Origin of the sequence: Butyrivibrio sp. YAB3001, assembly GCF_900112195.1 — a bacterium.
GTDB lineage: Bacteria > Bacillota > Clostridia > Lachnospirales > Lachnospiraceae > Butyrivibrio.
The window spans coordinates 173015-230685 of the sequence record NZ_FOKR01000006.1; the positions used below are offsets into that span (position 1 = coordinate 173015).

Sequence of the window (57671 nt, forward strand, 5' to 3'; positions counted from 1 at the left end):
GGAAGATCCGGCTCTAAGAATTCGCGCAGAGATTCGCCTGCTTTTTCTTTTCCCGAAATTGCGCAGTAACCCAGTTTCATAAGAGGGAAGGATGCGCAGCCATTTGTGATGATAAGAACATTGTTCTTAAGAAGTACATCTGCAACATCTATAATGCACTTTTCATAGAGAACCTTTGGATTGTTGCAGCCAACCATGTTTACAATGCCAAGTATCTGGCCTGATTTTATGGCTTCTGCCAAAGGTTTCATGCTTCCAAATCTCTTGTGGATATACTCAACAGAAAATCCAACTTCTGCCTCAACCTCATATGGAGGAATGTAAACAGGGATTCCTTTCCTGTTTTCAAAGCTTTCAATCGCACGGCGGACTATCTTTTCTGCAAGTTCCTGAGTTTGGCTTAAGTTGCTGTGATGATGGTCATATTCATAGCGCTCCGCGCCGGGAAGGCGAGCTGATTCACTGGTGGTAACAACCACAGTCTTAAAGCAATGCGCAACATCCATAATTGAAGGAAAAACATCCTGCACATCAGCAACCCACAGATCCAGTGCGCCTGTTCCAAGAACAAGTTCTGCTGATACCGCATTTGAAAGAGGAATAACACCACTATCACGATACATGGCAGAAAGTCCCGAACAGCAAATACCATAAAATCTGATTCCCTTTGCACCTTTCTCTTTTGCCAGGGAAATAAGGTCTTCTCTCTTACCTGCTGCCACAATCTGACTGACAAGAAGTGGAAGATGTCCATGAACAGCTATATTAACATAGCCTTTTTCAAGTGCACCGATATTTACCTTTGACGTAACTCTGTCACCAACTCCAAATAAAGCATCAGTAGCAAGGCTTGCTCCTACAACTCCTGAGAAAGTAAACGCTAGTCCGCAGCGCAAGAACTGCTGCATTATGCTTTTCCAGTCGCCATCTGTTGCGCAGCCACTCTTGTGATATGCTTCAAAAACCTCATGATAAGCACTGATTGGAAGGATATCCAACTCTTCCCAGGTCTTTTGTCTTTCCGGGAGTGCACAGGCCTTGATTGTCTTATACTCACCAGGAACAGTTCTTGATAAATCCTCAAGAAGTACATCAGCAAGATCTTTAGCGACATTCTTAAGCTGTCGATTTTTCTCTTTTATCCCAAAAGCCTGCGCAGTGCTTCTTATTTTTTGCTCACCTAAAATTGGTATATCAAGCTCTCCCTCTGCAACTTTTTTAAGCGCAAGCATGACTTCTCTTGCATGCATTCCATGCTGTGAAGCTCCCGCAGCTGCTGAGCGAAGAAGATTTCTTGCAACAATCAAGTCTGCGTCTGCGCCGCATACACCCTTCGGTGCTTTCGCAGTAATACGGCAGGGTCCCATATTGCAGATCTTACAACAGGTTCCGCTAAGTCCAAAATTACACTGGGGCTTTTGAGCATCAAAACGGTCAAAAGTTGTGTCAATTCCAAGCTGTTCCATGCGAAGAAGCATCTCTCTGACTGCCGGATCAGGCGTTTGTTCTATCACATCCTGCTTTGAAGGAAATGTCTTTCTATATTCTGAAACAGCATTCATATAATCTTTGGTAAAATCTTCCGGACTGCTATCACCGCCGTGATCACTGGCTTTGAGCGTTACTGTCGGAATTCCATGCTCATCAAACCCAATAAGATTTCTGTGGGAATGGATATGCTCCAGCCCTTTGTGACCATGTGAATGACCATGTTCATGGTCATGCTCATGATCATCAATGTGATTGTGTGAGTGACTCATACTAACAATTCTCCCCTAAATTATTTTTATTTATTACAACTATAACGATGTCACAGATTGTTTCGCGCAATGCGCGTCACAATTCTATGTACATTTAGAAATCATCAAATTGTGTATTCAATAGTTTCCTCTATCTTCATATTCAGAAGGTCAAATATCTTATCTCTAACAAGCAAAAAATCTCCGCTTGTCCTGTCCCTGAAATGATGAAGCGGAACTGTAATAATTCCCTTTACTGTACCGGGATTAGGTGTCATCACAACAATCCTGTCTGCAAGATAAACTGCTTCTTCTATATCATGGGTAACAAATATGATCGTTTTCTTTTCATTCTTACAAATATCCAGAATGTCATCCTGAAGCTTCATTCTGGTAATTGCATCAAGCGCTCCAAATGGCTCATCCATGAAAATAATATCAGGTTCAACCGCAAGCGCTCTTGCAATTGCAACTCTCTGCTTCATTCCTCCTGAGAGCTGCCTTGGAAAACTATTGGCAAAGTTATCAAGCTTCACCATTTTCAAATATTTCACTGCCTGTTCTCTTCGCGCAGCCTTATCTTTAACCTTTGCTTCAAGTCCAAGCTCAACATTTTTAATAACAGTGCGCCATGGCAATAGTCCGTAGTTCTGGAAAATGGTAACGTTCTTGGTACTTGGCGCTGTAACCTCTTTTCCATCAATCTTGATACTGCCATGATTTGCAAGATCAAACCCTGCAATAGCATTTAAAAGAGTACTCTTCCCGCACCCTGATGGCCCCAAAAGGCAGATAAACTCACCCTTTTCAATATCAAGGTTTACATTTGCTAAGGATGTGAACTCCACGCCATTTTCACTGAATGTTTTTCCGGCATTTTCTATGTGAATATATGACATCAGTTTTCACCTCCCCAAGCTCTTAGAATTCTCTTTTCCAAAAGTCCGATCAAAAAATCAAGAAGCAGTCCAATAAAGCCAATCACAAAGATAGTAGCCAAAAGGATGTCTGCCCTAATATTGTTTCTCGCATCAATGATCTGGTATCCAAGTCCTGACTGAGCGCCCACCATCTCGCCAGCCACAAGGAATATCCACGCACTTCCAAGTGCCAGGTGTATTGCATTTGCAATCTGCGGAAATGCAGCAGGCAGTATCACTTTCCACATTAAAGCCGGCTGCTTTATTCCAAAATTATCAGACACTCTGAAATAAATATCATCGATTTTGTTCACTGCGGAAACGGTTGATAACAGAACCGGAAAAAAAGCTGAAATAAAAATGATAACTATCGCAGGAAGATTTCCAATTCCAAAAAGCAAAACCACAAAGGGCATCCATGCTGTAGGAGATATCGGTCTTAAAAGCTGCAAAGTTGGATTTACATAGTTAAAAACTTTAGGAAGACTCCCAAGAATCAATCCAAGAAATACCGCTATGATCACCGATAGCCCATATCCGATCACAAATCTGTACATACTGGCACCAATGGATGCGATCAGTGTTCCATCCTGTATCATTTCAACAAGCGCCTGCAAAGCCATAAATGGCGAAGGAAACAGCGCAGGGCTGTAGGTGCTTACAGTAAAGGCAAGCTGCCATATAGCTATCAGGATTAAGATTGATACGATCACATATCTAATTGATGCTAGTTTCTTCATGGTATTATTGTCCCTTTGTGGATATATTTTTTAAAAATCGTTTATTACAAAATCAGCATATGCCGGTGGATTATCGGATAATCCATAAGCCTTAACCTTCTTAGCCAACTCATTGTACTGCTCTTCAGTAATTGCAAGATCATCATAAGAAATCCATTTAAGAGAAATATCCAATACTTCTTCATCTTTCTGATTCAGATATTTCTTGGCAACAGCTTTGGTTGTCTCAGGATCAAGATTATTTCCTGCTGTTTTATACCCTTCTACAAAAGCCTTTGCGGTATCAGGATGATTCTCAATAAACTTATCTGTCAGTACAAGAGCGCAGCAAACTGAGTTTTCCCAAAGTTCTTCCGAAGTATAAAGAACTTTTCCTGCACCGATTGAAACTCCCATAGCGCCAAAAGGTTCAGCCACACAGTAACCATCAATCGTTCCTGCTGCAAGAGCAGATGGCATTTCTGTAGGAGCAAGCTCAACTACATTGATATCAGAGGTAGTAAGACCATTCCTTGAAAGGGCATCATTGACAAGAATGTTATGTGAGGACTGGCGATGAGGAATCGCAATTGTTCTTCCCTTTAAATCCGCCCCATCTTTAACATCATTTGAAACAACAATAACATTTCCATCCTTATGTCCAAGTGCAACTGCCTTGATTCCAACACCCTCAGCCTTCGACTTCATCGCAAGCTCAATAAGAACTGATGCTCCATCTACCTGTCCTGAATTAAGTGCATCTAAAAGCTCCGGCCATGAACCATACTTAACAAGTTCAATTCCTATCTGGTCATTTCCCTCAAATTCATCTGCTTCCTCTAATGCTGCAAGTGAATGGGTTATTGGAAGATACGCAATCTTCACTGTTTCTTTTGGCTCTTTTGCATTTGCACTTCCGCAGCCTGCAAGAGCAAGTGCTGTAACAATTAGTAACGATAGCAATAATAAATGTTTTTTCATAACTTCTATCCTCCGCATAGGTAAATAGGTTTTATATATATGATGTTACTAATGTTAGCATCCACCTACTGTTTTGAAAATATAATTGATTTTATAGTCTGCAATAAGGAAATTCTATGGAAAACGAAAATGAAGATAACTATTTGTTTTCATTATCGCGTTAATACTTTAACTCATTAAATCAGCATACTAAAAAAGTCTACTATACATTTCCTTATATAGCAAGACTTTTATTTGAACATTTATATACTTGTATCACATCTTCCTTAGATCACATACATATCCCAACCACTTGACATTCTTTCCCTGCAATGCTGCAAAAAATCTTCAAGCGTCATATTCGTTGCAAAATCAGACATGAATGAATTTATCTTTCCCCACAGGCAAAAATCCACAGCATCTCTAAGTGAACCGCTACTATCAGAGGATTCCATTTCTTCTAAAACAGTTGTATCCAGAGCATTTATCACATCCGCAACTGTTATTTCACTCTCTGACTTATTAAGCGTATACCCACCTGTCTTTCCCTTTTGAGCTTTGATGAGCCCTGCCTGACGAAGAAGCGGCAATATCAGTTCCAAATACTTTTTAGATATCCCCTGTCTTTGCGCAATTTCAAGCGTAGAGACGCTCTCACCTTTTTCTGAATTCATAGCTATATCCGCAAGTGCAATAACACCATACTCTACTCTTGTCGAAACCCTCATTTTATCCCCTTTCAAGCATCATTAGCAGCCTTCGTTCTCTGCCTTCCCCATTGTCCACAGGCTAAAAACCCTGGAACAATCTTGGCATTTAATCTCCATAAGTAAACGTCTGCAAGAATTTCTTTAGTCTCTCCGTCTTGGGATTTTCAAAGAACTCCTTTGGCGCCCCCTCTTCAACAATCTTCCCGCCATCTATAAATATCATTCTGTCAGAGACCGCGCGGGCAAACTGCATTTCATGGGTTACTATGAGCATTGTTCTTCCTTCCTTTGCAAGAGAAAGAACCACATCCAACACCTCTTTTACCATCTCAGGGTCAAGAGCCGCTGTAATCTCATCAAGAAGCAAAATCTCAGGATGCATTATAAGAGCCCTGACTATGGCAACTCTCTGCTTCTGACCTCCCGACAGCTGCCTCGGATAATTATCCTTCTTAGACAAAAGACCTACTCTTTCAAGAAGCTCTAATGCTTCTTTTTGTACTTCCTTTTTGTCACGCTTTTTTACCTTGGTCGGCGCAAGCATAAGATTTTGCAGAACAGTAAGATGCGGAAAAAGATCATAACTTTGAAAAACCATCCCTATCTTTTCACGTATTTTACTAAGATCCTTATTTCCTGAATTAACAACCTCGCCATCAAGCAAAATTTCTCCATCCTGTATATCCTCAAGAGCATTTAGGCAGCGTAAAAAAGTACTTTTTCCACAGCCTGACGGGCCAACTATAACAACCACTTCTCCTTTTTTTACGGAAAGATTCAAGTCCTGAAAAACTGTTATGTCCTCATATCTTTTGCTTATATTCTTTACAGTTAAGATTTCTTCCATGTCAGTTCTCCCACTTCTTTTCCAAATATCTTGAAAGCATGCTTATCGGCCAGCACGCCAGAAAATACATCAAAAATATCACAAGAAATATTCCAAAAGCAGCATTGGGTGAAGATTTTCTGTTAGCTTCTATTATCTGCTGCCCAACCTTTAACACTTCAACTATACCTATCATCATCACAAGACTGGTTGTCTTTATCATTCTGGTAATGAGATTTATTGATAGCGGGATCATTCTCCTTATAATCTGCGGAACTATCACATATCGGTATGTCTGAAATTTATCAAGCCCCAGCGACATGCTGCTCTCATATTGAATAACCGGAATGCTTCCCAGGGCTCCTCTCACAAGATCTGCCATTTCAGCAGTTCCCCAAAATGAAAAGACTATGATTGATGCAGCCTCTGCAGATAAATTGATTAAAAGCGCCTTTGTGCTTCCGAAATAAACAATAAATAAAAGCACCATCTGTGGCATTATCCTTACTATCTCAAGATAAACTCTTGAAACTACTGTTATCACAGGATTCTTAAGTGCCATCAAAATTCCAAGCACAACGCCAAGTACAATGCTTATCACCACTGAAACAAGGCTTATTTTAAGAGCTACCGAAAGTCCCAATAGAAGTCTTATAAAATTGTTACCTTTAAGTAAAACCTCAAGTCCCATTATTCAAAACTCCAATATTATATGAATTATCGAATGATATTTCAGAAATGCGCACTACACTGCGGTTTCATGCAACAATGAATGCGAATTATGGTTTAGTGTCCAAACACTACCAATTTCTTCTCAATTATGCTTCCAAGAACTGACACAGGAAGAAGCATGATTATATAAAACACCACCAGCAAAAACAGCGCTTCTGTCGTATTGTAGTAAAGCCCTATAAGGTCTTTTGCTGTAAACATAAGGTCCATGAGGCTTATTGCTGAAAAAACGCTTGTCTCTTTTAAAAGAAAAATCACATTTGCAACAACTCCGGGAACACTTAGTGATAATGCCTGCGGAAAAATAACGTAAAAAAACAACTGTCTTTTACTAAGTCCAAGCGCCAGCGCGCTTTCTGTTTGTGAAGCAGCCACTCCATCAAGTCCGCTTCTAAACACTTCCGACATGTAACTTCCGCCCAAAAGTCCAAGTCCCACTGCGCCGCAGGTATCTGCTTTAACAGAGATTCCAATCTTGGGTAACGCAAAGTAAATAAAAAATAACTGTACAAGAAGCGGTGTATTTCTAAAAAGTTCAACATATACCTTGGAAACAGCAGACAACACCGGCACTTTAAAATGCAGTACAAATGCGGTAAAAATGCCAATGACAATCGAAAGGGCAATTCCTATCCAGCCAATCCTGATTGTGAGCCAAAATGCCTCTATGTACTTTGGTATATACGAACTTATAACTTCAAAATCCATAATAAAAACCTATCAGCGCTTTCTATGATCTGCCTTAAGTGAAATCTTTGTTCCCACATTCTGAATGATCTGGAAAATAATGATAAGAAGGATTACCGTAACAAACATGATATCCGTCTGCCATCTGTAGTAACCATACCTTACTGCAATGTCGCCAAGTCCGCCGCCACCGACAGTTCCTGACATTGCCGAATATCCCAAAAGAAGTCCTGTAGTAATCGTAAATCCTGTCAAAAGTGACGTTCTTGCTTCTACAAGAAGCACCTTTGTAATAATCTGGAAGTTACTAGCTCCCATTGACTTTGCCGCCTCAATAACTCCTGCATCCACCTCGTTTAGTGATGACTCAACCACACGGGCTATATAAGGCGCAGCACATATTACAAGCGGAACAATGGTTGCTGTTGAACCATAGCTTTGTCCAACTATAAGTCTCGTAAAAGGAATAAGAAGTATCAAAAGAATAAGAAATGGAATACTTCTTATAATGTTGCAGACAAAATCAAAAACATGATAAATAACCTTGTTTGGTCTAAGGCCCTTTTCACTTGATACATAAAGCAGTATTCCAAGGGGAAGCCCAACTGCATATCCGATGATTACCGACCCGAAAGTCATATATAAAGTATCTTTAATGCCCTCAAGAAGCATCTTTATAACCTGTTCATTCATTCTCGCCGACCTCCGCAACAAACAATCCTGAATTTTGTAAATGTTCTATGATACTGTTTTGTAATTCCTCACCCTCAGGAAGTCCAAGTATCATTTCACCGATTGCTTTGCCGTTTACATTTCTTGTATCAGCTCTCAGGATGTTTACCGGAGCCTGAAGCTTTAGAATCGTATTTGCAATCACAGGCTCATAAGCTGAATTTTCCTGGAAAACAATCCTGATTCTTTTCACATCATTTAAAATCTGAACAGGTGTATAGCGGATCTCTTTTCCTGAAATAAGCTCTTTGGCAGCATCTGATTCAGGATTTTCGAATATCTTCTCCACATCACCGACTTCAACCAGTCTTCCGCTGTCAATTATCGCAACCTTATTGCACACTTCCGTTACAACCGACATCTGATGGGTGATTATCACAATTGTTATTCCAAGATCAGCGTTAATCTTTTTTAATAGACCAAGAATAGAAGCTGTTGTCTGAGGATCAAGAGCGCTGGTTGCCTCATCACACAAAAGAATCTGAGGATTTGTAGAAAGAGCTCTCGCAATAGCAACTCTCTGCTTTTGACCTCCGGATAACTGCGAAGGGTAAGCCTTTTCTTTTTCCTCAAGTCCGACAAGTTTTAAAAGATCTTTTGCTTTCTGACGGGCTTCTTTTTTCTTAACACCTGAGATTTCAAGTGGAAAACATACATTGTCAATTACATTTTTCTGCTCAAGAAGATTGAAATTCTGGAATATCATTCCTATCTGGCTTCGTTTCTTTCGAAGTTCTTTTTCAGATAGTTCTTCAAGATTAACGCCATCTATAAGAACATGTCCCTCTGTTGGCTTTTCCAGATAATTTATAGACCGCACCAAAGTGCTCTTTCCTGCCCCTGACATTCCGATTATTCCGAAAATATCACCCTTTTCAACAGAAAGATTTATACCGCTAAGCGCAGTTACTGTATGCCCTTCAACTTCAAATTTTTTTGTCAGATTCTTAATCTCTATAACGCTCATATCTGCTCCATTAATTACGGGAGAGCCCTTTTGGTATTGCCCGGATATATATGATAATGCCTGCAATGCCATGGAAACACGAATGAAATGTTTCCATAAGACTCTCCCGTAAATCAATTCTTTATAATCATTTGTTCTTAAATCTTCAGCTCTCGAAGAAAATAACTGCTCCGTCATAAGTATCTTCGATGAATTTCTTGATATCAGCAGATCTGAGAACTGTTACAAGAGCTTTGATCTTGTCTGAATTCTCGTTTCCATCAAGTACACCGATGATATTTACATAAGTCTTAGCTGCAACTGAATCGCTTGACTCATATGCAATTGAATCTTTTCCGACAGAGTATCCTGCCTCAAGTGCATAGTTTCCATTAAGTACAACATATGAAACTTCATTTACTACTCTTGCTACCTGTGCAGCTTCAAGTTCAACAAATTCGATGTTATAAGGGTTTTCTACGATATCATTAACTGTTACCTTAAGGTCTGCGCCATCCTTTAATTTAAGAAGGCCATTATCCTGAAGTAAAAGAAGTGCTCTTGCTTCGTTTGTTGTATCATTAGGAATTGCAATCTTATCGCCATCTGCTACTTCATCAAGGCTCTTTTTCTTTCCAGGGTAAATTCCAAATGGCTCATAGTGGATGTCACCTGCATCAACAATATGTGTACCCTGCTCTTCGTTGAAGCTGTTAAGATATGGAACATGCTCCATGTAGTTTGCATCAAACTCACCTGACTCTACTACAAGGTTTGGCTGAACATAATCTTCAAATTCAACAATATCAAGGTTGTATCCATAATCTTTAAGGATGTCAGCTGCTTTTGCAAGGATCTCTGCGTGTGGAACAGGTGAAGCTGCAATCTTGATTGTCTCGCCGTTTCCAGGAACTATATCAAGCGCTGCTGCGTCTGAAGCTGTGCCTGCAGCTGCTGTTTCTGTAGAACCTGCAACCTTGCCACCTTCTACTACAAGTGTTTCTTCGTAATCTTTACCATAAGTATCAATAAGTGTTGCTTCATAATCTGCGTGGAAGAAATTCTCTCCGCCAAGGCTTACAATTTCATTGTTGAGCCAGTCAAGAAGTGTGCTGTTGCCCTTTGAAACTGCAGGAGCGATTGTATCCTGGCTTCCAAGTGAAGGAATACCTACTACATATCCATGATTTTCAATTGCATATGCGATAACTTCTGTATTATCATTTGCCCATGCAACTCCTGTTCCATTTTCAAAAGAAGTCTTTGCTGTTGCATATGTATCAAATTTCTGAAGCTTGATGTCAGGATAATTCTTTTCAAGATATGTCTCAGCAGTTGTTCCGGAAATAACGATAACCTGATCATCAGCTGAAATCTGGCTAAGGTCTTCGATCACATTATCCTCATGTGAAACAACTCCAAGTGCTACATTCATGTATGGAAGTGCGAAATCAACCTTCTGTGCTCTCTCTTCAGTTACTGTGAAGTTTGCAAGAACTATGTCGACCTTACCTGTCTCAAGATACTCAACTCTGCTTGCTGCCTCAGTTGAAACATAGTTTATTTCAACACCAAGGTCCTTACCGATTCTCTCAGCAAAGTAAACATCATATCCCTGATATGCGCCATTCTCATCAACATATCCAAATGGGTTCTTATCAGAAAATACTCCGATGTTAACCTTTCCGCTCTCCTTGATTTCATCAAGAGTTCTATAAATCTTATTCTCATCTCCAGTCTGTGCTGAAGCTTCTGATGCAGTTGAATCTGCCTTTGCAGCAGGCTGCTCACTTGATGAACCGCATCCTGCAAGTGCAGCAACACCTAATGCTGCAGCTGAAACACTTGCCACTACTTTCTTAAATAATTTCTTTTTCATAACTTTCTCCTCTCCTCAAATATCTGTGTGTTGTTTGTTGCACTATAGCTCGAAATAAACTCTATTATCTCTGCCTCTGTGCTACTTGTTGAATCTTATGTTAAATCTATTTACCTATTATGTCAATAGGTATATAGAAAAATATTTTTTATATGCAAAAAGGAGCCTTTCGGCTCCTCTGTGCAACATCTATATCTTATTTCTCAAATCTGAAACTCTTGAAATCGAAATTACTTCCGGGAAGAAATACAAATGAAATATCCCAATTTCCTTTCTTCTCACCAATTTCAAATGTAACTTCACTGTATTCATCAGTCTGTGGAAACTCTAAAATTTCCTTCACTTCATCGAGTGTTTCAATCGAATCCACAGCTTCTGCATTTATTCCCTCTAAACTCTTTTTCTTCATCCTAAGATGAATTGTATTAGCTGCTGCCTTTGCTCTTCCGCAGATAGTAATCTGTTTTGTTCCGCTCTCGCCAAAGTTATAGTCGTCAAAAGCAATGGTTACATTATTTCCGATACCTTCCACAGCTCCATCCGTCTTGGTAAAAGTATCACCATAGATTGAATCCGCATCCAAAGCCCGTACATCCACAAATGCCCTGTTCTGTCTGGCAAAAGAGAATCCTTTGATATGATACTTATTAAACAGCCTAAGGCTTATGGTCTGAAGTCCGGTTAAGCGCTCAGATAATTTCCAGGTATCTTCCTGATAAGTATTCCATATGGATTTTTTCTGGTAAAAAGCTTCTTTTAAAAGCTTAGAACCCTCTTCTCCCGGTATGCCTTTCCAGATTTCAAATCTGTATTCATCATCATTTAGGGTAAAAATAGGTATGGTTATTTCATCAGAACCATCTTTTCCAAAATCAATCCCGCTATAGCTTACAACAGTCTCGCCATCTTTTGCAGATGCCACGCCGTGTTCGTTGCCGTTACCTATTTTGCCGATAAAGGAAGTATACAAACTTCCCGGTATGAATCCGTACGGATCAAGGAATGCCGCTCCCATTCCGGAAACTTTGAATTCCAGATTTGACATTACAGCCACAACTTCTCTGCCACTTTTAGCTTCACACCTTATAACAAAGTCTCCATCGCCCATAGCTTCAATCTCGCAAGTATTCCCTTCTGCATGGAACTTTGCGATATTTGTGTCTGTACCATTTCTGTTGAGTGCTCTAAATACCACTTCCTTATCTGTGGCATCTTCAGGATAAACCTTTGCAACCACCTTAACTTTTGGATGTTCTGAAGTTAATATGTTAAGGTTTTCTGCTAAATCATCGCAAGGCTGTACCTCAAGTTTAATGCTTCTTACAGGAACCTTATCCGCTCTGGAAACTTCTACCTTTACACTGTCAGGATCACCAGTGCACTTCACTATCGCAAGAAGTTTACCGTTAAAGAGCTTTCGGCAGGAACTCTGATAACTGTCATAATCTGTGCTATCTCCGTTATCAAGTCCTATAAGCTGCCCATCTCCGCTGACACTTACATTTACATAGTCAGAAGCATTCTCTACAGGATTGCCCTCTTTATCCAAAGCGCTTATTTCAGCAAAGATCAGATCCCTCTCACCATATTTATCAAGCTTGTGATCAATATCAACTACAAATCTGTCTGTATCACCAAAAGATTTATGTGAATCTTCCGCTATGACATTTCCTGCTGTATCATATGCAACAGCCTTGATCTCACCCGGCTCATAAATTACCGAGTAATCAGCAAAAATCTTATCTCCACTATGCGGTGCATGAGTAAGCTGCTGCCTTCCCAGGCTCTTACCATTTAGGAACAGCTCAACCTCATCAGCATTACTGCAAACACGCACATCTATCTGCTGCCCTTCATTGAAATCCCAATATGGGAAAACATGAACAAAAGGATCTTTTTCAGCACTCACCCAGGCTGACTTCCACGCATAAAAAGCGTCCTTATAAAAACCTGCTGTATCAATAAGACCAAAATAGGAATTCTTGGTCTGGTAAGGCGTCGGCTCACCGATATAGTCATAGCCCGTCCAAATGAACTGTCCCATGGAAAATTCCATATCCCTGTCCTTACAGATACAAGCCTCTATGCTGTCTGCGCCCCAACTTGTAGTGCTGTTTCCAAGGGATGAGCACTGCTGATCTGATTCACATAGAGTCGGTACAGCCAGAGGAAAATGATAAACTCCCCTACTCTGCACAATAGAATAAGTCTCACTTCCATAAATGATCCAGTCAGGATGTGCCTTATGATGCTCTTTATAATAATTTTCAGCGTAGTTATATCCTGCAACTTTCAGGATATCTGCGCATCTCTGAGCTCTTTCCCAAGGCATATAGTTGGATCCGATCGTAGCTCTGGCATTCTTTAAAGGATCAAAAGTCTCCACAAGATTCTTTAAATCTCTGGTGATATCTTCTCCCTTCTCATTTGAGTGAGTATCATAAATCTCGTTTCCTATGCTCCACATGATAACTGAAGGATGATTTCTGTCGCGTCTTACCCAGCTCTCAACATCTCTTGCATGCCACTTAGGGAAAAATCTTGCATAGTCAAACTCAGTCTTTGACCCAACCCACATATCAAAACTCTCAGAAATCAGCATAAATCCCATTTCATCTGCAAGTCTGATAACATCAGGGTCATACATATTGTGAGTAAGTCTTATGGCATTAACACCCATTTCTTTTAACTGAATAAGTCTTCTTCGCATGGCAGTATGGTTATATGCCGAGCCAAGTGCACCAAGATCATGGTGAATGCAAACTCCGTTGAGTTTTATATTTTTTCCATTAAGGAAAAAGCCATGTTCAGGATTAAACTCTGTAGTCCTGAAGCCAACTGTTGTTTTCTCTTCCTGTAGAATAACACCATTAGAAGTAGCGTCTTTCGCCGCATCTTTCTCTAATTCCTTGCTATTTCCAGCAGCCTTAACACCTTCGACATCAGACGACCCGTCATATAACTTAGTCAAAAGAGAATACAAAACAGGATTTTCCACATCCCATTCATTTACGTTTTCTACAAGATATGCTTTCTCAACATATCTTGCATCAGCCCTTGAAGGAAGACATGTTAATTTTCTCTCATCTGACGTAACATCTTCTGAAACATTATTGCTGTCAAAAGAATTAACGCCATAAGTTACTTCTTTTACCTCTGACAAAGGCACACTGATAAGAGGGATTTTATTTCCCTCTGTATCAAACAGTTCATGAGTGACATTGCTATTTCCACTCACATCACCACATATTTCAGTATTCACATAAAGGTAATAGTCATGACCACTACCATTTGAATTCTTTTTTACTGAATGAACATAAATCCCATTTTCCGGAATGAATATATCATTATAATCGCAGATCCAGACATTTCTATAGATTCCTGCTCCGGAATACCACCTGGTATTAGGAAATTTGTTTCTCGCAGCCACCGCAAGATGATTTTCACCCTCAGTCAAAAAAGCTGTTATATCCAGCACAAACTGAGAATAGCCATACTTCCACTCACCGGCAGCTTTGCCATTTACATAGACAATACTGTCCATATAGATGCCATCAAATATCAGATATATCTTTTTCTTAATATCATCCGATGATAAAGAAAAATCCTTTACATACCAGCCTGTGCTGTCCTTATAAAGATTTGCTGTATCATGGATGAGATAGTCATGAGGAATATCCACCTGTTTAAATTCAGGCAGATGTTCCATAGCTGTCTCATAGCTTGTTCCAAACTCCGCTTCCCAAAATTTCCATCCTTCAGTAAAAAGTTTTTTCACTTTACATCCTTTCTGTTATCGGAAGTTCAAATGGTGACATCGGAATACCGGTCTCATTGGTAATAAGGCCGCCCTGATATGTGTTTCTGCAGCACCACTGCACCTTAGATGCACTTCCTGCACATTCATCACATTCAAGTTCAAGTGTATATTTCTTCCTGATCTTTGCATTACCAGCTATCTGCTCAGATTCCTTCTCTGACCCATCTTCAAATGATGCATGCCCGTCTTCTGTATTTTCGCAGATAGTCACCTTTGCCTGATGCTTAACACCATTATCATCCACAATATACATGTCCTTAATCTCAGTTCCCTTGCCGGCATTTAAAACACTTACTTCATCAGCATGGTCAAGAGTAACCGAGATAACCGGCTTTCCATTTTTTCCGATAACTCCTGTTGCGCTTATTGCAGCAGGCCCCATATACTCACCATTATAGCAATATTTCAGGTGTGATGCCCATAGAGCCGCTCTTTCTCCAATTGGTTCTTTGGTAACAGGATGAAGGTCATTATCTTCTCCAAGTCCCAATGTGACCACAAGCCCTGTGTTTTCAATATCAAGAAGTTTATTCTGGATAAGTCTGAATTTTCCCCAGTCATCAACTCTTGGAAGCTGATCGATCACAAAGTTTGGAAGCTGGACTCCGATAAACGGAATACTCTCATCTCCCCAGGCTTTTCTATAACCTTCAACCTGTCTTCTTGTAAGATCTTCATATTCAAAATCTTCAATATTTGACTCGCCCTGATACCATAAAACACCATCAATAGGATAATTATGGCATGGCGCTGTCATTGCATTATAAAGGCCTGTTGGCTTCCAGCTGATAAAGTCAGTCTCAGGAATCTGCTCGCACTTTGCTCCTATCCTGTATTTCCATGTGCCATCAAGCTTTACTTCTGCATCTTCATTAAAAAACTTGTAATCCTTATCAGGCGTAAATCTGCCTTTTCCTGTCTCAACACCAAGTCTTATAACAATAGTATTGTCTTTTTCCCTGGTTAGTCCTTCAGGAATATCATATTTTCTTGGAGGATACTGATATCCGGTATCTCCAACCTTAACACCGTTCACAAAAACAATGTCATTATCCACCATGGTTCCTAAAAAGAGCCTTGCGCTTTTCCCTGCAAGTTCTTTAGGAAGATCAAATTTTCTTGCAAACCATACACTTCCTATAAATCCATCAAGTTCAGTTCCTTCAAAGAAATTCGGGATGCTAAACTCATTCCACAAATTCTTTTCATCATCGGCATTTTGAGATGCACCTTCGCCATCTTCAGCTAATATACGGCTAATATATTCATCAGCCTCCCAGTGATTCTTGATTCCTTCATCATTCTGATAAAGGCTTCCTCTCCAGGCATTACCCTGCTCAATGTTCTTTTTTATCTGAGATTCAACAAACTTGTCATCAGCATATTTATCCGCAAGAGAAAGAAGCTCATCATATCCTTCAAGCATTTCTCTGCTCATCCATGACCATATGTTAGAGCCGCCAAGACTTGCATTGATGAAACCAACAGTTTGTCCTGTTATCTTCTGGAGATTCTTGGCAAAAAAGTATCCGGTTGCAGAAAAATTCATTATCGTATCCTGACTTACGCTCTTCCAGTCTCCGGTATGATGTTCCTCGTACTCACCCTTGTAGCAGGTCTCTTCCATAATCTTGAATGTACGGATCCTGTCATTTGGCTCAACATTCAGCATTTCAGGATATTTATCCTTAACTCTTATGATCGGAAGTTCCATATTGGACTGTCCTGTGCAGAACCAGACAATTCCTATCATCACATCATTTACAACTACTTTTTCTTTTTCATCAGAAATCACAAGCTTATAAGGTCCGCCGCTCTCTCTCGCAGGCAGATATACATCAAATCTTCCCTTTTCATTACATTCACCTGTAGCCTGGCTTAAAGCTTCATCATTCCCGTCAACAAGCTTAACACTTATTTTTGCTCCGGCTTCATCCCAGCCCCACACATGTATGCTCTTTCTTCTCTGTAAAACCGCTCCATCAGACAACAAACGCGGCAATCTAAGCTCTGACATAGTTTAATCTCCTCAATACATTTTTGTAATTTTCATTATACAAATCAAAAAATATGATTACCGCGTATTTAATGCTTCTATTCTCTCAATTTATGCGTGAAGAGCTCCGCCTTGAATTTTACTTTTTACTTTTTTATACTTTATTAAGTGTTTTTAATAAGGGGGATATCATAAATGACAATCAAAGCTTATTTAAACCCGGATTTTACTTTGGGTAAAAAACTCATTTTCTTTTTGGTGTGCTTTATCGGAATAGCGATAAGCCTCGGACTCATCTACCTGGTAGCTATCACTGTTCTTCAAAGAGACATTTCCGGACAAAGAAAGAAACTTGCCCTAAATAATGCCTTTGTAAATAAAGTCCAACGATTCTTCGAAATGCTCATTGCCGGAACTTCCGTTTTATCCTTCTCCTGTGCCTATGTGATAATAAATCATGTAAACCACCTTGTTCAGACAGGTGTCGCCACTAATCTAACCTCCAGAGAAAAAATGCTTGTTGAGCTGTGGGCTGAGGGAAAAGATTTTGTACTTTTACTCCTAATATGTCTATCATGTGTAATCAACACAATTCTCGACATGATCATCATTCCGCTAAAGAAAATCACAAAAGAAGAAAAGGCTACCATCCGTATGCTGGCAATGTTCTATGTGATAATTCTTTTAATGTACTTAAACCGCATAGGTGATGAAAGCGAATACAGCCCTGTCATGATGTACTACTTTGGACTTATGATAGGAAGATTTGTTTACTTTGATGCTTCCTTTAAGGACTTCCTCATTGCCTTAAAGAACATGTTCTTCAACCTGCCCTACCTGATTCTTAGCCTGTCCCTTACCGGTCTGTTATGTTACTTTGGTTTTTATATGAAATTCCTGTTGGAGCGAAACTACTTCATCGTCGGAATTTTCTACACCCACCTATTCCTCCTTGCAGGAATATTCCTGATCCACATAGTGTGGATGATCATTTCTGCATTTACACGCCCTCGCAGAACTAGTGTGCTGTCTCGTTCATATTTAATCAAATGACGAAGTAGATCATTTCATAGGCAAGGATGATAAATCGCAGGCAATGCGGGCATTGTCAAGATTTTCAGACGCAGCATATGAGATGAGATACAAGTTATTTGATTGAATTTGAGCTAGACAGTACACTAGCAATGATAACAAAAATAATCAGTTCTGAGTTTAAGATGTCAGTCAGATTGTGGGCAAGTAAAGAAATGTGCAGTTCTCGGACTGATCTTAAAATTCATGAGTAAGAAAAATGAGATATGCTTTCCTTCTCATGGTTCACCAAATTTTGAACCATAGGGAAGCATATCTCATTTTTATGTACCATGAATTACAGCGAAGACGAAAACAAGCATTTCTTTACTTGTCCGCATTCTGCTGCCATCCACGAACCAATCACGCTAAACGAAGTGTAAGAACTGAGCAAGCAGGAACCTTTACTTTAAGTCCGCCGTCTGTGCTCTCGTAATCCTTGAATTCCGCTTCTTTTACAACTTCAGGATTCTCAAATGTGTTATGAGCATCCATCTTGCCTGAAAGAACTACTGCCTCAGATACCTTGTAAGCCTTCTCTGAGTTAGTGAACATGATATCCACATCCTCTGCTGCCTCAAGTGAGTTGTTAGTAAGTGTTACAGTTACTACGCCCTGTTCATCCTCTGATACAGATTCAAAAATCTTAGGAACTTCATTCTTCTCTGTTCCAACATTGCTGTTGCCCACAAGCTCACTTCCAAGAAGTGTTGCACCCTGATGATGTCTGAACATCTTAAATACATAATATGTTGGTGTCTTGATCATCTTCTCACCATCTGTAAGGATTACAGACTGAAGAACATTGATAAGCTGAGCGATACATGCCATTCTTACTCTGTCAGAATGCTTATTGAAGATATTGAGGTTCATACCTGCAACAAGAGCATCACGCATTGTGCTCTGCTGATACAGGAATCCCGGATTTGTGCCAGGCTCAACATCAGCCCAGATTCCCCACTCATCAACAATAAGACCAATCTTCTTCTGAGGGTCAAACTGATCCATGATAGCGCCGTGTCTTGTGATAAGCTCTTCCATGAAATAGCTTCCCTTAAGTGTCTGATAGAAAAGATCCTCTGTAAATTCTGTAGCAGATCCCTTATGTCCCCAATCCTTTGTAGGAATTGTGTAATAGTGAAGTGATAATCCATCCATGAAGCCATGCTGCCATTCAGGTGTGTGATCAAAGCATGTCTCAAGAACATTCTTAGTCCAGTGATAATCATCACCGTTTGGTCCGCAGCAGATCTTGGAAATTGGCTTATTTCCATCATAGTTTCTTACATAAGTCTGGTATCTTCTGTACTCGTCAGCATAATAAACAGGTCTCATGTTACCGCCGCAGCCCCAGTTCTCATTGCCAACGCCAAGATAATCAACTGTCCATGGTTCTTCATGACCATTTTCTTTACGAAGATCAGCCATAGGTGAAACTCCGTTAAATGTCATGTACTCAACCCATTCGCTCATCTCTCTTACACTGCCTGAGCCAAGGTTTGCGTTGATATATGTCTTACAACCCAGCTGCTTTGTAAGCTCAAAAAACTCATGAGTACCAAAGCTGTTATCTTCAACAACTCCGCCCCAGTGAGTATTGATCATCTTCTTTCTCTTTTCCTTAGGTCCGATACCATCCATCCAGTGGTATTCATCTGCGAAGCATCCGCCCGGCCAACGAAGAACAGGTATCTTCATCTCCTTAAGTGCTTCTACTACGTCAGTTCTCATTCCATTTACATTAGGAATATCTGAGTTCTCCCCAACAAAGAGTCCTTCGTAGATACATCTTCCAAGATGCTCTGAAAAATGTCCGTATATTTCAGGAGCAATCTTTGATTTCTTGTTTTCATTGTTGATTATAAGCTTTGCCAACTTACGTCCCTCCTATAAATTACCATTTTTTCTTTGGACAATGTGTTCCAATACCAAGCGCCCTAAGCTCCACGTAACACCCACATACGAGACAGGTTCCCGTTACAAGCTTCTCACAATCAAGACAAACACTAAGTCTTTTCTCATAATCAGCTTCTGAAACCCTGTCCTCTGCCTTAATAGCATCCCGGTATTTCTGGATCATTTCCTTCTCGTTACCTTCCATATCTCGTAGAAGGCAATGTTTACAAACCCTGTTTTCCATCGATAATCTTTTGCTTAAATCTAAAGCTCACCAATACTTTATAATTTTCTAAATTATTTTATAATCATATCATCATAATAAGGCATTTTCAATCAGATTTAATAAAAATAATTCCTATATTTAGAAAAAAGAATGCCACAAGGACATTCTTTTTCCCGGTTTAAAATCAGCGATAACATCGCCTATTTTTCATATTTATAACAATCAGATAATCTTGTCAAAAGTTTCAGCCAATGCAGGATAAATTGTCTTAAACTGCTGGTATCTTGCTTCGTACTTAGCAACAAGCTCAGGATCCGGCTTTTCAGTCTTGCTTACTTTAACAATTGCTTTTGCTGCCTCTTCAACAGATGCATATGCGCCGCATGCAACCATAGCAAGCATTGCGCCGCCCATTCCGGGACCTTCTTCGCAGGTAGGAACATCCACTTCAATGTTAAGGATGTTAGCGATCATCTTTCTCCAAAGAGGGCTCTTTGCGCCACCACCGCAGATCATAGTTCTCTCAGGCTTAACTCCGATTGACTTTGCAACTTCATACATATCTCTTGTAGCAAATGCAACACCTTCAAGAACAGCCTGTGTCATATCTTCTCTTGTTGTATCCATTGTGATACCTGTGAAAGTAGCACGTGCATTAGGATTGTTCCAAGGAGATCTCTCGCCCATAAGATAAGGAAGGAAGAATACGTGGTTCTCACCAAGCTTCTCGATGCCCTTCTGCTCATCTGCATAATCCTTAGTCTTGAGGATTTCATCCATCCACCACTTGTTGCAGCTTGCTGCGCTGAGCATGCATCCCATAAGGTGGAAATGTCCGTCAGCATGGTCAAAAGAATGAAGTGCATTGTTGCTGTCTACAGCAAAGCTGTCAGATGACATAAAGATTGTTCCGCTTGTTCCAAGGGAGATATTGCACTTATTGTTTCCAACTGTGCCTGTTCCAACTGCTGCTGCCGCATTATCGCCTGCACCTGCTGCAATAACAACATTTTCACCAAGTCCAAGTTCTGAAGCAAGTTCAGCCTTAAGTGTTCCAACCTTCTCAAAACTTTCATAAAGCTTTGGAAGCATCTCTTCTGTAATGCCACAGATGTCGCACATTTCCTTAGACCACTTGCGATTCTTAACATCAAGGAGAAGCATTCCTGATGCATCTGAATAATCTGTGCAGAAGCTTCCTGACAACTTATATGCAAGATAGTCCTTAGGAAGCATGATCTTCTTGATCTTCTTAAAGTTTTCAGGCTCATTTTCTTTTACCCAAAGGATCTTAGGTGCTGTAAAGCCTGCAAATGCTATATTAGCTGTGTAATTGGAAAGTGTCTCTTTTCCAATCTCGTTGTTGAGATAATCAACCTGTTTCTGTGTTCTTCCATCATTCCAAAGAATTGCAGGACGGATAACTTCGTCGTTCTCATCAAGGATTACAAGGCCATGCATCTGTCCTCCAAAGCTGATGCCTGCAACCTGTGACTTGTCAACATCCTTAAGAAGTTCCTTAAGTCCTGTAACAGCCTCTCTGTACCAGTCTTCAGGATTCTGCTCAGACCAGCCCGGCTGAGGGAAGAACAAAGGATACTCCCTTGTCTGTGTTCCGTGAATCTTACCTGTTTCATCCATCAGTACAAGCTTAACTGATGATGTCCCCAAATCTACACCTATATAAAGCATAGTAACCTCCTTATTGAATCAGGATGCACAGTTATCAGAAAAAGATATATTTTTTTCATGACAGCTTATGCGTCCGACCTTATTATCTATTACTAATATGATACTGTATTTGCATCTATTGTTCACTCCGTATTTTGCTTTTTACTCCTTGATTATTGATGTATGGTTGATATAGAAAATCCCGAATGAATATGATTATTATTCATCCGGGATTACCGGCTTTCGTCTTGAAACCTACCATTCCCCGGTTACTCTTCTTAACCATATTGATTCTTTGGATCATCAATATGCAGCATATTTCTTCTTAGAAACTAATTCACCTTCATCCTGAAAATAAGGTATATCACAATCAGAACTGCAACAACAATAAGTGCCAGCAAAATCTTTTTTCTACGGGAAATATAGAAAGTTTTATTGATAAAGAACGAATCATCCTCATCATCAGCGCATAGATCAGTGCCGTTGTATCGAAGCGGATTTATGCGGCGCATCTTTTTGGATATCAAAACCAGAAGCCCAAAAAGATCCATGTGCTTACTCAAAAATGAAGTGATATTCTCCGGTGTGTTTTTCTTTTTTAAAATCCAGAGCATTAGTTTGGGATGACTTCCTATAAGACTAAGGAGCAGCTCATGATTCGTGACAAAATCACCTATTCCAAGCATGCCTGTGCTGAATCCGTTCTGATTCAGGATTTCCCTGACAGATTCAACCATTACAGGCTTTTCATACTTGTACTTAAGTATGTATGCAATGAGTTTTGCTGCGCTGTCTATATATTTTTCATCGGCAAAGGTATCCACCAGTTTGTCTGTATCGCCGCTTTTAGCATTAACTATGACACTTCCCAGGAGATTAGCCACATTTTCTCTGGTTTCCATCCTGCACGACCTGATAAAGCTGTTCAGCATCTTATCAAGGTCCATCATCTTTTTATCCTGCCCCTTAGCTTTCCACAAGGACATGCTTCCGCAGGAGTCAAAAAACAGAACCGCATTTGCGCAGTGATTCTCTGCAAATCCAAGTCTCCCAAAGTTTGTACCAAGATAGAACTGTTTTTGTCCCACATCATTAAGCAGGATATTTACAAAATCACTCTCTGCAATGATATTAAAAATCTTTCCCTGATTATTTCTTATCTCATCAGCATATTTTCTGATAAATTCATCTGAAAAGCCCTGTCCGTCAAAAGAAAAACAGTTATCAACCCTGTCATCCATGATTGTGATGAACTTAGACTTATTACCGCCTTTGGAATGCCCGGTGACGGTGATTATATCGCACCCGCTAAAGTCAAGTGACCCAAACCAGTTCAGGGCATTTTGCTGATATTCGGTAGGAACCACATATAACCCCGAAACATTATCAATCCATTCCGCATCAGACTGGGTTCCTTTAAAAGCAACTATCGCCTCATTGTATTCAGGATCAAAAAGAAATACACTTCTTCCGCCTCCGGCACCCTCGCTTTCATAGTGAACTTCCTTGATAATGATATTTTTAAGATGCTGATTAGGTCTTATTGACCACAAAATTTCCTTGTATTCCGCGCCGGTCACACCGGTACTGTATTCTCTGTCATTTTCAATCTGAGCAGCATTTCTAAGGACACCATTTACATAGTCTCCAATTGTTCTTGACTCCTGAATTGTAGACAAAAAAGTCCCTCTTGGTCCGCCAAGATTCTCGCAGTATAGCAAGTTATTGATCAGAACAATTTCTTCTAACGTAAGATTGCTGCTCATATGATACCCCCTGACATCAGATATAGATGCTCTCAGAATACAACCTGTCCTTTGTAAAATCAGAATCCTTATCCTTTAAAATAACCACATACACATCACCGATAACTCCTGCTTTCTTAAATGACTCCTCGATTTTTTTAACTACATTTTCATATTCGGTTCCCAAAATGCCTGAACCATCAAGAAAGATCTTTATGTCATTTCCTGCAGAGATTTTCCCTTTTAATACCTTGTCAGCATTTAATTCTCCGCTATACTCTTTTCCCAGATATTCCCAAAAACTCACATCTATCTTAACCACAGGGATTGATGGGCCAAGAATACTTCTTATCTTATCCGTGACCTCTTCTCTTATTATCTCGCCATAGAAATCATCACGAATTTCTATTTGACCATCCTTTTCTACTGCCATGGCAATAAATGCTGATTCGCGCACAATCTCAAGAGCCTTGTAGTACCACTCGTCATAATCTCTGGCAGTGCCGGATTTAGGCTCACATCCCGTAATCTCAAAATTGTACTCAGGATATTTTTCCTTTAAATACGCTAAAGTAGCCCTCATCTCCATAAGAAGCTTTTCATCCGCTTCATTAAGTTCTCCGCTTTCGATTCCCTCTGCGTCAAAAGAAATCCCCGACAATATTTTCTTTTCCTCACTTGTAAGTTCCATAATAGCCTCCCCGAATTTGCTCAGATTATTTATTCATCATTCCTGACTTCACAATATGCCAGAAGTTCTCTTTTGGTTATTGGCCTTGAAAAGAAATACCCTTGAAGATAATCAACTCCGAGCGCTTTAAGCTTCTCGACATGTTCTTTCGTCTCTACGCCTTCTACAAGAATTTTTCTCTTCATCTGCTTGATCATATGGACACAGTTTTCCAATATAATCTGTCCAAGTTCGCTCTTTTCAGCATCCCACAGGATACTCTTATCTATTTTTACTATATCAAAGTCAAGTTCAAAGAGAGAATGCATATTTGAATAGCCGGTTCCATAATCATCCATAGAGAAAAGAAATCCGTTTTCTTTAAGTTCTTTTACCACATTGCTAAGAAGCTCATAATCACTTGCAGAAACAGACTCTGTTATCTCAAAATTTATCCATGACTTATCTATACCAAAGCTGTTTACAATATCCAAAATATGCTTAACAAAATCCTTCTGCATGCACTGAAGCACAGAGAGATTTACATTTACGCAGTCCATTCCAAGCCTTTTTGCTTCGCCGCTCTGTATGAATCTGCATACTTCTTTTAACACAAAATCATCTATATCATTTATATATCCTGTCTGCTCAGCTATCGGAATGAACTCATCGGGATAAAGGTCTCCAAGGACCGCATCATGGAGCCTTATAAGTGCCTCTGCCCCATGGAGTTTCAGCCCATCAACACAGTGAGTTGGCTGATAATATACTTCATAGTTATTGTGACTTAGTCCCTCCGAAACCGCTGATTCAACAGCTCCACGCCTTATAAGGAACTTTAGATCATCACCGGAGATTATCCTGTTCTCCATCTCTTTTGGCATAGGAGAATCCACCATGTAAAAGAGATTTCCAAGGGTATGTACATTCTTGGGCACCTCTGCCGTAAGTATCACAGAAGAGAGCTTGATCGGCACCCCACGGATTTTCCAGGAATCCTCAAAACGGTCATGAATCCTCCTTGCAATTCCCATGGTTTCTATTTCAGTTACTTTTTTATTATCATCCTCCAAAAGAAGGAGCATTGTATCAGTAGCTGCATGGTAAATGCGGTATCTTGGAACAATTGTCTTTAAATAATCGCTTATTACCCTGACTATCTCATCTGTATTTGATAACTTGGTAATTCTTCCCATGATATCCATGTTCAGGATTTTGAGGCAGACTACATGGAAAATCTTTCTCTTTATGAGCAGGTGATTGGCATCCATCATAAGAGCATTTCTGTTGTAGACGCCAATAGCTGAATCCAGCCTGTCATCTTCATTTTCCACCGAAAGCATCACGCCGACAAGCGCCAGCGCTTCTCCAAACAGTTCAGTCTTTATATCTATGATTATCAGCTGGATTATTACTCCTATAAGTGTGATTATAAAGAAATATACCAGTGACCAGCGTCTTCTCCTTGTCAGCGCATTCCATGAAAGCATCAGATTGCAAAATGCCACAACAAAATATGTCAGCGCAATGATATAAAGCACCAGTTCAGCCCAATTCCTGTAAAACATCAGATTTTTGTCAAAATAATAAACAAAATGCGTGATTGGATTTGTCACCACCAATACCACAGACAGAACAAATGGCGCAAGACACATCTTCTTTAAGAACACTGTTTTCTCACAAAAAGCCCCATTCACTGTCATAACATAATAAAAAAGTCCCGGAGCCAGCGCCGTATGAACCAGGAAGTACAAGAATTGTGACACAAACATCAGGTATTTTAATTGGGGGAAATATCTAGTGTACGACTCAAATATCTCATAGCAAAGACATGTCGCCGAATTGATAAGGACAACATAATTCATGAAAAGAAAAATATGATTTTGGGCCAGATCGGTCCGTTTCTGAAGTTTCGTATAAACAATAGAAGTCAAGGAAACAATCATAGCCGAACAAAAGAATGCTACATGAAAAAGATTACCGTATGCCATCTCATTACCCTCACTTGAATGAAACACAATGGTTCAGCTATCATTATAACATTTCCTTATATTCGTTAAAATAGTAAACAAAATAAAACGAAGGATTGTTTTCCTGTTACAATTAACAGACGACAATCCTTCGTCATATTGTTTTTATAGTCTCATCTTTACTGAAGATGATGATCCTGTCCGGAGGAACCGAGTCTTACAAGTGCTCTGTAGAGCTTTGCCTCGGCGCGGATTCTTGCTTCCTTGTCAAGCATGTTATCCTTTAACCTCTCTTCTGCTCTTGCTTTAGCAGCTTTAGCACGCTCTACGTCGATATCTTCGCTCCATTCCCATGTTGTAGGAAGAACTCTGACCTCTCCGTTCATAACCGAGAGCATTCCACCGATACAGGCTGCTTTTCTTTCCTGGCCGTCGCCCATGGTCACCTTGGCAGTGCCCATTCCGATAGCTGTACAATAATTGGTATGACGAGCAAGTATCTCTACATCACCATCTATTGTTCTTAGCAATATCTTTTGGACATCTCCCTCATATTCGAGACCATCTAGGGACACAACCTGTAAATGATATGTTGAAGCCATATTGTGTGTGCTCCTTTACCCTAAATCACTACTTCTTTGCCTTCTCAAAAACTTCATCAATAGTTCCAACAAGAAGGAATGCACTCTCCGGAAGGTCGTCGCATTCGCCATCAAGAATCATCTTGAATCCGCGAATAGTTTCCTTAAGAGGAACGTATTTTCCAGGAAGACCTGTGAACTGCTCAGCAACTGAGAAGCTCTGAGACAGGAAGTTCTGGACCTTACGTGCTCTGTAAACAGTAAGCTTATCCTCTTCTGATAGTTCATCCATACCCATGATGGCAATGATATCCTGAAGTTCACGATATCTCTGAAGCACCTGCTGAACACCCTTTGCTACTTCATAGTGCTCTTTTCCTACGATATCAGGTGAAAGGATACGGCTTGTAGAATCAAGAGGATCAACAGCCGGATAAATACCCTTTGAAGCGATATCTCTGGAAAGAACGGTGGTAGCATCCAAGTGTGTGAATGTTGTAGCAGGAGCAGGGTCAGTAAGGTCATCAGCAGGAACGTAAACGGCCTGAACTGATGTGATAGACCCCTTCTTCGTTGATGTAATACGCTCCTGAAGAGCACCCATTTCTGTAGCCAGTGTAGGCTGATAACCTACGGCTGAAGGCATACGTCCAAGAAGCGCTGAAACTTCTGAACCAGCCTGTGTGAAACGGAAGATATTATCAATGAAAAGAAGCACGTCCTGATTCTTTACATCACGGAAATATTCAGCCATTGTAAGACCTGAAAGACCAACTCTCATTCTGGCTCCCGGTGGCTCGTTCATCTGTCCGTAAACCAGTGCAGTCTTATCAATAACTCCACTTTCCTTCATTTCTCCGTAAAGGTCATTTCCTTCACGAGTACGCTCACCAACACCGGTGAATACAGAAATACCACCGTGCGCCTTGGCAACGTTGTTAATAAGCTCCATGATAAGTACGGTCTTACCTACGCCGGCACCACCGAACAAACCAATCTTACCACCCTTAGCATAAGGGCAGATAAGGTCAACGACCTTAATTCCAGTTTCAAAGATTTCTGTCGCAGGAACCTGATCCTCGTAAGCAGGAGCTGGACGATGGATAGCCCATCTCTCAGCAGACTTAGGAGCAGGACCATTATCAACAGGTTCACCTAACAGATTAAAGATTCTACCCAGACACTCTTCACCAACCGGAACAGTTATCGGGCTTCCGGTATCTACAGCATCAACGCCACGAACGAGACCATCTGTAGAACTCATGGCAACACATCTGACAACATCATCACCGACCTGCTGTGCAACCTCGGCAACCAGCTTGTTGTCACCAATCATAATCTCTATAGCATTGTGAAGATCCGGAAGTTCACCCTCTTTAAAGCGGATGTCAAGTACAGGGCCTGTAACCTGTATTACCTTTCCTACATGATTTTCACTCATTGTTAAACTCCTTTTGTTTATTACGTTATTAGCTTTCAGCACCCGCCACAATCTCTGTAATTTCCTGCGTGATGCTTGCCTGACGCGCTCTGTTATAATACAGACTCAAAGTCTCGATCATTTCTTCTGCGTTGTCAGTTGCTGCTTCCATAGCTGTTCTACGAGCTGCAAGCTCACTAGCATAAGAAATGTTGATACTTGTATAAAGAATTCCCGCCAGGTATTCCGGAACAATCGCATCGAACACTGTCTCACTGTTTGGCTCATACAGAATAAGATCCTTTGGCTTACCATCACTTTTCTTTTCCTCAGAAGATAAATCTGAGAGCGGAAGAAGCGATGTAGCTGTCGGAACCTGGGACAGCATGGACACGAAATTTGTATAGCACAGGAAAACATGTCCAAATCCGCCACCACCATATGATCCGCAGATCAGCTTGGCAATCTGATAACAATCTGAGATAGTTATTTTGGCAACCTCGGCAAATTCTTCAGTAAAAATCGGAACATTTCTGTGTTTAAAGAATTCCACAGATTTTTTACCAATAGGAAGAACTGTCACATCATCCTTACCCTGAAGTTCCGCCTCAACAAACTTAAAGAGGTTTGAGTTATAACCGCCTGCAAGACCTCTGTCTCCGGCGATAACAACATACAGCCATTTATCATTTTCTCCAGCCTTCGTATACGATGACTGGAAATCTGTATTTCCATTGGCAATCTCTGTAAGTGTATTAAGGATAGTCTCAAGATAAGGCTTGGACTGATCAGCTCTTTCTTTTGCCTTACGAAGCTTTGAAGCTGCAACCAGCTGCATCGCCTTCGTAATCTGCATTGTGCTCTGGACGCTCTTGATTCGGAGTTTAACAGCTTTCATTGATCCAGCCATTATTTACCCTCCTTATTTGCTCTTGAGAAACTTATCAGTATATGCGTTCAAAGCTTCTTTTAACTTATTCTCAGTTTCTGCTTCAAGCTTACCTGTCTCACGAATTTCAGTCATAGCTGCAATTCCGGAAGGGTTATGATCAAGGAATTCATAAAGACCAGCCTCGTATTCAGCTACGTCTGTTGCCTCGATCTTCATCAGGATATTATTGACAACGGCATAAAGAATAGCAACCTGCTTTTCAACAGGAACAGGCTGATTCTTGTCCTGCTTAAGAACTTCAACGATACGTTCGCCCTGTGCAAGACGTGCCTTTGTATCTTCATCAAGGTCTGAACCAAACTGTGCGAAACTCTGCAGTTCACGATACTGTGAATAAACAAGCTTCAATGTTCCGGCAACCTTCTTCATCGCCTTGATCTGCGCATTACCACCAACTCGGGATACTGAGATACCAGGGTTAACCGCCGGCATGATTCCTGAGTGGAAAAGCTCTGTCTCAAGGAATATCTGTCCATCAGTGATAGAAATAACGTTTGTAGGAATGTAAGCTGATACATCACCTGCCTGTGTCTCGATAATAGGAAGGGCTGTAAGTGATCCGCCGCCATTCTCATCTGATAATTTAGCTGCTCTTTCAAGAAGTCTTGAATGCAGATAGAATACGTCTCCAGGATATGCCTCACGTCCCGGTGGTCTTCTGATAAGAAGGGACAGTGCACGGTATGCTACAGCGTGCTTTGACAAGTCGTCGTAGATACAAAGTACATGTTTTCCCTTATTCATGAAGTACTCACCCATAGCACAGCCTGTGTATGGAGAAATATACTGAAGTGGGCTAGGTTCTGAAGCTGTAGCAGCTACTACGATTGTGTAGTCCATAGCTCCACCCTTTTTAAGGTCTTCAACAAGAGCTGTTACTGTTGAACGTTTCTGTCCAATAGCAACATAGATACAGATAACATCTTTACCCTTCTGGTTAAGGATAGTATCAATGGCAATTGTTGTTTTACCAGTCTGTCTGTCGCCGATAATAAGCTCACGCTGTCCTCTTCCGATAGGGATCATGGAGTCAATCGCCTTGATACCTGTCTGAAGTGGCTCCTTAACCGGCTGTCTGGCAATAATACCAGGCGCAGGAGACTCAACTGGTCTATATTCTGATGATTCTATCGGGCCCTGACCATCGATTGGCTGTCCGATAGCATTTACAACACGTCCGATCATTTTTTCACCTACAGGAACAGAAACAACTCTTCCTGTACGTTTTACGGTCTGTCCTTCGCTGATACCTACATCTTCGCCGAACAATACCGCGGATACTACTGTTTCCTCGAGGTTCTGAGCCATTCCGAATGTACCATTCTCAAATTCCAAAAGCTCACCCGACATACAATTTAACAGTCCGCTTACTCTGGCAATACCATCACCAACAGTTAAAACTGTACCGGTCTCGTTCTGGATAATTGCATTCTGATAATTCTTTATCTGGCTTCGAATGACCTCGGATATTTTTTCTGGTTTTAGTTCCATATCATCCTCCGACGTTAAATTATTTTATAATACTACCTCGTCGACTCGTCTGCGAAGCTCGGATAACCTGCCCTTGACTGTTCCATCAAAGAGCTGTCCCTCAAGATCTACTCTTACGCCTCCAAGGACATTTGCGTCCACTTTCTGCTCTAAAAGTATCTTTTTACCGCTGATTTTTTCAAGTTTCTCACTAAGTCCGGCCAACTGGGAATCGCTTAGCTTAACCGCTGTGGTTACTAGTGCATCCGCAATTCCATGCGCATCGTTGTAACTCTTTCTAAAGCGCTTGTAACAAGCTGAAAACTCTCGAAGGAGCCCTTTCTCTATCAGAATCTTGATAAAATTCATAAGGTATGGCTGCAAGCTTCCGTCAAAAGCCTTGTCCACAAGCTGCAGTCTCTCATTCTTTGGGACTGAGGGTTCCGAAAGAAGTGTTACATAATCGGGATTATCCTTGAAGATTCCCTTCACAACTTCCATTTCGCCCAGTATTTCATCCGTTAGGTTCTCTTCCGCTGCCAGATCATATAGGCTCTGCCCATAAAGATCTCCAGCTTTACTCATGATTACCTATACCTCTTTTCTTCTAACTTCATGCTCCGACTTTACTGATAAAGTCATCAATAAGCTTTTTATGATCGGCTTCGTTGATTTCCTTCTCAACTACCTTTCCTGCAATATCCATTGCGAGAGAACCGATCTCATCTTTAGCCTCATTAACAGCCTTCTTCTTCTCCTGTTCAATATCAGCAGCAGCTCTTGCTTTGATACCAGCTGCCTCTTCCTGTGCCTCGCGCACCAATGTATCTGCCTTAACCTGAGCAGCTTTCTGTGCATCAGACACAATCTGCGCAGCTTCTGCATGAGCATTTGTCAGACTGCTTTCATACTGTTCTTTGAGAGAGTCGGCTTCATTCTGGGCTTCTCTTGCCTCACGGATCGTCTTATCAGCCAGTTTGCTTCTCTTTTCAAGGATTTCATTTATTGGCTTGAAAAGAAATTTCTTTATCAGGAAAACCTGAATGAACAGGTTGATGATCTGAATGATAAACGTCCAGGGCACTAGTGTTACCAGTTCCTGCGTATCTTTAGCCTCCGCAGTTAACAACATTAGAGCCTGTATATCCATAATGGTCTCTCCTTTTTAATAAAAACAATTAATTGAGGTATCCCATAAACATACCAGGTGCTACGAAGATAAGAAGAAGACCTGTAACGAAACCATAAATACCTGTTGTCTCAGCAACGGCACAACCAAGAAGCATAGTACCTGTTACATCACCCTTACACTCAGGCTGACGTCCGATGGCCTCAAGAGCCTTGGAAACAGCAGTTCCTTCACCAATACCAGGACCGATACCTGCGATAAGTGCACATCCTGCTCCTATACCACATCCTGCAAGTGCAATACCTTTTGCTAGTACCTGAAAATCACCCATAATTCTTTGCCTCCTAATGAGATTTTTTTGTGTTAATCCTTCAATATATCAAAATACACATACACGCATGTACTTTGGATACTATGAATTCCTTTATTACTCATATTCAATTTTTAGTCTTATTCCTCAGCTGCGTTAGCGATATACATAACAGTCAGCATACAGAAAATGAATGCCTGCATACAGCCAGAGAACCAGTCAAAATACACACCGGTCACAGCAGGGATACCAATTCCCAGGATTGGAATGTTGGAAAGGAAATTTCCAACCGCTCCGGGAATAAGTCCGAAAATTGCTGCTGATGCAAGACCTAATGCCCAGTAAATAAGTCCGTCGATAACTACACCGGAAAGAATATTTCCGAAGTGACGGCAAGCCATACTTACAGGTGTTGCCAACTCTGACAGAATATTGAATGGTGTCATAACAGCTATAGGCGTTGTGAATCCCTTCAAATATCCGCCAAATCCATTGGTCTTAATCTTGGTGGCAGTGATCATTATGAAAACAACTACTGCCCAGGCCGCTTCTGTTGATAGGTCTGCTGTTGGACTTCGCAGTCCTATAAGGCTTATAAGGTTTGATACCACACTCGTTGCAAAGAGCGCTGAAACAAATGGAATCAGCTTATCAAACTTATTACCTCCTGTGTTGTTACGAACAAAATTGTTGCCCGTTTCAACCAGCATTTCCGCAAAAGCCTGTCTTTTCGAAATGTTCTCGATCTTAAGATCTCTTGTCAGGAATATACACAGACCTGTGATTATCGCCATGACGATCCAGCTTACAATAAGCGTCTCTGTCAGTTTGAAATCACCCAAAATCGGTATGCCCGTATGAATGGTCGTGTATATCTGCGCATAATCGACTTCGAAGCTACTATTCATGCTTTCGCCTTCAACCTCCTTTCCCCGCAGACAATATTCCGCGTAGTTTAATGGTAAAGCTCGGTAAAAACAGCGGAACAATGCCCGCCACCAGATTAAAAACTGGAACTACTATAGCCAGTATCCCCCATACAAACTGAAGCATGGTACGATACCTGTAGCTCACACCCATTGTCTTCCTGGCTCTCTCCTCATCTTCAATTGAAGCTACCTTTTGAACGGTAAGAGCCATCCAGAAGAAATTGCCCACAGCAACCAGAAAACCACCTATTCCACCTAGAATAACTTTATAATCAAATGGAACTCCGAGATTAAATGGTGCATCCTCCGGAATCACCATGTGCAATACAAAAAACACTAAAAACATTACAAGCACGCCAATACCTGTGCCAACTGCGATATTTATTGTCTCTTTTTTTACTGCATCCTGTAACTTAGCCATAGAAACATTCTCCCAACAATACGCCAAAATTCCCCAAGGTCTACACTAATCAGGCATTACATCTAAAAATGTCTGTTAAAATAAACCTCATGGGAATCTTTTTCTTTTTTCTTTTTCTCTTCCTTGTGAATAACTGACAGATAAACCTTATAAGCGGTCATCATAGAACTTCCGAGCCCCAGTATAAATCCCGGTATATACACCCATGCACCAACAGAAAGTCTGCTGCACAGAAGGTAACAGCCAAAAAGGCATAGAAGCAGCGGCATGAGAAGTGACAAACCCAGCTGTCCAACCATTGCAAACTGACCAATTATCTGAGACATTCTCTTTATCTGCATCTGGTTTTTATACGCTCCTTCCTTGTCACAATGATAAAAAACCTTTGAACACAGCATGATTACTGCGCGCCGCTTTCTGTCTACTTTGTTATTTGTCGAACTTTACACAAATAATCACTCATAAGCGCAAATTAACATTACAAAGCAGTATAACAACTTAATAATACACTTTTTACTCACTTTCTACAACTAATGTTAGACTATTTTATATTATTTCGTTATTTATGTAACAAAAGAAAGAAGCCGCATGATTACTGGAATCATACAGCTTCTTACTTATATTTTTATAAAAGTTTTATCAAAATTTCGCTCATCTATGGCCGTATATAGCCGAACAAACAAGCATCTTATAATTGACGAATTTTATATTGAATAATGCACTCACTACTGAATCATTTTTGTCTGAACAGTATCGTTTTTATTCTTCTGTCTTGGCAGTCACAGCGATGTGCAATTCCTCAAGCTGCTTGTCTGTAACGTAGCCAGGTGCGCCCATCATAACGTCTGCTGCATTCTTGTTCATAGGGAACGGAATGATCTCACGGATTGATTCCTCACCTGCAAGAAGCATAACCATACGGTCTACACCGGGAGCAATACCTGCGTGTGGCGGAGCACCGTAGCAGAACGCATTATACATAGCAGGGAACTTAGCCTTAACATCCTCTTCACCAAGACGAACCATCTCAAATGCCTTGATCATGATCTCAGGATCATGGTTACGAACAGCGCCTGATGAAAGCTCGATACCATTTACTACAAGGTCGTACTGGTCAGCAGTAATTGAAAGAGGGTCAATCTCTCCTCTCTCTGCCTTAAGAAGTGTCTCAAGACCACCTGATGGCATTGAAAATGGGTTATGACAGAACTCAAGCTCGCCTGACTCTTCACCAATCTCATACATAGGGAAGTCTACAATCCAGCAGAACTCATATTTCTCTTTATCCATATGTCCCGGAACAGCTGCGCCAAATGTCTTAACAATAACGCCTGCTGTTTTCTGCGCTGCAGAAAGCTTACCGCTTGAAAGAACAACAAGGTCTCCGCTCTTAAGTGAAAGTGCTGAAACAACTGCATCCTTGATAGGAGCTACAAACTTGGAGATGCCTCCAACAAGTTCTCCATTCTCATCCATTCTAAACCAGTAAGGCTTATTGCCTGCCTGAACTTCAACATCAGCAATTGTCTTGTCGATGAACTTACGGCTCTCCTTAAAGTCTGAAACAACAACAGCCTTGATTCTAACGCCTGTTGCATCTCCTTCCTTAAGTGCCCCTTCGCTGTTATCAGCCATTTCTTTTGATACAGTTGAAGCAAATGGTCCAAAGCCGCAATCCTTAAGAGTATCTGTAACATCCTGTACTGTAAGGTCAATTCTAAGATCCGGCTTATCAGAACCGTATTTCTCCATTGCCTCAAGGTAAGGAATTCTTGTAAATGGAGCCTTTGATGCACGATTATATGTGCCAAACTTCTCAAATACAGGTGGAAGCACATCTTCACAAACTGAGAATACATCCTCCTGTGTTGCAAAAGCCATCTCCATGTCAAGCTGATAGAATTCTCCCGGGCTTCTGTCTCCTCTTGCATCCTCATCTCTGAAACAAGGTGCAATCTGGAAATAACGGTCAAATCCTGCTGTCATAAGAAGCTGCTTAAACTGCTGTGGTGCCTGAGGAAGAGCATAGAACTTGCCCGGATGTTTTCTTGCAGGTACAAGATAGTCTCTTGCTCCTTCAGGTGATGATGCTGTAAGGATAGGAGTTGTGATCTCCATGAATCCATGCTCAGTCATAGCCTGACGAAGTGCAGAAATAACATTGCATCTAAGGATAATATTCTTTTTAACCTCAGGATTTCTAAGATCAAGATAACGATATTTAAGACGGGCTGTCTCATCAGCTTCTCTTGAATGATTAATTTCAAAAGGAAGCTCATTGTAACGGCATCTGCCAAGAACTGTTATTGACTCAGGAACAACCTCAATATCACCGGTTGCCTGTTTAGGGTTCTTGGAACTTCTCTCCCTTACAACGCCCTTTACTGAAATAGTAGATTCCTTATTGATGGCCTTTGCATTCTTAACCATCTCTTCAGTTTCAAGAACAATCTGTGTTGTGCCATAGAAGTCACGAAGAACAACAAATCCAAGTCCGCTTCCGACTTCACGCATATTTTCAAGCCAGCCTACAAGTGTAACGCTCTCACCGGCATTCTCAATGCGCAGCTCACCACAGTTATGTGTACGTGATTGCATCATAGTAATACTCCATTCTAAATAATTCGTTGTTAAATTATTATTTATCTACTCAAAAAAATTTGCGTGGTATCGACTATTAATCTGATACCACGCAAAACATTTTAAATCATCACTTAATCAGTTGCAAGTAATAATTCAATTTCTTATTATTTAACCTTATTGCCACCCCATTCAACAACTGTATATCCAGATCTTGAAGGTGTGTCAAGGTATTGCGGATTGATCTTAACGTATTTGTCTGAAGGATACCATGCCATAAATACTCTGATCAAAGAATCCGGCTGTGGAGAAACTGTAAGTTTAGCTCCTCTCGTATAATTATCATACTGGAAACTGATCACATTGTATTCATTGCCTGTCATCATAGGAAGCCAGAACTCCTTGAACTCAGCTGCCTCAGCATCATTAAGTCCGAGCTGAGGAAGTGTTGAAGTAAGGAATGCCTCTGTATCTGCACCCTTCACACAATATCCTGAGTAGAAATCATATGAAAAGTTCGGATCGCCTTCCCAGAAAAGATAATTGTAATCCTGTCCTTCATACGTAATAGTTCCATCGGTATCGGCAACAACATTCCACGTATTCTCAGCGTTGAACTCAGGAATTATATCCACAAGATTTCCATCATAATCAAGGCTTACTGAAATTTCCGTGTCATCTTCTGTAGGGTAAAGATAAATGACCGGTTTAAGATCACGCCCGCATGCTATAGAATCAGCGCTTTCAGCTCCGCTCAGAGCCTTGACATTATTAACACAAAATACTGATGCAACCATAAGTCCGACAGTTGCGATGCTAAATAATGCACTTTTTTTCATAGTCATTTCCCCCTTACATCAAAAGAAATATTGTAAAAATGCCATCCCCATGCTGTCTGTGCATTAATTATAGTGCATTGCAGACAAATTTGCGAGAGTTTTTATCATTTTTTTAGATATTTTATGGCAAAAATTTGATATAATAGTAAACGTTTTCATTAAGTATAAATGACATAAACGTCATTTGAAACATCTCCGAATTTTTCACGTAAATCTTTCCTACAATCCCATATATACTTAGGAAACCAGATCAGTCAAGTTTAAGCAAAAGTTTTAATACTCTTTCCGCGCTTGTCTCAAGGTCTTTTCTTGAAAGAGCCTTCATCTCAATAGCGGCAAGGAGCTGCTCTGTATAGCCGCATCCCATTTTAATGTCGTTACCGGCAAGAACTTCCTTGTAATGCTCGCCATAGCCCCACCAGTCACTTACAACTACACCATCAAAGCCCCATTCATCTCGCAGAATTCCTGTTAAAAGATCTTTGGACTCCGAAGCTCTCTGGCCATTAATGATGTTGTATGAAGACATGATGCTCCATGGCTCTGCCTCTTTTACGATAATCTCAAACGCTTTCAGATATATCTCTCTTATAGCACGCTCAGAAGCTCTTGAATCACTCGCCTTTCTGTTGGACTCTTTGTTGTTAAGTGCAAAATGCTTTGGAGTAGCAACAATATTATTACTCTGAATTCCGCGCACCATAGCTGCTGCCTGTTTTCCCGCAAGGAACGGATCTTCGGAATAATACTCAAAGTTTCTTCCGCAAAGAGGACTTCTGTGGATATTTACAGCAGGTGTAAGCCATGCGGCAAAATTACATTCTTTTGCTTCTTCTCCACCGGCTTCTCCAACTGCAAAACAGATATCCTCATTCCAGGTGCAGGCAAGAAGTGTTGAGCATGGGAAAGCTGTTGTAGCAACACCAACTTCAGGCGCAATTCTGACTCCCGCAGGGCCATCACAGGTCTGAGCCGAAGGCACTCCTACTTCAGGAAGATTTCCGTATCCAAAGGTATTTGCCATCCCAACATTTGGCTGACCTCCAAGAAGGGTTGCAAGCTGTTCATCGCTTAGCTGCTCCATGAAATCCTCAAGGGTAACCTTACACTGCGCAACTTCAATGAACTGCTTGGGATCAGTATCCTTAGCAGGCTGGAATAACTGCACTCTCTCCTGTGCTCTTACCTGCGGGGTCTTTAACGACTTCCAGCTTATGGTATCTTTCCAGTCCTCTTCTCTTGGGAAAATAGATTCATAAGTATCAACCGGTTCAGTTAAAGGCAGCTCTTCGAAACTTCCGTCTGCAAGCATGCGCTTTTTTAAAGATGTAGGAACAAGTCTGTTTTCAACCTGCTCTGTAACAATATCTTTTTCCAGAGAAAAGACATAATCAAGTTCCTCGACATCTCTTACGCTGGTTCCAATGAAAAATCTGTAATCACCTTTTTCAAGCACCCATGCTGCCTTGCAGACCTTACCCGTATCATCATAGGAAGCCATATCATCAGTATAAAGAGCTATAGTAACCCTCTGACTTTCTCCCGGCTGCAAAAGTCTTGTCTTTTCATAACCTCCAAGGACTTTGAAAGGCTTTCCAAGTTTTCCCTGGGGAGCGCTGTAATAGAGCTGAACCACCTGCTTGCCCGGAATTTTGCCAATGTTGGTTACAGTCACACTTGCTACGATAGCATCGGCAATTATTTGCTCAGCACTTTTCCCTGATGACTTTGTCTTACCAGCATTTTGTCTATCACATACGCTGAATGCCTCTGCTTTAAGATTTTCCAGAGCAAACGATGTATAAGAAAGTCCAAATCCAAATGGATAATTCACCTTCTTGGCAGCTCCGGGTATTGTTTCAAAATAACGGTAACCTACATAAATATCTTCAATGTAATCTACATATTCATCATCTTCGTGGAATCCCTCTGTAGAAGGATAATCTTCAAGCTTTGCTGCAAAAGTATCCGCAAGTTTACCTGATGGATTCACCTTACCAAGAAGAATCTTGGCAGCTGCAAGTCCGCCTTCAATTCCACCCTGCCATGCCATCAATACAGAAGAAATAGCATCATCATCCTTAAACCAGGTAGTATCAACAACTCCGCCAACATTCATAACAACGATCACGTTAGCAAAGTTTTCTTTTACCTGCCTGACCATCTTCTTCTCAGCGCTTGTAAGATAAAAGTCCCCATGATCAAAGACCTTATTTCCCAAGTCTACAAGCTCAACCGCTTCACACTTTATCTCTCTTTCAACTCCGGCAACTTTCCTATCCCAGCCTTCACCGGAAAATCTACTGATCGAAATAATCGCAGTGTCAGTAAAAGCAGCCGCATCAGCAAGAATATCCTCCGGAAGCGTAGGTTCTTTTAACATGCCTGGAACAACTCCCTGCTTGTACTGTTCTGAAACGTAGTTTTCATAAAACTTAGCTGTCTCATCAAAAATAGAAATCTCTCCGGCAAACTCCTTCAGCCCCTGATAAAGATTTCTTATGTAGGGAACAGTAACGTCGCCACTTCCGCCGCCACCTTTTACATAATCAAACGTTCCCTTTCCAAAAAGCGCTATCCTGCTGCCTTTCTTGATAGGTAGAACATTTCTCTCATTCTTTAAAAGAACCATTCCTTCACACGCCGCGTCACAAGACAGGTCTATATGCTTTTTAGATGCTGTAACATAAGTCCTGTCCTCTCCAAGCGGAAGGTTTGGTGTGTATTTAATTCTTGCCCATTTTTCCATAAATGCAATCCTCTTTCTATGCGTAAAAAATGTTTTTCTTCGTAGAAAAACACAATAACTGTGTTTTTCATAAATACATGCCACATGACCATTAATTTATAATACTCTTCATCAAATAGCAAAGGAATTATCTCTATCTTTATTCACAAATTTTACTTACTCTTTTTGTACACTTTTATTACAAACTGTGTTAAAGTTAAGATGTATGCGGAATTAAATTATTCATGTATTTTGCCGCATATATATTCGTATTCATCACAATGAATAAATCTCCGAAGGAAAGGATGGTGGTTTTAATGAAGTCAGATTCACATATATGCAGTAGTGATCCTGCTCCTGGTCGAAGTACCAAGCTTAAAACCAACATCAATTTAATAGGAGATTTTTACAATGGAATTACAAGAAGAAAAGACTATCGCTGAAATTCTGCAAGAACTTCTTGAGTCCAGGCAATACACCAAACTTCGCCAGACCATCGCCGAAATGAACACAGTTGACATAGCTGCTGCAATGGGTGAGATGGAGGATGAGGATTCCCTTAAGATGTTCAGAATCCTTCCCAAGGACATGGCTGCAGATGTATTTGCCGATCTGGAACTGGATAACCAGCAGTATATTATCCGTTCACTGTCAGACCGAGAAGCTTCCAATATTATCGACAATCTAATGGCCGATGATGCTACAGACCTTCTGGAAGAAATGCCCGCCAACGTTGTAAAGCGTATCTTGGCCAATGCAAGCCCTGAGACAAGGGCTGATATCAATCATCTTTTGCGCTACCCTGAGGATTCCGCCGGAAGTATCATGACCGTGGAATATGTAGACCTCAGGGAAGACATGACAGTTTCAGATGCCATTGAGCGCATCCGTAAAAAAGGTGTTGATTCTGAGACTATCAATATCTGTTATGTAGTTACCAAACAGAAAGTTTTGGTGGGAACTGTTGCCCTTAGGTATCTTCTTATCATGAAGCCCGATGAGATCATCGGTGATATCATGAACACCAATGTCATCAGTATCAATACAATGACTGACCAGGAAGAAGCTGCCAGAATGTTCCAGAAATACGGATTCACTGCAATGCCAGTAGTGGATAATGAAACCCGTATGGTTGGTATCATCACTATCGATGACGTTGTGGACATTCTCGAAGAAGAGGCTACCGAGGATATTGAAAAGATGGCTGCTATCATGCCATCAGATAAGCCTTACCCCAAGGTAGGCATATTTGAAACCTACAAGAACAGAATTCCCTGGCTGCTATTTCTCATGATAAGCGCTACTTTCACAGGCGCTATCATAACAGGCTTTGAAGATGCTCTATCCGCCTATGTTATACTTACCGCTTATATTCCTATGCTCATGGACACAGGCGGAAATGCAGGCGGACAGGCAAGTGTTTCAATCATTCGTGCCTTATCACTAAAAGAAATTGAGTTTAGTGACCTTTTAATGATCATATGGAAAGAAATCCGAGTTGCAGTATTATGTGGACTAACCTTATCAGTTGCCAACTTTGTCAAACTACTCTTCTTTGACAAGTTATCTATAACAGTCGCTGCAGTAATCTGCCTGACACTTCTGATAGTGGTCCTTATCGCCAAACTTGTCGGTTGCTGCCTACCAATGCTTGCAAGCAAAGTCGGCTTTGACCCAGCTGTTATGGCGAGCCCTTTTATCACAACAATTGTTGATGCACTGTCACTCCTTGTGTACTTCAACATTGCAACAAATATGCTTCATCTCGTGACTTGAAGTTCATTCCTCAAAGTGATATATTATTAATTAAAGAAGAGCACCCACTCCAAAGTGGATGCTCCCGAGTTTGGTTATTTAGCTCTTAACGAGCCGCCTCTCCTGGTGCAGACAGGAGAGGCATTTTTATTTGTGCCTACTATCTCTCTTATCGAGAAAGTTCAGCAACGCAATTAGCAAACTATTTGAAGCAATCATCAATGTCAGTATTCCCAACATTATCATAATGATTTCATAATCTGTCATACACGTCACCTCCCTTCAAGTTCTGACTTGAATCGGGAGACTACCACCCTGTCATGGGTACTCTTCAGTGCCTGTTACAGCACCAAATTATAATAGCACATATGTTCGTGATGCTCAATGATTGTTTTACCGCACAATTTCAAACTCATATGCTGTGTTATAAGTTGCAACATAGAGTGTGTCACCGACAACTTCAAACTGATACGGTGCGGAATTCACTTTGATCTTGTCCACTCTGTCACCTGTGTATCTGTCGAGAAGATAGATATAATCAGGTTCTGCCGTAAATCCGTAGCCACAGATAATAGTGTCATCCACAATCACAAACTTGTCTGAATTGTTGGCAAGCGGTTCACTTCTCCACAAAAGTTCTTTTGTCTCAAGATCGATTGCAGCAACATAGTTGGACCATGAATTCTCAGATGCATATCCCGCATGCTTTATCCCTACATAAAGCGTATCGTCTACAATCTGCGCCCAATTAAGATATTCGGTAGACGTGGACTCTTTGTTCTCTTCATCATCCGGACCGTTACATAATACATGAAATCCAAGATCATAAAGAACCTTATCTTTAGAAGCATTGTATATCATAAGCTCGTTGTACATATAATCGAACTCATATGGATTGGCTCCTTCATAGTAATAATTCTCATCACCATGATTCAGGCTTGCTACTGTAAATCCGTTCTTATTAGCCCACACTTCCGTGTCAAGCCAGTCACTCTTATCTTCGGTTTTGAGTTTTAGAGAAACATGCTTTGATGCTGCAGGCTTAGCCTTTTCAGAAACATATTTTTTCCAGGTAGGATTGCTAATTACAACATAATCGTAATCAAAATCATGACTACTTTCTTCTTCCATTTCCCCACCTGCTTCAGCAATTCCATCATCTTCTGCAGGCTCAACCTCTATAACCTCTGCTTCCTCATTAACAACAAGGCTTGACATATCCTGTGTGGCATCCATCTGATATTCCTTTTTAATAAGGTTAGGATATTCACTGGTTGGTAAAACCGCCACCATATCCCCAGCAGCATAGCTTGCAATATCATATGGCGAAAAATGAAGCGTCAATCCATTGCCATCTATCGTCCAGGTATATGTATCTTCCTTCAGTTTATTCTTGAAAACATCAGGATCCCCTGTGCCGTCATTATAATAATAAGTATCTATTTCTTCAGATATCCCGGGATACTCCTCTTCAAGTTTCACACGGATGGCCTCAGACAAATTTGAATAATCATCTAAAACCTGATCAAGTCTTGGTTCCTCACCTGTCTCCGGAATAACATTCATCACTGTAGTCCAGTGATTAGGATGAACGCCTCCGCTAAAATCATAACAATTCATCATAAGAGTAAACAGCTTATCGTCTGCCCTTACTATCGTGGCTTCATTTTCACTTGTATAGGTGACATTCTCATTGAATGTATCCATCTTTGCCCATGAAGCATATTCTGAAACAGTCTCAAGAGTGCTCTTACTATAATGCTCGTTAAAATCATCTATGGACAAAGCAAGTTTTGGATACTTATCCAAATATTCATCCGGAAGAACAATAGTTGGATATGTTCCTGTTGCTAATTCTTTACCATCAACCTTGCAGGATACAGAATGTTTTATAACCTTGAATTCTGTGTTTACACTCTGTTCACCGGTATTTAAGGCGTCTGCACTCTTTTCTTTTGAATCTTCATTTTTTTCAAATAATGATGTGCTTTCCTTTGCTTCATCATCTGATGAGCCATTCACATCTGCACAGCCACTTAGCAAAACCGCAGCCATAGCCACCGAAACAATACTACAAATAAATCTCTTTTTCATAATCCACTCCTCTTGTATTACTATCAGAAAAATGCCCACTTAGTACACTGTCCCTAGTCAAACATACTCTATTTCCAAAGACATAATTCTATGTATCGTAACAGAATAATCTGAAATACACATACACTTCATTTTGCTTCATAATATAGTTCAGTATTAAAATGCTTCTTCAACACATTCACATTGAAAACATCATTTATCTTTTATGAAATACATACCGATACACTCTCGTCTCATAAGGTCTAAGCATTCCATGCCTAAGTTCCCACTCACTGATATTATCCTGTACCTTCTCCTTAAGCTCATGAATGTCCTTGGATTCTCGCAGATCTTCAAAGGTATCCTCAATCTTTTCCCATGCATTCTCAGAGCTGTGGTCTCTTCTATTCTTTCCATTAGGATAATTGCATAAAACAAGCTCCCCGCTCATGCCATGAAATTTCTCCGGCTTATGAGCCTTGACCGGAAGCCCGGAAAATGAGCATATAACCAAATAGCTCTCCCCGTCAAGGCTTCTTTCATACATAAAAATATTTGGATCCTTAGGAAAATGCTCAGTATAATCACCAAAGAGAAGTGTTTTTGAGCTCTTTCTGAGCTTCAGACACTTTCTATAAAAATTCAGAATACTATGCTCATCACTTTCCTCTTTTTCCACATTAACGCGCCTATAATTAGGATTAACATAAAACCATGGTTTTGACTTAGAAAATCCTGCATTTTCAGAGTCGTTCCACTGCATCGGAGTTCTTGCCGAATCTCTGCTGGATAAATGAATACGATGAAGCCGCCTTTCAGGATCTTCTTTCAAATGGTAAGTGTGATAATTGGTTATCGATGAAACATCCACATACTGGTCAATCGACATGAGCTTGATATTGGTCATCCCAATCTCCTGCCCCTGGTAAATAAACGGTGTCCCCTGCTGGAAAATATAGCTTGCAGCCAGCATTGTACCGCTTTCTCTCCAAAAATGCTCACTTCCATACCTGCTAATAATCCTGGGGTGATCATGGTTTTCCATATAAAGAGCATTCCAGCCCTTGCCATTTAAAGCCTTCTGCCACTTGGTAAAAGCCTTTTTTAGCTTAATCAGAGAAAAAGGCCGGTGAACATATTCTGTATAAAGGCAATCAGCCATCATATGGTCAAAAGAAAACATCATATCCAGAGACTTAGTAGGCCCTGTCAGATACTTCATCGCAGACTTAACTGTAGTCATAGGTCCTTCACCCAGCTGAAAACAGTCGTATTCATTGCATACCTTCCTAAACTCAGCAAGATATTCATGAATGTGCGGACCATCCTTATAATATGGCATCCCATTCACCGCAGGCAAAAAAGGAAGGCCATTCGGAAGCCCCTCCTTCTTAGAGATAAAGTTTATGACATCTTCCCTAAAGCCATCCACACCCATATCAAGCCAAAACCGCATTATAGACTTGACCTCTTCCCTGACTTTTGGGTTATCCATGTTAAGATCCGGCTGCTTTTTGGCAAAAATATGAAGATAGTACTGATTTCTTTCAGGAACATACTCCCATGCTTTTCCTTCAAAAAGACTGTCCCAGTTGTTTGGCTCATCTCTCCAGATATAATAATCACTGTATGGATTATCTTTCCCCTTACAGCTCTCTATAAACCAAGGATGCTCATCAGAAGTGTGATTGACCACCAGGTCCATTATTACCTTGAGTCCAAGTCCATGCGCTCTGAAAAGAACTTTCTTAAACTGATCCAGATCGCCAAAATCAGGATGAATATCCTTATAATCAGAAATATCATAGCCATAGTCCGCATTAGGCGAAGGATAGATTGGAGAAAACCAGATTCCATCAACACCTAACGACTTGATGTACTCCAGTTTATCGTACACGCCATACAAATCCCCTATTCCATCGCCATTCCCATCAGCAAAACTCCTGACCCAGATCTGATAAAAACTCATAGGCTTATACCAGTCTCTTAAAACGCTTTCCGGTTCACTGCCCATAACATTCATCTCCATTGGTATAAATCTTTCTACACTATAATCTTTAACCAATGCGTCAGCTAAGCCATTTTTGCTTAACTACATCTAAGGCATTCCTTGCCTCCTGCATCAGTTCTCATTTTTTATCTCTATCAATTCCCAAACTATCCGAAATATTGTCCTTTATCTCATCCACATTATCGCTTAAGTTTGCGAGTCCCTCAGAAATTCCGTCCTTTATCTTATCGATTCCTTCATTAAAATCGTTCCTGAAATCTTCCATATTTTCTTTTATGTCACTTGTAAAACTCTTGAAATCATCCTTAAATTCCATAAAGTTGTCACGCATTCCATCATAAATATTCTTCGGAGTATCCACAAAAACCTTCTGCGTACCATCAAGAATTACTGCCGCAGAATTCATCAGATATTCAAAACTTTGATGCTTCCTTATTCCAAGTTCGCCGCTTACAGCCATTTCATGAACTTCCTTGTATCTGTCATAGGCAAGTCGCGCAGCCTGATCCCAAGAAATATATATTTCATCCATGGCATGCTGTCCAACTTCATTCATATTCGGAATCTTATCAGACAAATCTTCCAATAACGCCGCCATAGACTCTGCATTCTCTTCTATCAAATATCCGTTTCTTCCGTGAGTGATGCCTTCTGCTGCGCAAGAACCCTTTATCAGGACACTTCCAAGCCCACAAGCTGCTGCCTCTCTGACAACAATTCCATTTGTATCATAAACAGATGGGAAAAGAAAAAGATCAGCCCTGGTATTCCATGCCCTTAAAACCTCTCTGTCATGCACAGGTCCAACAAAAATAATCTTTCCTGTCATCTCACCCACGGCATCAACGTGCTTAAATTCATCCTTTATTGTTACATCTTCGTCACCCGAAGATTTATCCTGCATTGCATTTGCATAAACATCATGGGCAATCCCTTTTTGTGCCGCAGTGGCTACAAGTCCTTCAAGGTCGGCTCCTCCGCCAACAAAGATCATTCTGTAATCAATGCCATGCTTTGACAAAATTTCCATGGCATCAACTATTATTGGAAGCCCTTTATAATTCATAATCCTTCCAACAAAAAGAAATACCGGAATTCCTTCAGGAAGATCATAAGACTCCACAACTTTTTTTACCATATCCTCGTCAATGCGGCCCTTAGGGAAATCCACACCGTTAGGCATAACTCTCAGCTCGCCCTCATATCCAAGGCTCCTAAGATTTTCGCCTGCCCCCTCAGATACCACCCATACATCGTCACAAGCTTCAATGTTATTCACCATGGCCTTTAAAGTTTCATTTTTAAGAAATCCCTCTCCAACAGCTCTCGCGATGTCCACATCAAATTTAGTATGATAAGTAAATATGACTGGTGCGCCTGTTTCTTTTCTCAAGATTCTCGCCATTACTGTAGAAGTCGCAGGGCAATGGGTGTGGATAATGTCGGGTTTCTGTGCCGCCATCTGCGCAATTTCCCTTATGGAAAGCGGATATCCCGTGCGGTATCCACTCACAAAATCTGTCGTATCAAAACTTGGATATGGCACTACTTTATATGGATATCCATCATAACTAGCATCCGGATATCGTGGTGTGCCGACAACTACGTTCGCACCAAGTTCTTTAGAAAAGACACTTCCGTAGTTCATAACTACATTTGCAACACCGTCAATTACCGGTGGAAAAGAATCGTTTAAAAGACAAATATTCATAAAGCCCCCTTTTAATGCTCACGCAAATAATCTTCAATAAACAGAAATCAGATAGTAATTCTAAATCTGACCATTCCTATCAGTTTTATATATGCTTCAGTGCCGTAACTAGCGCAGCTGTTATATATTAACTCGACTATATGCTCGCTGAAATTTAAATCTAGTGCATTGTCATTAGTTGTCGATGGGACTATCATGTTTGACTTTCTCTTGCTTTCATAAGGATAGACGCTCACAGTCCGATATATTTTTTCCTAAGATAAAACCCAAGTACAAATAATCCAACCGTTTCAACCAGATGAAAAATCACTGAAGTCCAGACAATTCCCACACTATAGCCGCCTATTGTCACCGTTCTCATTCCCAATATTACAAATGAAAATATAAAAAATGTCATGAGAATCATTGATATTACCTTTAGCAGCCTGTCGTTTAAGAAAATACCTGTCATCATAACACCGATAAGAATTGCCACCAAAAGCCCTATATATTTAAATCCGTGGGTATTGTTATAAATGGTAACAAAACTCTCGTTGGAACTTTCAGATGTGACTCCAAGATCAAGAAGATCCATGACAAATCGCCGATAGACCATTGAACATATATCATAGACCATACGGACTGCAATGAGGATAACACCCCAAAGCTCCATAAGTTTACAGATATCGTCTCCTGTCAGAGTCGGAACCTTTGAACCCATTATTTCCTGCTGAAGCACAGCCATTCTAAGGCGGTCCGATTCTTCCACCACAGACAGCGCTTTCCTCAAATGCTCATATGCGCCGACAAAAACAATGGCAATCATAATGACCTGGATCGTAGATACAATTATCTGTCCAAGAAGAACCATCTGATTAGCCATATCCGGCCCATTTGGATTTGCTCCCTGAGACACTTTTCTTATCACAGCCATTATTAGATTGGAAAAAATATGGATTGCCGCTGATAAATATAATGATCTTGATAAATAATGTTCTTTTTTATTTACGTACATTTTTTACCTTCACTCAAGTTTGTACCTGAATCATATTTATTCACGTTACTATGGTTCAAAAGTAAATGTTATGGCGTATAAGTTTGTTATTACTACAACTATTTGCTCGTCATTACTCAAATATTATGAACTATTACAGGAAGTGTATTATCTCGGTCAGGAATAATAAGACTGTTTTCTTCAATAACCGGTCTGAACTTTGTTCCTTCTTCATGCACATTTTTTCTGAATACCGGTGTCCCATCTCCCGCTAAAAAAGCTTTAATATAATCCTGAATTGTTTCTATTTTATAAGGAAAACTCATTCCGCCCATGTTTTCCTGGCTTGGCCTGTGAATATCAGAACCACCTGACATGCGAAGGTTCTTTTCCCTGGCATACTTGTAACCAAGCGCATTCTGCCAGTCAGGATTTGCCGCATTGAAGCTCTCCGCGCCATCACAAAACTCTGCTGCAAGATGAATAGTATCAAGATAATCCCTTTCTCTGTAAGGATGTGCCTGAACCATAATTCCTCCTGCTTCATGTATCATCTTAGACAACTCAGATCTTGATTTATCCATCACATCCGGATGCTCCAAAAGCCACTTCTTATCTACCCCGTAAAGCAGATATTCGTCCCCTTCAAAGTTGTACTCTATTCCAAAAAGAACTGTAAAGCCTGTCCCTTTTGCCTTTTCCAAAGCATGTTCATAACCGCTGCAGTAAATCTCTACCTTTTCCTTCCATGGAAGATTTCTTGGCACAGCACAGTTACCGTTAAAAAAATGATCTGTTACTATTATACCGCTATATCCTAATCCACTCATATACTCAATGTAGTTTTCTGCAGGAGTATCTGAGCAGGCACTTGCTTCAATTGTATGTAAATGTGTTTCGTAAATGTAGTTCATTGTTTTGTAGTTCTCCTAATATTCTCACTTTTTATTACTTAATTCCCAAAACGCAACTGCGCTGCAGGCTGCCACATTCAAAGAATCAACTCCATGTGACATTGGAATCTTCACGCAATAGTCGCAGGCAGCTATCGTTTCCGGTAATAATCCATCCCCTTCTGCTCCAAGGAATATAGCCAATTTCTCCGCATTTTTAAGTTCCGGATCATCAATATTCTTAGTATCATTTCTAAGAGCCATGGCAACCGTCTTAAATCCTAATTCTTTTAATACCGATATTTCTTTTCCCTCAGGCAAAAAAGTCCATGGAATCTGGAATACAGTTCCCATACTAACCCTCGCAGCGCGCCTGTACAGCGGATCTGAACAACCACTTGTAAAAAGAACCGCATCCATATTAAGCGCTGCAGCATTTCTGACAATTGCGCCTGCATTCGTAGGATTAGTCACATTTTCAAGGACCGCAATTCTCTTACAATTCTTGCAAAGTGCCTCAACCGACGGAAGTTCACGCCTCTTCATAGCACATAGAACACCTCTTGTCAGATGAAAACCTGTTATCTGAGTAAGCAGTTCGGATTCAGCAACATACACAGGAACATCAAAGCACCCGACGCATCTTTCTATGATGTCCGCTGCTTCCCTCTCAGTCTGATTCTTTTCCAGCAAAAGAGAAATCGGTTCATATCCTGCATCTAAGGCCCTTCCAATCACCTTTGGACTCTCTGCTATAAAAATCCCCAGCTCCGGCTCATTGATATGATAAAGCTGATTCTCCGATAACTGATGAAAAATCTTCAGCTCAGGAATATTTAAATTTGTTACTTCTATAAATTCACTCATTGATCTCATCAAATAAAAAAGCCCTCCACCACCTATTTTAAGGCACTGAAGGGCTCCAGGCAACATGATGCATTATGTTATAAATTTGGATCTATCATTTTCTCACGAAATACGCATTTTTGTCTGAACAGCAACGATTTATTCAGCGACTTTCCATCCAACAAGTTTACGGCTTTCCGAATCAAATGACACTCCAATCTTGTAAAGCTTTCTGGAATCAGCAGCAAAGGAAAGTGCGTAATCCTTGGAATCAATTTGTTTTAGCGCTGATTCGGCAGAATCATCTCGTTTGAATTCAAACAAATAAATATAGTCCTTTGTCTCAACTTTACAGTCAATACGCCCCATATAAGTATGAGCTTCACATTGCACTATTTTCCCAAGCAATGTAAACACTAAGTATATTACCGACTGGAAATAATGTTCAAAAGGATCATTATCTATGGTGTAGGTAATATTTGCAAACAGCGCTGTCAAATAATTTCTTAATTCTTCAAGCTGTCCGTTCTCTATATATTCATCAAGTGTAAATATATCCAAACCATTTCCAGGCTTAGTTTTCGGAACATAGGACGGCATCATGCTCTCAAGAAATCCATATTTTACTTCCTCATTTGGAAAGCACAATGTGTATCGTCTTTTTGCAACATCATAATCTGCAATGGTCAGATATCCGGTCTGATACAAAAGCGGAACCAAGTCCAATGTATCTCCCGTGTAATCTTTTAGATTTGATTCACTTGCATAAATCGTATGATTCGTAAACTTCCTGAGATCAAAACTATTTTTCCTTATGCCATCTATCAAAAAAGTTGGTGTTCCGGTTTCAAACCAATATGATCCAAATTCATTGTCATAAAAGGCACTCAACACACTGAAAGGATTGTATACTCCCTCCGCATGAGGATAAAAATGATATCCATCATATTGAGATTTCAGTATTCCAAGACATTCCTCTCTGCTTATTTTCCACTTGGAAGCCAAACTTATAATATCCGGTTCAAAATACTTATGAAGTTCATCCTCTGTAATCCCGCATAATCCAGCATATTGCTCAGCAAGAGAGATGTCCTTTAATTGATTAAGATCGCTAAAAATACTTACCTTATGAAATTTAGAAACACCTGTTATAAAAATGAATTGAATATACTCATCATAACTCTTTAGTGAACTAAAAAAGCCTTTGAAAACACTTTTGTTATGGTCTTGAAGCTCCTTATTGTCCATAACATCAAGAAGCGGCTTATCATATTCATCAACTAATATAACTGATCGCAAACCGGTTTTTTCTTTAGCTGCAATTAATAAATTCTGAAATCTTTCCGCCAAAGTATTGTCATCATTGATTGTGCCATATACGCTCTCCCAATCTTTCAACAAAAATGACAACTTGCCTTCTAGGGCCGCCTCTCCCTGATAATCAGCACCGTTAAAATCAAAATAGAATACCGGATACTTTTTCCATGCATCTGCATTGTTTTCTTCAAGTTTCTCTATCGCTAACCCTTTAAATAACTCTTTATTACCTTCCCAATAATGTTTCAACGTAGACAATAGAAGACTCTTACCAAATCTACGTGGACGACTAAGAAAAAACGGAACATTATTATGAACCAGCTTATAAATATACTCAGTTTTATCAACATACAAGTACTGTTCAGTTATGAGTTTTTCAAACCCCTGTATTCCAACGGGTAACTTTCTGTCCACCAATGCTTCCTCCGGCAATTATCTTATAATTCTGTAAGATCCATATATGTAAATATTATCACTCTTACATCTCATATACTTTATTATAGTCTACATTGAACTTGTATTTTCTCAACAGTTCATTCCCTCAATCATCTTCGCATACATTTCTTTTAATCCAACTCTTGCATTCCAGCCAAGTGAGCGGAGCTTACTTGTATCAAGATCCATAAAAAGAGTATTCGCATATCCCTGTGATGCAACATCCTGCTCTTCTATCACAACATCAATGCCATATTCATCAGCGACCATTTTGGCCATCTCATAGATTGAACAGTAGGTATCTTCATTCGCGACAGTGTAGGCATTCCCGGACTCTCCCATAAGAAGAATAGTCAAAATTGCTGTAACAGCGTCCAATGTATACAAATAGCACCTCTCTGTTTCGCCTTTGGTCTTGAGGGTTATGTTACGCTTCTCAATCGCGCATCTGGCAAACTCTGCAAAAACCCTGCCATCATTATATTCAACACCAGGTCCAAACGTCTGCGTTAACCTTGCAACTCTTGCAGGCACACCATATTCCTTGCAAAAAGAGAAACACAAATTCTCGCACAACTGCTTGCTCAGTGGGTAGCAGTTTCTGACAACTTCGGTGTTAAAGCCTCCTACCGCATCTTCCTTAACCTTCTCTCCTCTTTTCGGATAACCATAAATCTCCATTGTGGAAAGAAAAATAAAACCGCTAACATTCTTTTTTCTGGCAATCTCAAGCATCGCTCTTGTACCGCCAATTGCCGTCTCAATGGTCTCCACAGGATTATTGACAAAGAACTTACTTGATGTGGGGTTTGCTCCATGAATAATATAGTCCACATTTCCTTCAACATCTCTGCAGTTCTCCACACCATCAGGTATCAGGCAAAGCTTTAATGCCGTATCTGCCATAAAATCAGCAAAGACTTTTTCTGCCTTTTCCTTGCTTCGTACCATAGCTATAACAGTCGCGTTCAGCGATAGCTTTCTATTCATTATCAAGAGTGCCTTGACCAGGTTTGATCCAATAAGACCAGTGGATCCCGAAATAAGGATTGTCTTCCCCTTAATCCGTTCCCAATCTATGCCACTGGCACTACATATTGATTCAATATCATTGTATAAAGTGTTCATATTTTTTTCCTTTTATATTTTTTTCAGTTATCTATGAGTTCATTGTACCATGACAATTATTTAAGAACCATAAATCTTAAGGAAACATTAATAAAATCTTAAGAAAATCTAAAAGATTTATCTGATAAAATCTGCTATTATTTCTTTCGGTACGGATCTGACCATTATTATTCAGGCATCTCGCCGCCTTATTCTCATAAGCACTAAACGAAAACTTATGTAGTTTAACATAGATGCATTTGAGTTATTATTTATGAAAGTAGGTTAATACTATGCAACAAAAATCACGAATTATCAACAAATTCACAAAAAAGGATTATCTTAACGCCACAGGACCGATAGAAATCGGTATGACTAATGACTATATGTTCCGAATAGTCTTTCAGCAAAACAAATTTGCCCTCAAAGGCCTGATTGCTTCTGTGCTACACATTAATCCTGATTCCATAATTGACCTGGAAATCAAAAACGAAATAGTCCCAGGTGTTAAAATAACTGATAAAGAATATCGTATGGACATCCGGAATTCCGTGCCACTTACCAACTTAGAAATGCCAAGGACAATTATCTATATACTGACAAGTTTAATCTCATTGTGGTAGAATTGAGACATGAAAATCTCGCAACCAAAGAAGATATCACTTATGGTATCACTGATTGGGTTCGCCTCTTTAAATCTAAAACTTGGGAGGAACTTAAAATGGTAGCAAAAAATAATGAATATATGTCTTCAACTCTTAAATCCATGTACCTTTCAAACGCAGATTATAACGTAATCAAAGTTGCCAGAGAACGTGAGGAATTCCTCCGATATCAGGAACACATTTTGAAGCAAAATGCTGAAATGTCCAGTGAAATATCAGAACTCAACAAAAAACTAGCCGAATATCAGAAGATAATGGACGAAAACGGCATCAAATACTAATTTCTAGTAAACGGCATAGCAGCCACATCCAGATATTTATCCAAATGTGGCTGCTATGTTCTATCCATATACATGGCTTTGGTCAGTTCAAAGACCATTTTCTTCTTCGGAGCAGAAAGGTTCCTATAATAATATAGAAGCTCTTCTACCGTTGCAACACTTTCTTCACCCGCATCATGTTCAGCTCTATCAGCCGAACTAACTATTGCACATCCGTTAACATCTTCACCATTACCAAATTTTGATAAAAGAAACTCCACATTTATCCCATAATACTTGGCAAGTGTGTATAACTTCTCCGCAGAAGGAATAATCCGCCCCGTTTCATAAGCTGAATATGTCGAATCCTTTACTCCCAGAATCCTAGCAATATCCCCTTGCTGGAGGCCTGCATCAGATCGAAGCCTTCGGAGCATATCTGTTATTTGTGTGTGTTTATCAAATGTTTTCTCTTTTATTGCTTTGCTCATATTTTTGCCTTCTATACCAAAAAATAATCCGCCCAAAACAATCATTTCCTGTTCGTTTTGAGCGGTGCCAGGAGCAATATTGGGATATCTGTATCAGAAGCTTTTCTTACAACCCAGCTTCCAAAGTGCTGTAGCTTCTTTTTTACAAAAGAGAAATGCTCTGTATCATCGATTGGTCTTGCACCAATAACAATATCAGCTTCTCCGTTAAGAATAGGTCTTACTATAGTTTCAATATCATCCGCATTATACTGGTTATCAGCATCAGTATTAACAATGATATCAGCTCCACATCTAAGGCACCCATCCAAACCAGCAATAAAGCACTTAGCAAGTCCCTTATTCTTAGCAAAGCTGACAATATGATGGACTCCCCATCTTCTAGCAACTTCTACAGTGTCATCCTTACTACCATCATTGATAATAAGTTATTCAATTTCATCTATTCCATCAATATGCTTAGGCAGATCATTTAATGCTATCTATTATGTCTCTGCCTCGTTGTAACATGGAATCTGAATAATCAGTTTCATACGTTAGTTCCAAACTCCTTTTTGACTTACATGTTGCAGACAACAAAATAAACTATTTGAGCAACTGGGTATCATCTGTATTAAACACCTGCTCCATATATCGTATTAATTACACTCTCCCATTGTCCTCTTTCTAGAATATGTTCCATCACGTCACGAAATGCCCCATATCCTCCTTTGACTGAACTGACATAATCAGCAATCTCCTTAACTTCTTTACAACTATCAGCAGGACATGCCACATAACCAGCCAATTTCATAGGTGCAAGATCATTCAAATCATCTCCAACATAAGCAACATCGTCTTTTTCCAGACCATGCTTATTCATAAATTCCTTTAAAAATGACGCTTTATCTTTGATGTTTTGCAACAAAAAGTCTACCTTCATTTCTTCCATACGTCTTTTTGTTGCAGCACATTCACGCCCGGTAAGAATCATGGTCTTAATGCCTACCGCCTTTGCTGCAAAAAAACCAGCAGCATCTTTAGTAGAAAATTTTTTCATTTCATTCCCATGCTCATCATAATAAATGCCGGAATCTGTCAATGTTCCATCTACATCTATGACAATTAGTTTTATTGTTTTCTGCATCAGGTATCTCCCATTAGTTTATTGCATATGCCGACTCAGTAATGTATTCTACGTCAATTCCAATCTTATGTATTGCTCTGGCAACCGCTATATTATCATCTTCATTCTTAGGCGTTGAGCTCTTTAACGACGATTTATAATAATTATTCTTCCCTGTGATAAACCCATCTGCTCCAGCAACATATACCCGATCCATGCCAAGCAGGCTCAAAAGTTTTAATAGCATAACATAGCTGTTATACCCTTTCTCAAATGCACTTGACAGAGAATTGTAATTAAACCTAATAGCATCTTTCTCAGTTTCTACATTAGAAGTAAGTATAAGAGTTACATCCGAATCTGATGCTTGAGCAAACCGTTTTGCATTACTGAAAAAGGCATAATCAGCATTATAATCTTCAGGAATAAAGTTTATAGAAATTACAACTGCATCGTTCTCTGCAATAAAATCATCAATGTCTGTTCTATTCTCGACAATTGAAGTCCCAGGTGCCATTATGAGCACTTTCTTTCCATCAAGTGCCTGTTTTAGCCTGGTATAGCTTTCATGATCATCAATAAGATTATCTTTATATTCCTTATACCTTGCCTCTGCGTATGCTTCATCATAAGCAGTTGCTTTACTCCGATCAAACGCACCTAAAATATGATTTATATCCCTATTAGTAAGATCACCTTTTTCAAGATAATGTTCCGCATAGTTCCTATGAACGTTAAATCTAGCAGAAAGGAAGTAAGCAGGAGTATATCCCCACTTACTCAATCCTTTTATAGGTGCAATATATTCCTGAATCGCATCCATCAGATAATCAATATCATACCCTGTATCTAGGTACTCATTGAGATAATCAGCAATCAATTCAATAGGAAGATTTCCTGGAATTCTTCCCATTCCCATAAGACTTCCATCTATTGCCACAGGCCTGTTTAAATGTTTGTCAACAAAACACTGTGCCAAACTGCATCCCAATGACATGTTTTCATGTAAATGCAATGCAACGCGGATATTTCTGTCCAAATTATTATCCACAAGACTAACAATGCGGTCCAAATCTCTACGTTTCATACTTCCAAAAGTATCAACGATTGAAAACTGATACGGCTGGATCATATTGACCTGTTCAATAATCCACAATATTTTCTTGTCAGAGTATCCCATTATGTTTATTGGATTAATGGACAGTTTATAGCCTTTTTCTTTTACCTGCTTAGCAAAATCCATTCCTTCTTCAATGTCATAGTCATGAGCAGTAATTCTGATCATCTCTATACCAGAGCCACAATAGTCGCTCAACTTGGAAATATCATAATTACTGCGCATCGCCATTGCAGAATACATAGTACCAGTCTCATTATCAGGCAAAAGGCGATTCAGTTCTTCGATGGTATTACATACTGTAATGTCCTGATTATATTCCGGAACATTTCTTAAAAAACCAACCTCAACAAAATCAACTTTTGCTTTAGAAAGAAATCTGATAATTGCACGAGCATCATGATAGCCCCAATTCCAATCATTTACATAACCACCATCTCTCAATGTGCAATCAAGAATCTTAAGGTCATACTGAGCCACTTTACCCCTCCAACATATTTCTAACCAACTCTAAGTCTTTAGGTGTATCTACCGAAATAGTTTTATAATGTGAAACCGTCATTTTAACAGGTATACCATTTTCCACAAATCTCATAAGATCATTTTCTTCAGCTTTTTCTAATAATGACTTTTCAGTTTTTGAAAAAAAATCAAGTGCTTGTTTTGAAAAAATCTGTACACCGGTTACCTTTTCATACTGAAAATCTAAAGTCCCCTTAGGATAAGGAATCGGACTTCTTGAAATAAATAGTGTTTCTCTTTTTGAGTTTGTAACTACTTTTTGATTGCTAAAATCAATTACATCCGTAGGATTATCCAAAACATTCGTCAAAGCTCCCACATAATATCCGCCATCGAATCTATCCGGAACAATCAAAGAAAAGCACCTTTCATCAACAAGTGGTTCATCCCCCATTATGAGAGCATATAAGTCCGCATCAACTTTAGTAGATACTTCATATAATCTTGAAGTAGGTGTATCATGATTCTTCGATGTCATAATTGCTTTCATTTGATAATCTTTGCATTTTTCCATAATGCGTTCATCATCAGTAGCAACAACAATATCCATAAATAACGAACATTTTTTAACTTGCTGATATACCCACCAAATCATTGGTTTTCCATGAATATCTGCTATTGGTTTTCCAGGCATTCTACTTGATTCATATCTTGCCGGTATAACTCCTACAATTTTCATCTCTTGTTTCCTATTCATTTTTGCCATCCTTACATTCTCCAATATGAGAACTCAGGAGCCTTGAAATCATCAATATTGTAGATTCCCTTGATATCCATGAACACCTTTGTGCTGTGCTTAGGATTAAAGAACTTGGCAATATCGGCTGCCTGGTATTTTTCAAATGCTGTATGTGCAACTGCTACAATCACTGCATCCATATCTTTTACTGCAGAAAGATTGTCAAAATCTATTCCATAAAGTCTCTTGGCCTCATCTGAATCAGCCTCAGGATCAACTACTACAGGTGTGATTCCGTATTCGCCAAGTTCCTTGTATATGTCTATAACCTTTGTATTTCTGGTGTCAGGGCAGTTCTCCTTGAAAGTAAATCCAAGAATTGCTACCTTCGCATTCTTTACCGGGATATCATTTGCAATCAGGTTCTTTACACAGGA

At 40.0% G+C, this 57671-nt stretch carries 50 protein-coding genes and 1 pseudogene (2 of these 51 running past the window's edge); 4 read left to right on the forward strand and 47 right to left on the reverse strand.

What is annotated here, in order from left to right; genetic code table 11:
* From cooS to BM086_RS08795, 14 genes and pseudogenes are all read right to left on the reverse strand, one after another.
* Positions 1-1760, reverse strand: partial view of an anaerobic carbon-monoxide dehydrogenase catalytic subunit gene (gene cooS, locus BM086_RS08735; protein ID WP_092325637.1) — the 5' portion only. It extends 355 nt beyond the left edge of the window; the window shows 1760 of its 2115 coding nt (coding positions 1-1760); its start codon is at positions 1758-1760; the stop codon falls past the left edge of the window.
* Between the two features lie 104 nt (positions 1761-1864).
* Positions 1865-2638, reverse strand: a complete 774-nt coding sequence (locus BM086_RS08740) for an ABC transporter ATP-binding protein (RefSeq protein WP_092325638.1) — start codon at positions 2636-2638, stop codon at positions 1865-1867.
* Positions 2638-3399 carry an ABC transporter permease gene (locus BM086_RS08745; protein ID WP_092325639.1) on the reverse strand — a complete coding sequence of 254 codons (762 nt, stop codon included), beginning with the start codon at positions 3397-3399 and terminating at the stop codon, positions 2638-2640. The genes BM086_RS08740 and BM086_RS08745 overlap by 1 nt, the downstream gene beginning before the upstream one ends.
* A 30-nt stretch (positions 3400-3429) precedes the next feature.
* Positions 3430-4359 carry an ABC transporter substrate-binding protein gene (locus BM086_RS08750; RefSeq protein WP_092325640.1) on the reverse strand — a complete coding sequence of 310 codons (930 nt, stop codon included), beginning with the start codon at positions 4357-4359 and terminating at the stop codon, positions 3430-3432.
* Positions 4360-4625: 266 nt separating this feature from the next.
* Entirely contained in the window at positions 4626-5066 is a 441-nt protein-coding gene (locus BM086_RS08755) for an RrF2 family transcriptional regulator (RefSeq protein WP_092325641.1), read from the reverse strand.
* Positions 5067-5154: 88 nt separating this feature from the next.
* Positions 5155-5895, reverse strand: coding sequence for an amino acid ABC transporter ATP-binding protein (locus BM086_RS08760; protein WP_092325642.1), 741 nt, complete (start codon positions 5893-5895; stop codon positions 5155-5157).
* Between the two features lies 1 nt (position 5896).
* Positions 5897-6565 (reverse strand): amino acid ABC transporter permease, encoded by a 669-nt coding sequence (locus BM086_RS08765; RefSeq protein WP_092325643.1) that lies wholly within the window; start codon positions 6563-6565, stop codon positions 5897-5899.
* 95 nt (positions 6566-6660) lie between these two features.
* Complete coding sequence (locus BM086_RS08770; RefSeq protein WP_092325644.1) at positions 6661-7314, reverse strand: amino acid ABC transporter permease; 654 nt, start codon at positions 7312-7314, stop codon at positions 6661-6663.
* A gap of 12 nt (positions 7315-7326) precedes the next feature.
* Positions 7327-7986 (reverse strand): methionine ABC transporter permease, encoded by a 660-nt coding sequence (locus BM086_RS08775; protein ID WP_092325645.1) that lies wholly within the window; start codon positions 7984-7986, stop codon positions 7327-7329.
* Positions 7979-8992, reverse strand: a complete 1014-nt coding sequence (locus tag BM086_RS08780; protein WP_092325697.1) for a methionine ABC transporter ATP-binding protein — start codon at positions 8990-8992, stop codon at positions 7979-7981. Before BM086_RS08780 ends, BM086_RS08775 begins: the two co-directional genes overlap by 8 nt.
* A gap of 145 nt (positions 8993-9137) precedes the next feature.
* On the reverse strand, positions 9138-10001 hold the full coding sequence (locus BM086_RS21895) for a MetQ/NlpA family ABC transporter substrate-binding protein (RefSeq protein WP_442857335.1): 864 nt from the start codon (positions 9999-10001) through the stop codon (positions 9138-9140).
* 57 nt (positions 10002-10058) lie between these two features.
* Positions 10059-10850, reverse strand: a pseudogene (locus BM086_RS21900) (transporter substrate-binding domain-containing protein); the annotation flags it as partial.
* A 196-nt stretch (positions 10851-11046) separates the two neighbouring features.
* The gene (locus BM086_RS08790) at positions 11047-14628 is read right to left on the reverse strand and encodes a DUF4982 domain-containing protein (RefSeq protein ID WP_092325647.1); all 3582 of its coding nucleotides are present in this window, start codon (positions 14626-14628) and stop codon (positions 11047-11049) included.
* Position 14629: 1 nt separating this feature from the next.
* The gene (locus tag BM086_RS08795) at positions 14630-16687 is read right to left on the reverse strand and encodes a sialate O-acetylesterase (protein ID WP_092325648.1); all 2058 of its coding nucleotides are present in this window, start codon (positions 16685-16687) and stop codon (positions 14630-14632) included.
* A 174-nt stretch (positions 16688-16861) separates the two neighbouring features.
* On the opposite strand from BM086_RS08795, the gene BM086_RS08800 reads away from it, so the two are divergent.
* On the forward strand, positions 16862-17719 hold the full coding sequence (locus BM086_RS08800; RefSeq protein ID WP_092325649.1) for a hypothetical protein: 858 nt from the start codon (positions 16862-16864) through the stop codon (positions 17717-17719).
* 381 nt (positions 17720-18100) lie between these two features.
* On the opposite strand, the gene BM086_RS08805 is transcribed toward BM086_RS08800, so the two are convergent.
* The 19 genes from BM086_RS08805 to BM086_RS08895 all read right to left on the reverse strand — a co-directional run bounded on the left by BM086_RS08805 (position 18101) and on the right by BM086_RS08895 (position 39295).
* Positions 18101-19612 (reverse strand): alpha-N-arabinofuranosidase, encoded by a 1512-nt coding sequence (locus BM086_RS08805; protein ID WP_092325650.1) that lies wholly within the window; start codon positions 19610-19612, stop codon positions 18101-18103.
* 19 nt (positions 19613-19631) lie between these two features.
* Complete coding sequence (locus tag BM086_RS08810) at positions 19632-19877, reverse strand: DUF6171 family protein (RefSeq protein WP_092325651.1); 246 nt, start codon at positions 19875-19877, stop codon at positions 19632-19634.
* 204 nt (positions 19878-20081) lie between these two features.
* Positions 20082-21551 (reverse strand): xylulokinase, encoded by a 1470-nt coding sequence (gene xylB, locus BM086_RS08815; RefSeq protein ID WP_092325652.1) that lies wholly within the window; start codon positions 21549-21551, stop codon positions 20082-20084.
* A 311-nt stretch (positions 21552-21862) separates the two neighbouring features.
* Positions 21863-23296, reverse strand: a complete 1434-nt coding sequence (locus BM086_RS08820) for an Mbeg1-like protein (protein ID WP_092325653.1) — start codon at positions 23294-23296, stop codon at positions 21863-21865.
* 16 nt (positions 23297-23312) lie between these two features.
* The gene (locus BM086_RS08825; RefSeq protein ID WP_092325654.1) at positions 23313-23966 is read right to left on the reverse strand and encodes a hypothetical protein; all 654 of its coding nucleotides are present in this window, start codon (positions 23964-23966) and stop codon (positions 23313-23315) included.
* A 29-nt stretch (positions 23967-23995) separates the two neighbouring features.
* Entirely contained in the window at positions 23996-25936 is a 1941-nt protein-coding gene (locus BM086_RS08830; RefSeq protein ID WP_092325655.1) for an EAL domain-containing protein, read from the reverse strand.
* 158 nt (positions 25937-26094) lie between these two features.
* Positions 26095-26517 (reverse strand): ATP synthase F1 subunit epsilon, encoded by a 423-nt coding sequence (gene atpC, locus BM086_RS08835; RefSeq protein ID WP_092325656.1) that lies wholly within the window; start codon positions 26515-26517, stop codon positions 26095-26097.
* Positions 26518-26545: 28 nt separating this feature from the next.
* Entirely contained in the window at positions 26546-27937 is a 1392-nt protein-coding gene (gene atpD / locus BM086_RS08840) for a F0F1 ATP synthase subunit beta (protein WP_092325657.1), read from the reverse strand.
* 28 nt (positions 27938-27965) lie between these two features.
* On the reverse strand, positions 27966-28826 hold the full coding sequence (gene atpG, locus BM086_RS08845) for an ATP synthase F1 subunit gamma (RefSeq protein WP_092325658.1): 861 nt from the start codon (positions 28824-28826) through the stop codon (positions 27966-27968).
* A gap of 12 nt (positions 28827-28838) precedes the next feature.
* The gene (atpA, locus tag BM086_RS08850) at positions 28839-30359 is read right to left on the reverse strand and encodes a F0F1 ATP synthase subunit alpha (protein WP_092325659.1); all 1521 of its coding nucleotides are present in this window, start codon (positions 30357-30359) and stop codon (positions 28839-28841) included.
* Between the two features lie 24 nt (positions 30360-30383).
* On the reverse strand, positions 30384-30923 hold the full coding sequence (gene atpH / locus BM086_RS08855) for an ATP synthase F1 subunit delta (protein ID WP_092325660.1): 540 nt from the start codon (positions 30921-30923) through the stop codon (positions 30384-30386).
* Positions 30924-30951: 28 nt separating this feature from the next.
* A complete protein-coding gene (atpF, locus tag BM086_RS08860) occupies positions 30952-31488 on the reverse strand; it encodes a F0F1 ATP synthase subunit B (RefSeq protein ID WP_242952156.1) in 537 nt (178 codons plus the stop codon).
* 28 nt (positions 31489-31516) lie between these two features.
* Positions 31517-31798 carry an ATP synthase F0 subunit C gene (gene atpE, locus BM086_RS08865; protein WP_092325661.1) on the reverse strand — a complete coding sequence of 94 codons (282 nt, stop codon included), beginning with the start codon at positions 31796-31798 and terminating at the stop codon, positions 31517-31519.
* 119 nt (positions 31799-31917) lie between these two features.
* Positions 31918-32685 carry a F0F1 ATP synthase subunit A gene (locus BM086_RS08870; RefSeq protein ID WP_092325662.1) on the reverse strand — a complete coding sequence of 256 codons (768 nt, stop codon included), beginning with the start codon at positions 32683-32685 and terminating at the stop codon, positions 31918-31920.
* A 10-nt stretch (positions 32686-32695) separates the two neighbouring features.
* A complete protein-coding gene (locus tag BM086_RS08875; protein WP_092325663.1) occupies positions 32696-33127 on the reverse strand; it encodes an ATP synthase subunit I in 432 nt (143 codons plus the stop codon).
* A 62-nt stretch (positions 33128-33189) separates the two neighbouring features.
* Complete coding sequence (locus BM086_RS08880) at positions 33190-33468, reverse strand: AtpZ/AtpI family protein (RefSeq protein ID WP_092325699.1); 279 nt, start codon at positions 33466-33468, stop codon at positions 33190-33192.
* A 418-nt stretch (positions 33469-33886) separates the two neighbouring features.
* Positions 33887-35728, reverse strand: a complete 1842-nt coding sequence (aspS, locus tag BM086_RS08885) for an aspartate--tRNA ligase (RefSeq protein WP_092325664.1) — start codon at positions 35726-35728, stop codon at positions 33887-33889.
* 146 nt (positions 35729-35874) lie between these two features.
* Positions 35875-36546 carry a hypothetical protein gene (locus BM086_RS21365; RefSeq protein ID WP_092325665.1) on the reverse strand — a complete coding sequence of 224 codons (672 nt, stop codon included), beginning with the start codon at positions 36544-36546 and terminating at the stop codon, positions 35875-35877.
* Between the two features lie 250 nt (positions 36547-36796).
* A complete protein-coding gene (locus BM086_RS08895; RefSeq protein WP_092325666.1) occupies positions 36797-39295 on the reverse strand; it encodes a glycoside hydrolase family 3 protein in 2499 nt (832 codons plus the stop codon).
* A 390-nt stretch (positions 39296-39685) separates the two neighbouring features.
* On the opposite strand from BM086_RS08895, the gene mgtE reads away from it, so the two are divergent.
* Positions 39686-41050 carry a magnesium transporter gene (mgtE, locus tag BM086_RS08900; protein WP_092325667.1) on the forward strand — a complete coding sequence of 455 codons (1365 nt, stop codon included), beginning with the start codon at positions 39686-39688 and terminating at the stop codon, positions 41048-41050.
* Between the two features lie 372 nt (positions 41051-41422).
* On the opposite strand, the gene BM086_RS08905 is transcribed toward mgtE, so the two are convergent.
* From BM086_RS08905 to BM086_RS08940, 8 genes are all read right to left on the reverse strand, one after another.
* Complete coding sequence (locus tag BM086_RS08905; RefSeq protein WP_092325668.1) at positions 41423-43123, reverse strand: RsiV family protein; 1701 nt, start codon at positions 43121-43123, stop codon at positions 41423-41425.
* 196 nt (positions 43124-43319) lie between these two features.
* Positions 43320-45116 carry an alpha-glucosidase gene (locus BM086_RS08910; protein ID WP_175560175.1) on the reverse strand — a complete coding sequence of 599 codons (1797 nt, stop codon included), beginning with the start codon at positions 45114-45116 and terminating at the stop codon, positions 43320-43322.
* 115 nt (positions 45117-45231) lie between these two features.
* Positions 45232-46824, reverse strand: coding sequence for a glycosyltransferase (locus BM086_RS08915; protein ID WP_141107720.1), 1593 nt, complete (start codon positions 46822-46824; stop codon positions 45232-45234).
* Positions 46825-47056: 232 nt separating this feature from the next.
* Positions 47057-47818 (reverse strand): hypothetical protein, encoded by a 762-nt coding sequence (locus BM086_RS08920; protein WP_092325670.1) that lies wholly within the window; start codon positions 47816-47818, stop codon positions 47057-47059.
* A gap of 116 nt (positions 47819-47934) precedes the next feature.
* Positions 47935-48711 (reverse strand): PHP domain-containing protein, encoded by a 777-nt coding sequence (locus BM086_RS08925; protein ID WP_092325671.1) that lies wholly within the window; start codon positions 48709-48711, stop codon positions 47935-47937.
* A 24-nt stretch (positions 48712-48735) separates the two neighbouring features.
* A complete protein-coding gene (locus tag BM086_RS08930) occupies positions 48736-49557 on the reverse strand; it encodes a TrmH family RNA methyltransferase (RefSeq protein WP_092325701.1) in 822 nt (273 codons plus the stop codon).
* A 138-nt stretch (positions 49558-49695) separates the two neighbouring features.
* The gene (locus BM086_RS08935) at positions 49696-51267 is read right to left on the reverse strand and encodes an ATP-binding protein (protein WP_175560176.1); all 1572 of its coding nucleotides are present in this window, start codon (positions 51265-51267) and stop codon (positions 49696-49698) included.
* Between the two features lie 111 nt (positions 51268-51378).
* Positions 51379-52416: an NAD-dependent epimerase/dehydratase family protein gene (locus BM086_RS08940; protein ID WP_092325673.1), complete on the reverse strand. Its 1038-nt coding sequence runs from the start codon at positions 52414-52416 to the stop codon at positions 51379-51381.
* 365 nt (positions 52417-52781) lie between these two features.
* On the opposite strand from BM086_RS08940, the gene BM086_RS22050 reads away from it, so the two are divergent.
* Together BM086_RS22050 and BM086_RS21370 are read left to right on the forward strand one after the other, a co-directional pair.
* Positions 52782-53018 (forward strand): hypothetical protein, encoded by a 237-nt coding sequence (locus tag BM086_RS22050; RefSeq protein WP_442857336.1) that lies wholly within the window; start codon positions 52782-52784, stop codon positions 53016-53018.
* Positions 53019-53116: 98 nt separating this feature from the next.
* Positions 53117-53341: a hypothetical protein gene (locus BM086_RS21370; RefSeq protein ID WP_092325675.1), complete on the forward strand. Its 225-nt coding sequence runs from the start codon at positions 53117-53119 to the stop codon at positions 53339-53341.
* 53 nt (positions 53342-53394) lie between these two features.
* On the opposite strand, the gene BM086_RS08955 is transcribed toward BM086_RS21370, so the two are convergent.
* From BM086_RS08955 to BM086_RS08980, 6 genes are all read right to left on the reverse strand, one after another.
* Positions 53395-53811: a helix-turn-helix domain-containing protein gene (locus BM086_RS08955; RefSeq protein ID WP_175560177.1), complete on the reverse strand. Its 417-nt coding sequence runs from the start codon at positions 53809-53811 to the stop codon at positions 53395-53397.
* A 41-nt stretch (positions 53812-53852) separates the two neighbouring features.
* Entirely contained in the window at positions 53853-54236 is a 384-nt protein-coding gene (locus BM086_RS08960) for a glycosyltransferase family 2 protein (RefSeq protein ID WP_330391572.1), read from the reverse strand.
* 188 nt (positions 54237-54424) lie between these two features.
* Positions 54425-54937, reverse strand: coding sequence for a KdsC family phosphatase (locus tag BM086_RS08965; RefSeq protein WP_092325677.1), 513 nt, complete (start codon positions 54935-54937; stop codon positions 54425-54427).
* Positions 54938-54950: 13 nt separating this feature from the next.
* Positions 54951-56513 carry an aldolase catalytic domain-containing protein gene (locus BM086_RS08970; protein ID WP_092325678.1) on the reverse strand — a complete coding sequence of 521 codons (1563 nt, stop codon included), beginning with the start codon at positions 56511-56513 and terminating at the stop codon, positions 54951-54953.
* A gap of 1 nt (position 56514) precedes the next feature.
* Positions 56515-57261 (reverse strand): 3-deoxy-manno-octulosonate cytidylyltransferase, encoded by a 747-nt coding sequence (locus BM086_RS08975; protein ID WP_242952157.1) that lies wholly within the window; start codon positions 57259-57261, stop codon positions 56515-56517.
* Between the two features lie 2 nt (positions 57262-57263).
* A protein-coding gene (locus tag BM086_RS08980; protein WP_092325679.1) for a nucleotide sugar dehydrogenase crosses the window boundary here: on the reverse strand, positions 57264-57671 show its final stretch. 909 nt of this gene lie beyond the right edge of the window; only the last 408 of its 1317 coding nucleotides appear in the window; its start codon lies off the right edge, out of view; the stop codon is at positions 57264-57266.

What these genes read in the sequence shown, in the direction of transcription:
- BM086_RS08955 (WP_175560177.1), bottom strand. Translation starts at nt 53,811, where the DNA reads ATGAGCAAAGCAATAAAAGAGAAAACATTTGATAAACACACACAAATA.
- aspS (WP_092325664.1), bottom strand. Translation starts at nt 35,728, where the DNA reads ATGATGCAATCACGTACACATAACTGTGGTGAGCTGCGCATTGAGAAT.
- BM086_RS08745 (WP_092325639.1), bottom strand. Translation starts at nt 3,399, where the DNA reads ATGAAGAAACTAGCATCAATTAGATATGTGATCGTATCAATCTTAATC.
- BM086_RS08870 (WP_092325662.1), bottom strand. Translation starts at nt 32,685, where the DNA reads ATGAATAGTAGCTTCGAAGTCGATTATGCGCAGATATACACGACCATT.
- BM086_RS08750 (WP_092325640.1), bottom strand. Translation starts at nt 4,359, where the DNA reads ATGAAAAAACATTTATTATTGCTATCGTTACTAATTGTTACAGCACTT.
- atpG (WP_092325658.1), bottom strand. Translation starts at nt 28,826, where the DNA reads ATGGCTGGATCAATGAAAGCTGTTAAACTCCGAATCAAGAGCGTCCAG.
- BM086_RS08795 (WP_092325648.1), bottom strand. Translation starts at nt 16,687, where the DNA reads ATGTCAGAGCTTAGATTGCCGCGTTTGTTGTCTGATGGAGCGGTTTTA.
- BM086_RS08910 (WP_175560175.1), bottom strand. Translation starts at nt 45,116, where the DNA reads ATGGGCAGTGAACCGGAAAGCGTTTTAAGAGACTGGTATAAGCCTATG.
- BM086_RS08905 (WP_092325668.1), bottom strand. Translation starts at nt 43,123, where the DNA reads ATGAAAAAGAGATTTATTTGTAGTATTGTTTCGGTGGCTATGGCTGCG.
- BM086_RS21365 (WP_092325665.1), bottom strand. Translation starts at nt 36,546, where the DNA reads ATGAAAAAAAGTGCATTATTTAGCATCGCAACTGTCGGACTTATGGTT.
- BM086_RS08810 (WP_092325651.1), bottom strand. Translation starts at nt 19,877, where the DNA reads ATGGAAAACAGGGTTTGTAAACATTGCCTTCTACGAGATATGGAAGGT.
- BM086_RS08925 (WP_092325671.1), bottom strand. Translation starts at nt 48,711, where the DNA reads ATGAACTACATTTACGAAACACATTTACATACAATTGAAGCAAGTGCC.
- BM086_RS08775 (WP_092325645.1), bottom strand. Translation starts at nt 7,986, where the DNA reads ATGAATGAACAGGTTATAAAGATGCTTCTTGAGGGCATTAAAGATACT.
- BM086_RS08820 (WP_092325653.1), bottom strand. Translation starts at nt 23,296, where the DNA reads ATGAGCAGCAATCTTACGTTAGAAGAAATTGTTCTGATCAATAACTTG.
- BM086_RS08770 (WP_092325644.1), bottom strand. Translation starts at nt 7,314, where the DNA reads ATGGATTTTGAAGTTATAAGTTCGTATATACCAAAGTACATAGAGGCA.
- BM086_RS08930 (WP_092325701.1), bottom strand. Translation starts at nt 49,557, where the DNA reads ATGAGTGAATTTATAGAAGTAACAAATTTAAATATTCCTGAGCTGAAG.
- BM086_RS08915 (WP_141107720.1), bottom strand. Translation starts at nt 46,824, where the DNA reads ATGAATATTTGTCTTTTAAACGATTCTTTTCCACCGGTAATTGACGGT.
- BM086_RS08875 (WP_092325663.1), bottom strand. Translation starts at nt 33,127, where the DNA reads ATGGCTAAGTTACAGGATGCAGTAAAAAAAGAGACAATAAATATCGCA.
- BM086_RS08975 (WP_242952157.1), bottom strand. Translation starts at nt 57,261, where the DNA reads ATGGCAAAAATGAATAGGAAACAAGAGATGAAAATTGTAGGAGTTATA.
- BM086_RS08755 (WP_092325641.1), bottom strand. Translation starts at nt 5,066, where the DNA reads ATGAGGGTTTCGACAAGAGTAGAGTATGGTGTTATTGCACTTGCGGAT.
- BM086_RS08780 (WP_092325697.1), bottom strand. Translation starts at nt 8,992, where the DNA reads ATGAGCGTTATAGAGATTAAGAATCTGACAAAAAAATTTGAAGTTGAA.
- BM086_RS22050 (WP_442857336.1), top strand. Translation starts at nt 52,782, where the DNA reads ATGTTCCGAATAGTCTTTCAGCAAAACAAATTTGCCCTCAAAGGCCTG.
- BM086_RS08965 (WP_092325677.1), bottom strand. Translation starts at nt 54,937, where the DNA reads ATGCAGAAAACAATAAAACTAATTGTCATAGATGTAGATGGAACATTG.
- BM086_RS08880 (WP_092325699.1), bottom strand. Translation starts at nt 33,468, where the DNA reads ATGCAGATAAAGAGAATGTCTCAGATAATTGGTCAGTTTGCAATGGTT.
- atpH (WP_092325660.1), bottom strand. Translation starts at nt 30,923, where the DNA reads ATGAGTAAAGCTGGAGATCTTTATGGGCAGAGCCTATATGATCTGGCA.
- BM086_RS08895 (WP_092325666.1), bottom strand. Translation starts at nt 39,295, where the DNA reads ATGGAAAAATGGGCAAGAATTAAATACACACCAAACCTTCCGCTTGGA.
- atpE (WP_092325661.1), bottom strand. Translation starts at nt 31,798, where the DNA reads ATGGGTGATTTTCAGGTACTAGCAAAAGGTATTGCACTTGCAGGATGT.
- BM086_RS08940 (WP_092325673.1), bottom strand. Translation starts at nt 52,416, where the DNA reads ATGAACACTTTATACAATGATATTGAATCAATATGTAGTGCCAGTGGC.
- xylB (WP_092325652.1), bottom strand. Translation starts at nt 21,551, where the DNA reads ATGCTTTATATAGGTGTAGATTTGGGGACATCATCAGTTAAGCTTGTA.
- atpD (WP_092325657.1), bottom strand. Translation starts at nt 27,937, where the DNA reads ATGAGTGAAAATCATGTAGGAAAGGTAATACAGGTTACAGGCCCTGTA.
- BM086_RS08760 (WP_092325642.1), bottom strand. Translation starts at nt 5,895, where the DNA reads ATGGAAGAAATCTTAACTGTAAAGAATATAAGCAAAAGATATGAGGAC.
- mgtE (WP_092325667.1), top strand. Translation starts at nt 39,686, where the DNA reads ATGGAATTACAAGAAGAAAAGACTATCGCTGAAATTCTGCAAGAACTT.
- BM086_RS08800 (WP_092325649.1), top strand. Translation starts at nt 16,862, where the DNA reads ATGACAATCAAAGCTTATTTAAACCCGGATTTTACTTTGGGTAAAAAA.
- BM086_RS08765 (WP_092325643.1), bottom strand. Translation starts at nt 6,565, where the DNA reads ATGGGACTTGAGGTTTTACTTAAAGGTAACAATTTTATAAGACTTCTA.
- atpF (WP_242952156.1), bottom strand. Translation starts at nt 31,488, where the DNA reads ATGGATATACAGGCTCTAATGTTGTTAACTGCGGAGGCTAAAGATACG.
- BM086_RS08740 (WP_092325638.1), bottom strand. Translation starts at nt 2,638, where the DNA reads ATGTCATATATTCACATAGAAAATGCCGGAAAAACATTCAGTGAAAAT.
- BM086_RS08830 (WP_092325655.1), bottom strand. Translation starts at nt 25,936, where the DNA reads ATGGCATACGGTAATCTTTTTCATGTAGCATTCTTTTGTTCGGCTATG.
- BM086_RS08825 (WP_092325654.1), bottom strand. Translation starts at nt 23,966, where the DNA reads ATGGAACTTACAAGTGAGGAAAAGAAAATATTGTCGGGGATTTCTTTT.
- BM086_RS08920 (WP_092325670.1), bottom strand. Translation starts at nt 47,818, where the DNA reads ATGTACGTAAATAAAAAAGAACATTATTTATCAAGATCATTATATTTA.
- atpC (WP_092325656.1), bottom strand. Translation starts at nt 26,517, where the DNA reads ATGGCTTCAACATATCATTTACAGGTTGTGTCCCTAGATGGTCTCGAA.
- BM086_RS21370 (WP_092325675.1), top strand. Translation starts at nt 53,117, where the DNA reads ATGGTAGCAAAAAATAATGAATATATGTCTTCAACTCTTAAATCCATG.
- atpA (WP_092325659.1), bottom strand. Translation starts at nt 30,359, where the DNA reads ATGGAACTAAAACCAGAAAAAATATCCGAGGTCATTCGAAGCCAGATA.